49 protein-coding genes and 1 tRNA gene (2 of these 50 cut by a window edge) are annotated in these 57,671 nt (G+C 62.1%); 37 read left to right on the top strand and 13 right to left on the bottom strand.

Features of this window, described 5'->3' with window-relative positions:
• From rem to folD, 17 genes are all read left to right on the top strand, one after another.
• Positions 1 to 220: the end of a transcriptional activator Rem gene (gene rem, locus AMK05_RS03600; RefSeq protein ID WP_049733072.1), read on the top strand. Its footprint begins 452 nt before the window's first position; 220 of the gene's 672 nt are visible here — the last part of the coding sequence; its start codon lies beyond the left edge, outside the window; its stop codon occupies positions 218 to 220.
• Between the two features lie 126 nt (positions 221 to 346).
• Positions 347 to 1,657, top strand: coding sequence for a flagellar hook protein FlgE (locus AMK05_RS03605; RefSeq protein ID WP_064836590.1), 1,311 nt, complete (start codon positions 347 to 349; stop codon positions 1,655 to 1,657).
• Positions 1,658 to 1,676: 19 nt separating this feature from the next.
• Complete coding sequence (gene flgK / locus AMK05_RS03610; protein WP_064836592.1) at positions 1,677 to 3,164, top strand: flagellar hook-associated protein FlgK; 1,488 nt, start codon at positions 1,677 to 1,679, stop codon at positions 3,162 to 3,164.
• A gap of 3 nt (positions 3,165 to 3,167) precedes the next feature.
• Positions 3,168 to 4,214: a flagellar hook-associated family protein gene (locus AMK05_RS03615; RefSeq protein WP_064836594.1), complete on the top strand. Its 1,047-nt coding sequence runs from the start codon at positions 3,168 to 3,170 to the stop codon at positions 4,212 to 4,214.
• A gap of 36 nt (positions 4,215 to 4,250) precedes the next feature.
• On the top strand, positions 4,251 to 4,598 hold the full coding sequence (gene flaF / locus AMK05_RS03620; RefSeq protein ID WP_003570294.1) for a flagellar biosynthesis regulator FlaF: 348 nt from the start codon (positions 4,251 to 4,253) through the stop codon (positions 4,596 to 4,598).
• Entirely contained in the window at positions 4,595 to 5,044 is a 450-nt protein-coding gene (flbT, locus tag AMK05_RS03625; RefSeq protein WP_003570292.1) for a flagellar biosynthesis repressor FlbT, read from the top strand. The genes flaF and flbT overlap by 4 nt, the downstream gene beginning before the upstream one ends.
• On the top strand, positions 5,035 to 5,484 hold the full coding sequence (gene flgD, locus AMK05_RS03630) for a flagellar hook assembly protein FlgD (protein ID WP_064836596.1): 450 nt from the start codon (positions 5,035 to 5,037) through the stop codon (positions 5,482 to 5,484). The genes flbT and flgD overlap by 10 nt, the downstream gene beginning before the upstream one ends.
• A gap of 87 nt (positions 5,485 to 5,571) precedes the next feature.
• Positions 5,572 to 5,838 (top strand): flagellar biosynthesis protein FliQ, encoded by a 267-nt coding sequence (fliQ, locus tag AMK05_RS03635; protein ID WP_064836598.1) that lies wholly within the window; start codon positions 5,572 to 5,574, stop codon positions 5,836 to 5,838.
• Positions 5,839 to 5,926: 88 nt separating this feature from the next.
• Positions 5,927 to 8,014, top strand: coding sequence for a flagellar biosynthesis protein FlhA (gene flhA, locus AMK05_RS03640; protein WP_064836600.1), 2,088 nt, complete (start codon positions 5,927 to 5,929; stop codon positions 8,012 to 8,014).
• Positions 8,011 to 8,763, top strand: a complete 753-nt coding sequence (locus AMK05_RS03645) for a flagellar biosynthetic protein FliR (RefSeq protein ID WP_064836602.1) — start codon at positions 8,011 to 8,013, stop codon at positions 8,761 to 8,763. Before flhA ends, AMK05_RS03645 begins: the two co-directional genes overlap by 4 nt.
• A gap of 4 nt (positions 8,764 to 8,767) precedes the next feature.
• Complete coding sequence (locus AMK05_RS03650) at positions 8,768 to 9,181, top strand: hypothetical protein (RefSeq protein WP_064836604.1); 414 nt, start codon at positions 8,768 to 8,770, stop codon at positions 9,179 to 9,181.
• A gap of 31 nt (positions 9,182 to 9,212) precedes the next feature.
• A complete protein-coding gene (locus AMK05_RS03655; protein ID WP_064836607.1) occupies positions 9,213 to 9,776 on the top strand; it encodes a rod-binding protein in 564 nt (187 codons plus the stop codon).
• Positions 9,777 to 9,899: 123 nt separating this feature from the next.
• Positions 9,900 to 10,265, top strand: a complete 366-nt coding sequence (locus tag AMK05_RS03660) for a hypothetical protein (RefSeq protein ID WP_003570277.1) — start codon at positions 9,900 to 9,902, stop codon at positions 10,263 to 10,265.
• Positions 10,265 to 10,804 carry a hypothetical protein gene (locus AMK05_RS03665; RefSeq protein ID WP_064836609.1) on the top strand — a complete coding sequence of 180 codons (540 nt, stop codon included), beginning with the start codon at positions 10,265 to 10,267 and terminating at the stop codon, positions 10,802 to 10,804. The genes AMK05_RS03660 and AMK05_RS03665 overlap by 1 nt, the downstream gene beginning before the upstream one ends.
• A gap of 291 nt (positions 10,805 to 11,095) precedes the next feature.
• Complete coding sequence (locus AMK05_RS03670) at positions 11,096 to 11,935, top strand: WecB/TagA/CpsF family glycosyltransferase (protein ID WP_064836611.1); 840 nt, start codon at positions 11,096 to 11,098, stop codon at positions 11,933 to 11,935.
• 164 nt (positions 11,936 to 12,099) lie between these two features.
• Complete coding sequence (locus AMK05_RS03675; protein ID WP_064836613.1) at positions 12,100 to 13,926, top strand: hypothetical protein; 1,827 nt, start codon at positions 12,100 to 12,102, stop codon at positions 13,924 to 13,926.
• Between the two features lie 120 nt (positions 13,927 to 14,046).
• A complete protein-coding gene (gene folD / locus AMK05_RS03680) occupies positions 14,047 to 14,946 on the top strand; it encodes a bifunctional methylenetetrahydrofolate dehydrogenase/methenyltetrahydrofolate cyclohydrolase FolD (RefSeq protein ID WP_064836615.1) in 900 nt (299 codons plus the stop codon).
• 107 nt (positions 14,947 to 15,053) lie between these two features.
• On the opposite strand, the gene AMK05_RS03685 is transcribed toward folD, so the two are convergent.
• Positions 15,054 to 16,076 carry a LacI family DNA-binding transcriptional regulator gene (locus AMK05_RS03685; RefSeq protein WP_064836618.1) on the bottom strand — a complete coding sequence of 341 codons (1,023 nt, stop codon included), beginning with the start codon at positions 16,074 to 16,076 and terminating at the stop codon, positions 15,054 to 15,056.
• A 300-nt stretch (positions 16,077 to 16,376) separates the two neighbouring features.
• Between AMK05_RS03685 and AMK05_RS03690 the strand changes: the two genes are divergently transcribed.
• The 6 genes from AMK05_RS03690 (at position 16,377) to AMK05_RS03715 (ending at position 23,429) form a co-directional block, all read left to right on the top strand.
• Positions 16,377 to 17,738 carry an ABC transporter substrate-binding protein gene (locus AMK05_RS03690; protein ID WP_064836620.1) on the top strand — a complete coding sequence of 454 codons (1,362 nt, stop codon included), beginning with the start codon at positions 16,377 to 16,379 and terminating at the stop codon, positions 17,736 to 17,738.
• Between the two features lie 185 nt (positions 17,739 to 17,923).
• The gene (locus tag AMK05_RS03695) at positions 17,924 to 18,937 is read left to right on the top strand and encodes a carbohydrate ABC transporter permease (RefSeq protein ID WP_064836622.1); all 1,014 of its coding nucleotides are present in this window, start codon (positions 17,924 to 17,926) and stop codon (positions 18,935 to 18,937) included.
• A gap of 1 nt (position 18,938) precedes the next feature.
• Entirely contained in the window at positions 18,939 to 20,102 is a 1,164-nt protein-coding gene (locus tag AMK05_RS03700) for a carbohydrate ABC transporter permease (protein ID WP_064836624.1), read from the top strand.
• Positions 20,103 to 20,136: 34 nt separating this feature from the next.
• Positions 20,137 to 21,789: a beta-galactosidase BglA gene (gene bglA, locus AMK05_RS03705; RefSeq protein ID WP_064836626.1), complete on the top strand. Its 1,653-nt coding sequence runs from the start codon at positions 20,137 to 20,139 to the stop codon at positions 21,787 to 21,789.
• Positions 21,790 to 21,810: 21 nt separating this feature from the next.
• A complete protein-coding gene (locus AMK05_RS03710; protein WP_064836628.1) occupies positions 21,811 to 22,899 on the top strand; it encodes an ABC transporter ATP-binding protein in 1,089 nt (362 codons plus the stop codon).
• 176 nt (positions 22,900 to 23,075) lie between these two features.
• Complete coding sequence (locus AMK05_RS03715) at positions 23,076 to 23,429, top strand: hypothetical protein (RefSeq protein ID WP_003588490.1); 354 nt, start codon at positions 23,076 to 23,078, stop codon at positions 23,427 to 23,429.
• Positions 23,430 to 23,507: 78 nt separating this feature from the next.
• On the opposite strand, the gene edd is transcribed toward AMK05_RS03715, so the two are convergent.
• The 5 genes from edd to AMK05_RS03740 all read right to left on the bottom strand — a co-directional run bounded on the left by edd (position 23,508) and on the right by AMK05_RS03740 (position 30,472).
• Positions 23,508 to 25,331 carry a phosphogluconate dehydratase gene (gene edd / locus AMK05_RS03720; RefSeq protein WP_064836630.1) on the bottom strand — a complete coding sequence of 608 codons (1,824 nt, stop codon included), beginning with the start codon at positions 25,329 to 25,331 and terminating at the stop codon, positions 23,508 to 23,510.
• A 77-nt stretch (positions 25,332 to 25,408) separates the two neighbouring features.
• On the bottom strand, positions 25,409 to 26,107 hold the full coding sequence (pgl, locus tag AMK05_RS03725; RefSeq protein WP_064836632.1) for a 6-phosphogluconolactonase: 699 nt from the start codon (positions 26,105 to 26,107) through the stop codon (positions 25,409 to 25,411).
• Positions 26,108 to 26,117: 10 nt separating this feature from the next.
• Positions 26,118 to 27,593, bottom strand: coding sequence for a glucose-6-phosphate dehydrogenase (zwf, locus tag AMK05_RS03730; RefSeq protein ID WP_064836634.1), 1,476 nt, complete (start codon positions 27,591 to 27,593; stop codon positions 26,118 to 26,120).
• Between the two features lie 134 nt (positions 27,594 to 27,727).
• Positions 27,728 to 29,026: an NAD(P)/FAD-dependent oxidoreductase gene (locus tag AMK05_RS03735; protein ID WP_064836636.1), complete on the bottom strand. Its 1,299-nt coding sequence runs from the start codon at positions 29,024 to 29,026 to the stop codon at positions 27,728 to 27,730.
• Positions 29,027 to 29,035: 9 nt separating this feature from the next.
• The gene (locus AMK05_RS03740; protein WP_064836638.1) at positions 29,036 to 30,472 is read right to left on the bottom strand and encodes a glutamine synthetase family protein; all 1,437 of its coding nucleotides are present in this window, start codon (positions 30,470 to 30,472) and stop codon (positions 29,036 to 29,038) included.
• A gap of 87 nt (positions 30,473 to 30,559) precedes the next feature.
• Here AMK05_RS03740 and AMK05_RS03745 point away from each other — a divergent pair, with 87 nt between their 5' ends.
• The 4 genes from AMK05_RS03745 to AMK05_RS03755 all read left to right on the top strand — a co-directional run bounded on the left by AMK05_RS03745 (position 30,560) and on the right by AMK05_RS03755 (position 37,124).
• On the top strand, positions 30,560 to 31,780 hold the full coding sequence (locus AMK05_RS03745) for an NAD(P)/FAD-dependent oxidoreductase (RefSeq protein ID WP_064836640.1): 1,221 nt from the start codon (positions 30,560 to 30,562) through the stop codon (positions 31,778 to 31,780).
• Positions 31,781 to 31,965: 185 nt separating this feature from the next.
• A complete protein-coding gene (locus AMK05_RS35085; RefSeq protein WP_171899745.1) occupies positions 31,966 to 32,109 on the top strand; it encodes a hypothetical protein in 144 nt (47 codons plus the stop codon).
• A 313-nt stretch (positions 32,110 to 32,422) separates the two neighbouring features.
• A complete protein-coding gene (locus tag AMK05_RS03750) occupies positions 32,423 to 34,954 on the top strand; it encodes a methyl-accepting chemotaxis protein (protein ID WP_064836642.1) in 2,532 nt (843 codons plus the stop codon).
• Between the two features lie 322 nt (positions 34,955 to 35,276).
• Positions 35,277 to 37,124, top strand: a complete 1,848-nt coding sequence (locus AMK05_RS03755; protein WP_064841260.1) for a methyl-accepting chemotaxis protein — start codon at positions 35,277 to 35,279, stop codon at positions 37,122 to 37,124.
• On the opposite strand, the gene AMK05_RS03760 is transcribed toward AMK05_RS03755, so the two are convergent.
• The gene (locus tag AMK05_RS03760) at positions 37,097 to 37,351 is read right to left on the bottom strand and encodes a hypothetical protein (protein ID WP_171899746.1); all 255 of its coding nucleotides are present in this window, start codon (positions 37,349 to 37,351) and stop codon (positions 37,097 to 37,099) included. The two genes, AMK05_RS03755 and AMK05_RS03760, sit on opposite strands and share 28 nt — an antisense overlap.
• Before the next feature lie 90 nt (positions 37,352 to 37,441).
• On the opposite strand from AMK05_RS03760, the gene AMK05_RS03765 reads away from it, so the two are divergent.
• The gene (locus tag AMK05_RS03765; RefSeq protein ID WP_064836646.1) at positions 37,442 to 38,311 is read left to right on the top strand and encodes a LysR family transcriptional regulator; all 870 of its coding nucleotides are present in this window, start codon (positions 37,442 to 37,444) and stop codon (positions 38,309 to 38,311) included.
• A gap of 153 nt (positions 38,312 to 38,464) precedes the next feature.
• Here the strand turns inward: AMK05_RS03765 and AMK05_RS03770 are convergent, their stop codons facing one another.
• Positions 38,465 to 38,701: an SMc00767 family acetate metabolism repressor gene (locus tag AMK05_RS03770; RefSeq protein WP_003584324.1), complete on the bottom strand. Its 237-nt coding sequence runs from the start codon at positions 38,699 to 38,701 to the stop codon at positions 38,465 to 38,467.
• 21 nt (positions 38,702 to 38,722) lie between these two features.
• Positions 38,723 to 40,012: an isocitrate lyase gene (aceA, locus tag AMK05_RS03775; protein WP_064836648.1), complete on the bottom strand. Its 1,290-nt coding sequence runs from the start codon at positions 40,010 to 40,012 to the stop codon at positions 38,723 to 38,725.
• 191 nt (positions 40,013 to 40,203) lie between these two features.
• On the opposite strand from aceA, the gene AMK05_RS03780 reads away from it, so the two are divergent.
• The 5 genes from AMK05_RS03780 (at position 40,204) to AMK05_RS03800 (ending at position 45,806) form a co-directional block, all read left to right on the top strand.
• Positions 40,204 to 41,613: a helix-turn-helix domain-containing protein gene (locus tag AMK05_RS03780; RefSeq protein WP_064836650.1), complete on the top strand. Its 1,410-nt coding sequence runs from the start codon at positions 40,204 to 40,206 to the stop codon at positions 41,611 to 41,613.
• Between the two features lie 126 nt (positions 41,614 to 41,739).
• A complete protein-coding gene (locus AMK05_RS03785) occupies positions 41,740 to 42,837 on the top strand; it encodes a polyamine ABC transporter substrate-binding protein (protein ID WP_064836652.1) in 1,098 nt (365 codons plus the stop codon).
• 88 nt (positions 42,838 to 42,925) lie between these two features.
• On the top strand, positions 42,926 to 44,068 hold the full coding sequence (locus tag AMK05_RS03790) for an ABC transporter ATP-binding protein (protein ID WP_064836654.1): 1,143 nt from the start codon (positions 42,926 to 42,928) through the stop codon (positions 44,066 to 44,068).
• A gap of 4 nt (positions 44,069 to 44,072) precedes the next feature.
• Positions 44,073 to 44,984 (top strand): ABC transporter permease subunit, encoded by a 912-nt coding sequence (locus AMK05_RS03795; RefSeq protein WP_064836656.1) that lies wholly within the window; start codon positions 44,073 to 44,075, stop codon positions 44,982 to 44,984.
• A gap of 3 nt (positions 44,985 to 44,987) precedes the next feature.
• Complete coding sequence (locus tag AMK05_RS03800; protein ID WP_064836658.1) at positions 44,988 to 45,806, top strand: ABC transporter permease; 819 nt, start codon at positions 44,988 to 44,990, stop codon at positions 45,804 to 45,806.
• Positions 45,807 to 45,808: 2 nt separating this feature from the next.
• Here AMK05_RS03800 and AMK05_RS03805 read toward each other — a convergent pair whose 3' ends face one another.
• On the bottom strand, positions 45,809 to 47,701 hold the full coding sequence (locus AMK05_RS03805; RefSeq protein ID WP_064841261.1) for an AsmA family protein: 1,893 nt from the start codon (positions 47,699 to 47,701) through the stop codon (positions 45,809 to 45,811).
• Between the two features lie 240 nt (positions 47,702 to 47,941).
• Here AMK05_RS03805 and AMK05_RS03810 point away from each other — a divergent pair, with 240 nt between their 5' ends.
• Positions 47,942 to 49,894, top strand: coding sequence for an acetoacetate--CoA ligase (locus tag AMK05_RS03810; protein ID WP_064836660.1), 1,953 nt, complete (start codon positions 47,942 to 47,944; stop codon positions 49,892 to 49,894).
• Between the two features lie 212 nt (positions 49,895 to 50,106).
• Here the strand turns inward: AMK05_RS03810 and AMK05_RS03815 are convergent, their stop codons facing one another.
• Positions 50,107 to 53,967 carry a sensor histidine kinase gene (locus AMK05_RS03815; RefSeq protein WP_064836662.1) on the bottom strand — a complete coding sequence of 1,287 codons (3,861 nt, stop codon included), beginning with the start codon at positions 53,965 to 53,967 and terminating at the stop codon, positions 50,107 to 50,109.
• Positions 53,968 to 54,181: 214 nt separating this feature from the next.
• Between AMK05_RS03815 and AMK05_RS03820 the strand changes: the two genes are divergently transcribed.
• Positions 54,182 to 54,631, top strand: coding sequence for a phasin (locus AMK05_RS03820; protein ID WP_049733034.1), 450 nt, complete (start codon positions 54,182 to 54,184; stop codon positions 54,629 to 54,631).
• Positions 54,632 to 54,761: 130 nt separating this feature from the next.
• A tRNA-His gene (locus tag AMK05_RS03825) sits at positions 54,762 to 54,838 on the top strand.
• Between the two features lie 505 nt (positions 54,839 to 55,343).
• Here the strand turns inward: AMK05_RS03825 and AMK05_RS35090 are convergent.
• Entirely contained in the window at positions 55,344 to 56,024 is a 681-nt protein-coding gene (locus tag AMK05_RS35090) for a hypothetical protein (RefSeq protein ID WP_190237334.1), read from the bottom strand.
• Positions 56,025 to 56,725: 701 nt separating this feature from the next.
• Between AMK05_RS35090 and AMK05_RS34350 the strand changes: the two genes are divergently transcribed.
• On the top strand, positions 56,726 to 57,046 hold the full coding sequence (locus AMK05_RS34350; protein ID WP_143535798.1) for a hypothetical protein: 321 nt from the start codon (positions 56,726 to 56,728) through the stop codon (positions 57,044 to 57,046).
• 155 nt (positions 57,047 to 57,201) lie between these two features.
• Here AMK05_RS34350 and AMK05_RS03850 read toward each other — a convergent pair whose 3' ends face one another.
• Positions 57,202 to 57,671: the 3' portion of a hypothetical protein gene (locus AMK05_RS03850; protein WP_064836672.1), read on the bottom strand. It continues 130 nt past the right edge of the window; the window shows 470 of its 600 coding nt (coding positions 131–600); its start codon lies off the right edge, out of view; it ends in the stop codon at positions 57,202 to 57,204.

The raw sequence follows: 57,671 nt of genomic DNA on the forward strand, positions 1-57,671 counted from the left end.
GCGCGAGCGCCGCATCCTCGAATATCTGATCGCCAATCGCGGTCGCCGGGTCACCAAGACCCAGATCTTCAACGCCATCTACGGCATCTTCGACGAAGAGGTCGAGGAGAACGTCGTCGAAAGCCATATCTCGAAGCTGCGCAAGAAGCTGCGCAAAAAGCTCGGCGTCGATCCGGTCGATTCCAAGCGCTTCCTCGGCTACTGCATCGATTGGGCCTGATTTTTCCGGCCGGGCCGCGGCGCCCGGCTGAACCTCGATATTGGCCTTGCAGCGCGCCATGACAGACAGCTTCACGCAAGGCCCGACAAATACTCTCGAGTTTAACAGGTAAAACGAGGTTTTCAGATGAGCATTTTCGGCAGCATGAAGACGGCGGTATCGGGGATGAACGCGCAGGCGAACCGCCTCAGCACGGTCTCCGACAACATCGCCAACGTCAACACGACCGGCTACAAGGCTGTGTCGACGAGCTTCTCGTCGCTGGTCCTGCCTTCCTCGGGCGGCAACTACAATTCCGGCGGCGTTCAGACCTCCGTCCGCCAGGCCGTCTCCGATCAGGGCGACATCTCCTACACCACCTCGACCACCGACCTCGCGATCTCGGGCGACGGCTTCTTCATCGTTCAGGGTCCTGACGGCACGCCGGTGCTGACCCGTGCCGGCGACTTCACCAAGGACGACGAAGGCAACCTCGTCAACGCCGCCGGCTTTGGCCTTATGGGCTATTCCTACGACTCCGGCGCTCCCGCCGTCGTCGTTAACGGCTTCGACGGCCTCGTGCCTATCAACGTCAATCAGGAAGGGCTGACCGCCATCGCCTCGACATCGGGTGTCTTCAAGGGCAACCTCGATTCCGGCGCCAATATCGCTCCGGTCGCGCCCGCGACGGCGCCGAGCGCGAACGCCGCCACCACAACGGCCGATACCAAGAAGTTCTCGATGGTCGCCTACGACCATCTCGGCAACAAGGTGATGTATGACTTCTACTTCACGAAGAGCTCGGTCGTAACGCCGGTGCCGGCCGCCGGCGGTGTTACTGCCAGCACCTGGGAGGTTGCGGTGTTCCGCAACGCCGATGCGGCAACGGGCGGCACGACTTCCTTCCCCTACACCGGTGGCGCCGGTGCCGTTGTCTCCTCCGGAAACCTTACATTCGACCGCAACGGCAAGATGCTGACGGGCGGCGCCCTCACGATCGCCGATACAAGGAACGCGCTGTCGATCAGCATGGATCTTTCCGGCTTCACGCAGCTTGGCGCCGCCTTTGCCGGCACCGGTACGCCGAACGGCCAGGCAGCGAGCCCGGTCAAGGATGTCACCATCGATGGCGATGGCATCGTCTACGCTAAATACGAAGACGGCAGCACGAAGCCGCTCTATCGCATTCCGCTCGCCAACGTCGCAAGCCCCGACAAGCTGACGCTGATGAGCGGCAACGTTTATAGCGCCAACGGCCAGTCGGGCGTCACGGTCACCGGCTTCCCGCAGACCAACGGCCTCGGCACGATCAAATCGGGCGCACTCGAAGGTTCGAACGTCGATCTCGCCGGCGAGCTGACCGAGATGATCGAATCACAGCGCAGCTATACCGCCAATTCCAAGGTCTTCCAGACGGGGTCCGACATCATGGACGTCCTCGTCAACCTCAAGAGATAAGCAGGGTAACGGGTAAGCTATGTCGCTCACATCCGCACTTAATACCGCGCAGGGAATATTCAACAATACCGGCACGCAGAGCAGTGTCGTATCGAACAATATCTCCAATGCGGGCAATAAAGATTACGTGCGCCGGCAGGCGATGCTCACCACGTCCTTGAACGGCGCGCAGGTCGTCAAGATCGACCGGGCACAGGAAGATGCCCTGCTGCGCCAGTACCTGAAGACCTCCTCGCAAGACAGCGCCCAACAGGCATTGCTGGGCGGTCTCGAAGATCTCAAGTCGATTATGGGTGGCAACGACTACGAAACGTCGCCATCCACCTATCTCAGTGTTTTTCAGCAGAAGCTTCAGGCCTTCCGCACGACGCCGGGCAGTACCGTCGCCGCCCAGGGCGCCATCACCGCCGCCCAGGACGTCGCCAATTCGCTGAACAATGCCTCGCAGTCCGTTCAGGATGTCCGCGCCACCGCCGATAAGCAGATCGCCACTGATGTCGATACGCTGAACACGCTGCTCAGCCAGTTCGAGAAGGCCAACAACGCGGTAAAGACCGCCACGTCCTCGGGTGCGGATGCCTCAGGCGCTCTCGACGAACGCGAGAAGGCTCTGAAGCAGATTTCGCAGATCGTCGGCGTCAACGCGACGACGCGTGACAACAACGACATGGTGCTGAGCACCTCCGACGGAACGATCCTTTTCGAGACCGTTCCGCGCAAGGTGACGTTCAAGTCTCAGGATGTTTACAACGCGACGGTCACCGGCAATTCCGTCTATATCGACGGTGTGGCGCTGCCACGCGGCAGCGGGTCGACGACGACGGCACAGGGAAGCCTTCAGTCGCTCCTGCAGGTCCGTGACGAGATCGCTCCCAACTTCCAGAAGCAGCTCGACGAAATCGCCCGCGGCCTGGTCTCGCTCTTCAAGGAGCAGAGCACGTCGGGCACCCCGGCCTATGTGCCCGGTCTCTTCACCTGGAGCGGCGGCACGGTCGATACCGGCACCACCGCGGTTGCCGGCATGGCCTCGACCATCACCGTCAGCAGCCGCGTGATCACCGCGCAGGGTGGCGATCCGATGCGCCTGCGCGATGGCGGCGTCAACGCCGGTGGCGTGGTCAACAATCCTACCCACCTCAGCGGCTATACGACCGACCTCGATCGTCTTTACACTGCCTTGGGCTCCGACATCGATTTCGATCCGGCGGCGGGACCGGCCGTCGGTTTCGACGCCACGACAGGCATCGATTCCAACGTCAGCATCATGGAATACGCCACCAATTCCCTCGGCTGGCTCGAGCAGTACCGCAGCAATGCCACGACCGCGGCGGAAAACAGCTCGGCGGCGCTGTCGCGCTCCGACGAAGCCTATTCCAATGAGACCGGCGTCAACCTCGACGAGGAACTGACGCTGCTCCTCGACATAGAGCAGTCCTACAAGGCGGCGACCAAGATCCTGAATGCCGTCGATGAAATGCTGAAGTCACTGCTGGATATTGCGAGTTAAGCCATGAAGAGCTCATTTATTTCAAGTTCGGCCATTCAGAATGCGATGCGACTGACGATCCGTCAGGGGCAGAATCAGATGACCAAGGCAACGATGGAAGCAACGACGGGAGTCTATGCGGATATCGGCGTCTCCCTCGGCGGCAATGCCGCAAGAAGCGTCGACTTCACCCGCGAGACCGACCGGATCGACTCGATCAAGGCAAGCAATTCGCTCGTCACCGCCCGCATGGAATCCTCCCAGCTCGGCCTCTCCAAGATGAAGGACGTCGGCGACGGCCTGGTTTCGAAACTGACGGCGCTCCAGGGCAGCCACGATCCCGGCAGCGTCACCGTCGCCATCCAGTCGGCGACCAGCGCTCTGTCCACCATGATGGACACCGCCAATACCATGGTGAACGGCGAATATCTGTTCTCCGGCATCAACACCGATGTGCAGCCGCTGACCGACAAGACGACGGCGACGAGTGCCGCCATCGTCACGGCACTGAACGCCTACGCCGCTGGTATCCCGAAGGCCGTCAGCGCTCTTACCGGCGCCGAAATGCAGACCTTCATCACGGGGACGGTGGAGCCGATGTTCAGCCAGGCAAACTGGACCAATGCGACGACCGGCTGGTCGCAGGCATCGAGCCAGAACATGACGAGCCGCATCAGCAATTCCGAAGTGATCGAATCCTCGACCAACGCCAATTCCGAAGGCATGCGTTACATGGCGCTGGCCTCGGTGATGACCTCGGCTCTGCTCGGTCAGAACCTCAGCAGCGATGCAATGACCACGGTGTCCAAGCAGGCCATCACCTATACGACCAAGGCGACCAGCGGCCTCGTGACCCAGGCAAGCCAGCTCGGCCTTTCCCAGGAGCGCGTCAAGAAGTCCAACGACGCCCTCGACGCCCAGTCGAACATCATCAAGAACAAGCTCGTCGATCTCCAGGGCGTCGATCCCTACGAGGCTTCGACCCTCGTCAAGACTTTGGAAACGCAGCTTGAAACGGCTTACACGATCGTCTCGAAGATCCAGCAGTTGAGTCTCGTAAACTACCTTTGATGAGCAAAGGCGCGCAAGATTAAGAAGGATGCATGAATGTATCAGTTCTCTTATGCCGAAGTCATGCAGGACTCGGTGGCCGACGCGAAAGAGCGGGAATGGCAGGTTCTTGACCGGTCCATAGATCTGCTGTCGTTGGCGCGCGACAAGGAAAAATACGGCCGGGAAGCCATCGAAGCCCTGTTTTATACGCGCCGGGTGTGGATCAGCTTCATCGAGGATCTGAAACATCCCGACAACCAGCTGGAGATCGAGCTCAGGGCCAACCTCATCTCGATCGCGATCTGGATATTGAAGGAATGCGACAGGATCCGAAAACGTCTGTCGAATAACTATCAGGGCATCATCGACGTTACCACCATCATCAGGGATGGACTTAAATGAAAAGTACACTTCGCATTTCTCTGAAAGCCGGAGAAAGAATCTTCATCAACGGCGCCGTCCTGCGTGTCGACCGCAAGGTCGCGCTGGAATTCCTGAATGATGTGACTTTCCTTCTCGAAAACCACGTCCTCCAGCCGGAAGGCGCCACCACGCCGCTGCGCCAGCTCTATTTCATCGCGCAGATGATCCTCATCAATCCCGAGGGCAAGGACCACTCGACGGCGATGTTCCGCAAGTCGATCACCATGCTGCTCACCTGCTTCAAGAACGAGGAAATCCTCGCCGAACTGAAGCGCATCGATGCACTCGTCTCGACCGGCCGCGCCTTCGACGCGCTGAAGGCGATCCGCGGCCTCTACGCGATCGAAGACAATATCCTCAACAACCACGAAATGCCGCCGACCATGGTCGAGCAGATTCGCAGGGAGATTGCACCATGGCGGTAGATGCAACATCGAGCGTGACCTCGGCGGGCACCACGAGCACGACAAATTCCGCCCAGCAGAAAGCGACGCTGAACTACGACAATTTCCTTCAGCTGCTCATCGCGCAGATGAAGAACCAGGATCCGACCGATCCGGTCGACGCCAGTGAGCAGATGTCGCAGCTGGCGAGCTTCTCGCAGGTGGAGCAGACGATCCAGACGAACACCAAGCTGGATACGCTTCTCTCAAGCTCGAGCCTCACCCAGGCCAGCAGCTACGTCGGCAAATACATGGAAAGCGCCGACGGCACCGTCAAAGGCACCATCGAATCCGTCAAGGTTTATTCCGACGGCATCATTGCGACGACCACGGATGGCGGTAAGATACTCGTGCAGGCGGGAATCACCGTTGCTGACAAGGCGCCGACCACGACCACGACCAGCGGCAGCAGCGATACCTGATAGCACGGCGCCGACGCGCCGGTGACACCAATCATAGCAGCCCGGCCTCGGCGGGGCTGCTTCAAGGCGATATGAGGTTGCCTTCAGATGAATGAAGCTGATGCATTGGATCTGTTCCAGGCCGCGATCTGGACCGTCCTGATTGCCTCCGGTCCGGCGGTCCTCGCCGCAATGGTGGTGGGTCTCATCATCGCCCTGATCCAGGCGCTGACCCAAGTGCAGGAAGCGACGCTGACCTTTGTGCCGAAGATCGTTGCGGTGCTGATCACCGTCGGCGTCACCGCACCTTTCGTTGGCTCGCAGGTCTCGATTTTCACCAATCTGGTCTTCTCGCGCATCCAGTCCGGATTCTGAGCCACCTTCGCGCAAGCTTCGCCATTTAACTCTCGATCCGAATTGGGCGGACCGAGTCCGCCTCCTCTCATGAAGAGACGGAATTGTTATGGCGCAACCACCTGCATTACCCCTTCCGAAGGTCGCCCCGAGCCTGCGCGATGTCGGTTTTGCCCTCGGCATCATCGGCATCATCTGCATTCTCTTCCTGCCGATCCCGCCATTCCTGATCGACATGGGTCTGGCCTTTTCGATCGCCTTCTCGGTGCTGATCCTGATGGTCGCGCTGTGGATCCAGAAACCACTCGATTTCTCGTCCTTCCCGACCATTCTGCTGATCGCGACGATGACCCGGCTGGCGCTGAACATCGCGACGACGCGTGTCATCCTGTCCCACGGCAATGAAGGTCACGACGCGGCCGGCGGCGTCATCGCCGGTTTCGCAAGCCTGGTGATGTCGGGCGACTTCGTCATCGGTCTGATCGTCTTCCTGATTCTCATCACCATCAACTTCATCGTCATCACCAAGGGCGCCACGCGTATCGCCGAAGTTGGCGCGCGTTTCACCCTCGATGCCATCCCCGGCAAGCAGATGTCGATCGACGCCGATCTTTCGGCCGGCATCATCGATGAAAGGGAAGCCCAGCGCCGGCGCAGGGAGCTCGAAGAGGAAAGCTCCTTCTTCGGTGCGATGGACGGTGCCTCGAAGTTCGTGCGCGGCGATGCCGTCGCCGGCCTGATCATCACCGCCATCAACGTCTTCGGCGGCATCATCATCGGCTATTTCCGCCACGGCATGCCGATCGGCGAGGCAGCCGACGTCTTCGTCAAGCTCTCCGTCGGCGACGGCCTCGTCTCGCAGATGCCGGCCCTTATCGTCTCGCTCGCCGCCGGCCTTCTCGTCTCGCGCGGCGGCACCACCGGCTCCACCGACCAGGCTGTCGTCAACCAGTTGAGCGGTTATCCCCGCGCGCTCTCGGTCTCGGCCGTGCTGATGTTTGTCCTGGCGCTGATGCCGGGCCTGCCATTCGTCCCTTTCGTGATCCTCGGCAGTCTTCTCGCCTTCGGCGCCTGGTTCATCCCGCGTCAGGTCGAGGCTGAAAACAAGCTTCGCCGCGAGCAGGAGGAAAAGAAGGTCGTCCAGAACAAGGAGCTGGAAAAGGATTCGGTCAAGTCGGTGCTGCGCACCTCGGAGATCGAGCTCGCACTCGGCAAGATGGTCTCGACCCGCCTGCTCGGCGCCCACCAGGAACTCGCCTTCCGAGTCGGCAAGATGCGCAAGAAGTTCGCGACGCAATACGGTTTCGTCGTGCCGGAGATCAAGGTCACCGACGATATCGCCATCGCCGAGAAGTCCTACCAGATCCGCATCCACGGCACGACGGTCGCCTCCAACTTGCTGCGCGTCGGCGAAGTCCTCGTCGTGACCGGCGCCGGCCGCCGGCCGAGCATCCCCGGCGACGAAATCCGCGAACCCGCCTTTGGCATGCCGGCCGTCTCGATCCTCGAAAACTTCGCCGACGATCTGAAGCGTGAAGGCTTCCAGCCGATCGACAACGTCTCCGTCGTGCTGACCCATATGAGCGAGGTCATCCGCAACAACCTGCCGCAGCTTCTGTCCTATAAGGACGTCAAGGTGCTGATCGATCGCCTCGACCCCGAATACAAGAAGCTCGCCGACGAGATCTGCTCGTCGCATATGTCCTATTCGGGTCTGCAGGCGGTGCTCAAGCTGCTGTTGGCCGAACGCGTCTCGATCCGCAACCTGCACCTCATTCTCGAAGCGGTGGCCGAACTCGCCCCGCATGTCAGAAAGACCGAGCAGATCGTCGAGCATGTCCGCATCCGCATGGCCCAGCAGCTTTGCGGCGACCTCGCCGACAACGGCGTGCTGCGCGTGCTGAGGTTGGGCAGCAAATGGGATCTTGCTTTCCACCAGGCGCTGAAGCGCGACGCCAAGGGCGAGGTGATCGAATTCGACATCGATCCGCGCAGCCTCGAGGAATTCAGCGAGCAGGCCACCAAAGTTATCCGTGAGTTCATGGATCGCGGCCTGCCATTCGCACTTGTCACCTCGCCGGAAACACGCTCCTATGTGCGCATGATCATCGAACGGCTGTTCGCCACGCTGCCGGTCCTGTCGCATGTCGAACTGGCCAAGGGCATCGAGATAAAGATTTTGGGCTCTATTTCATGATAACAGACCCGCAAGGGACCGTTCTCGCGCTGTTTCTGGTCTTCTGCCGGATCGGCGGCTGTGTGCTTTCTCTTCCGGGTTTTTCCTCGGCGCGTGTGCCTGAACAGTTGCGCGTCTTCATCGCCGTCGCGCTCTCGATCGCCGTCGTGCCGTTGCTCTGGGATACCGTCTATCCGGCCGTTCACACCGGTTCCGGAACCTATATCGGCCTGATTTTCAGCGAATCGCTGATCGGCGTGATGTACGGCATGCTGGCGAGGATCTACACGCTCGGCATGCAGTTCGCCGCCTCGATCCTTGCCACGATGGTCGGCTATACCCAGCCGGGCTCCGCCGACATCGTCGAAGATACGCCGGAGACCAGCCTTTCCGCCTTTATCACCTTTGCCGGCATCATGATCCTCTTCATCATGGATTTTCATCACATCGTCTTCCGCGCGCTGATCGATTCTTACACGACCATGCCCTTCGGCGGCCTGATGCAGATGCGCGCGACGCTGATCTCCTTTACCGACACGCTGGAGCAGACGACCTACATCATGCTGCGCCTGTCGAGCCCGTTTTTGATCTACGCCATGATCTTCAACGTCTCGATCGGTTTCATCAACAAGCTGGCGCCGCAGATCCCGGTCTACTTCATCTCCACCCCTTATCTGCTGATGGGCGGGCTTTTCCTGATCTATTTCTCGATTGCGGCTTTGGTCAGCCAGTTCGGCCAGTCCTTCGGCTCGATCTATATCGGGCGGTGAGACGATGGTCGAAAAGAACCGTTCCCAGAAGCTCAAGCGACTGCTCTCGGTGCAGCGGCATATCGAAAGGATGGCCGAGAACGATCTGGCCGAGACCAGCCGCCAGCGCGTCGAAGTCAATGCGGCGATGGACGACGTCATCGTCGCGCTCGGCTCGATGGACCCGGTCCACCACGCCTTCTCGCAGAATTACGCCGACCGGTTCGGCAGGCTCTCCATCAAGGACCAGCAACTGACCGGCATGCAGCAGGTCCACGAAATGCGGCTGGCGCGCGAGCGCGCCAAGGGGGACCGTTTCGAAGAAGGCATGAAGGAGGCGCTCGAGGCCGAGCGCCGCGAGGCCGACGACAATGCCGTCTACGATGTCATCGACCAGCAATTCGCAACGCCAGCCTCCAGCAAGCTTCAAAATCCATAATCGTTGCAATCTTAAATTAGAGGATTGTAACGTGGCTATTTCGCCCCCCAGTGATCTGGTCCTGGACGTTGTCAAAGCTGCCGACCCCATGGAGGTTCAGGCGGCCCAGGAAAAACTGAAGGCAAATCGTGCGGCCTTTGCCGCAACGAGCCTCGCCGAGAACGGCAAGGGTTTCTCCAATACGGTCGATGTTCTCGACCATATCGGCCAGAAGAGCGGCCTCAACAGCATCCAGAACCGCACCAAGGCCGAGGAGGTCCCGGAAAGCTACCGGAAGTTCGAAGCCATGGTTCTGCAGAATTTCGTCAAGTCCATGCTGCCGAGCGAAAGCGAAGATGTCTACGGCAAGGGCGCGACCGGCGATATCTGGAAAGGCATGATGGCCGAACAGCTCGGCAACACCATGGCCAAGGGCGACGGCATCGGCATCGCCAAGCAGATGTACAGCGAGCAGCTGCGCCGGCAGGAAGGCAAGATCGTCAATGCCTCGACCGATAACGATGACCGCAACACTGCGATCAGCATGATTGACGACTTCCAGCGCAAGACATTCGGCACGCCGACCGCCGAAGCCAAGACCGATAGAACAGGATGATTTCAGGCCGGTTGGCCTGAAATATGAATCCTCTTCACAATTAAATGGCTAGAGCATGCTGTCGCCCGAAAACCGGGCACAGTTTCGGCATCATGCTCCAAGCGACGCATAACCGAGGGTACAATGGAAATAGTTTCGAACGAATACAGGATCAAATCCGTTCTCGGACGCCTCGAAATGATCATCGACAATGAGAACACCCGGATCGGCAGCGATCCGCAGTTCGATCTCAAAGTCTCCAATGCGCATAAGAGCCGCTGCCTCTATGAGCTGTCGATGCTTTTCCGTGACACCGATCCGGCCGAGCTTGCCGCTGCCCATCTCGATCAGCTGCATGGACTGAAGAAGAAGCTGGTTCTCAACGCCCGTCGGGTCGAGGCGCATCTCGAAGCGGTTCGCGCCGTCGCCGATCTGCTGAAGAACGCCGTTCAGGATGCCGATGCCGACGGCACCTATTCCCAGGAACAATTCGCCGCGCGTGGAAACTGATGATCAAGCTCGTCCTTACCGGTGTCTGGGTTTGCGCCATCACCTTGGCATCGGTCTACTTCTCGGTGTACCTGGCGACCGCGCCGGCGCCCGCGGCCACTGATTCCAAGCAGAGCGCGCTCGAACTGGTGAAGGGTGAAACGATCACCGTACCGATCATCGGTAACGGTGCGATCACCGGCTATTTCCTCGGCCGCGTTTCCTTCATGATGAACAAGGAGATGCTGAAGGGCGTAACGCTGCCGCTGGCCGAGATGACCACGGACGAGCTTTTCAGCCTGCTCGTCGGCAACAAGATGGTCGACATCGCCCATATCAAATCCTTCGATCCGAAGGTATTCCGCGAAGAGATCAAGAAGGGCATGAACGAGCGTCTCGGTGGCGACTATGTCGCCGAGGTCATGCTGGAGCAGCTCGACTATCTCTCCAAGGAGGACGTCAAGGAAAGCTCCGCCGGGCAGCCGAAGAAGGTGGGAACGCCCGTCAAGATCCTCGAGACCGCACCGGCCGGCGAAGCGCCGGCGCCGGCCGCCCACTAAATATTCAGAATAGCATCGACGAAAAACGGCGCCGCAGGGCGCCGTTTTTCGTTTGGCGCACGTGGTTAACAAACCACTTATGCGAGCATAGAAATTCAAGGGATTTTCCTAAGGGTTGTTTGAAACCGTCCTGTTATACAGGTGTCACAGCCCGGCAGTGCCGCCTTCCGAGATCGGAGCGACGCCGTCCGGGCGTGACGCGGCCGGTTCTTTCAGGAACCTGCGCTGCGCAATGATGGGCTTGTTTTCCGGGATGTCGGGCGCATGCAGCACCCTCGGCAGGAGGTAGGAATGAATCTGATTGCAAACTTCGCGGTGCTCGCATCGCGGCGGACGATCTTCGATCTGCCGGTCTGCGATCTCGGCTGGGATGACGCCCTCGTTTTCATCAACGAGCTGGCCTCCATTCCCGTCGGCCAGACCGTGGTTTGCTTCGTCAACGCCCACAACATGCTGACGGCGCTGCGCGACGACGAATACTACCGGATCATGTCGCACAATCTGGTGCTGCCGGATGGCATCGGTCTCAACATCGCTTCGCAGATCGCCCATGGTTCGCCGTTTCCCGCCAATCTGAACGGCACCGATTTCGTGCCGGCCTTCCTCACCTTCATGGAGGCCCCGCGCCGCATCGGCCTGATCGGCGGCACGCGTGCGGTCGTCGAGGCGGCAGCGGAAAATTTCCGCAAACATACACCCTGGCATGAATTCGTCGTCATTTCCGACGGCTTTTTCGACAAGGTGGATTCCACCGAGGTCACCGAGGAAATCGAGCGCCAGAAGCTCGACATCCTGATCGTCGGCATGGGAACGCCGCTGCAGGAGAAATGGGTCCACGACCATATCCGTGCCGATCATGCACGACTGGTGCTGACGGTCGGCGCCCTGTTCGACTTCGTCTCCGGCGCCGTCCCGCGGGCACCGAAGACGGTGCGGATGATGCGCCTGGAATGGGCCTATCGCCTGCTGCAGGAGCCGGCGCGCCTCTGGCGCCGCTACGTTATCGGCATTCCGGTCTTTCTCTTCCATGTGCTGCGCTATCGCTTCCAACGGCGCGAGAGGATCCTCAGCCATCCGGAAGAGCCGGCCGCCGTGCTGCAGCCGCGGTCAGACCGCAAGAAAGCAAGCTGACGCTGCATCGCGTCCTTCCGAAGACGCTGTCGCACATGGGAATTCATCAATTCTTACACGCTGCGGTTAACCATTTCTTTGCCATGAATATTTAGACTGGCTTAATCATCTGCATCCGTGCGGATGAGCGAATTCGGCCATCATGTGCATGAGATGTGGCGCAAATGTACGATATCAGGGCCAGAAGCAGCTTTCACGATCGCGCGGCCGCCCGGCCGGCGGCGCCCGCACCGGTGCGCGCCCATGACGATCGTTATGGTGTGCCCTTGAGATTGCCCCAGTCGAACCGCGCCGATATCGCCCCGCCCGAGGCCGAATTGCTGCGCGCCATCGGCCGCGCGCTGGAAGAGCAGCGCGAAGAGCAGCGTGCGAAGGCGGCGCGCACGGCGCCGCTGGTTGATCGTATCGAAACCATCCTCGGCAATCGCCTGCGGGCGGCCAACGACATCGGCCATCCGCTTCTTCAGGAACAGCCGCGCCGCGAAGAACCGGTTGCTCCGGCCATCGCGCCGATGATCTCGCCCGAACCGCTGGCCGCGAACCGGGAGGAAGCGGCTGAGCCCCGCCCGCTACCGCTACGGCGGCGCGTCGGCGTCGGTGCCCTTGCGATGACGGTCGCCGCTACGACGATGATCGGCGCGGGCCTGCCGGCGCTGATGCCGGCTCCGCCAACCCTCTACCGCGCCGAAACGACGCTTGCGGTGAAGACCGATGCCGCAAGCCGGGCCGCTTTCACGGAGGCTGCGGCGAAGGGGCTGATGTCGGCGCGGGTGGTTGCTTCGACGGTCGCCGCCCTGAAACTCGATCACGATCCCGAATTTGCCGGCGCAAGCGCCAATGCGCTCGGCGTTGCGCTCGATCTGCTCTCGGCGACCGGTGCTGCTGCCGATCCGGCCTCGCGCGCCGAGGCGACGTTGAAGCATGCTGTGGAGATCCTGCCCGATGCCGCCGCCGGCACGATCCTCGTGCGGGTGACGACCGGCGACAGCGGCAAATCCATGCGTATCGCCACAAGACTTGCCGAAGCGGCATCGCCGGCGGACGGACCCGGCGGCAACCCCGAAACCGACACCGCCTTGCGCAAGGCCTATGACGAGGCGAAGGCGGAACTCACGGCGTTCACGGCAAAGAGCGGCGAGGGCAACGTCAAGGTGGCGGTCGATCTTCGCCGCCAGATCGACCGGCTCGATGCCGATCTGAGAGAGGCCGACCAGACGATCCTCAACGCCAAGGCGCAGGCCGACCGGTTGAAAGCCGCAAAACTTGCCGGCGTGCTCGACGGTTCGCTCCCCTCCGATATGCTCTCGCCGGCGCTGCAGGACTGGCGCGACAAATATGCGGTTGCCAGGACGGCGCTTGCGCAGCTCTCGGCCGAGCTCGGCCCGCGCCATCCGCGCCTGTTGCAGCAGCAGGCCGAAACCGATGGCCTGAAGGAGAATATGGGCAAGGAGCTTACCCGTCTTGCCCAGGCCGCCAACGCCGCCGCCAAGGCGGCCGTCGAGGCGCGCAAGGGCCTGAACGACCGCCGCAACACGCTGATCGCGCAAAGCCGGGATACCGGCGTCGATCTTGCCCGGCTGACTGAACTCGGCGAGAAGGCGACCGCCGCGCGTTCGCGCCTCGAAGATGCGGCTTCGGCTTCGACGGGAACGGTCCCCGGCGGCCATATCACTCTCATCAAGCCGGCACGGGCAACGGCGGTATCGGCGCCCGACGGCCTGGCCGGCCGCTCGCTGGCCGGCGCTGCCGCGGGTCTCGCCGCCGCTCTTGCTGCGGCCTTCCTGCTGCGCCTGCGCAAACCAGGAGCTGCTCCACGCCAGGACATGCCGCTATCCCCGCCGCTGTCCCAACCGCTGTCTTCAGAGCCGCCGCCGGCACCGCAACCGGTCCCGACCGCGGTCGACGAGATGGAGGTGCTGCGCTCCGAAATCTCCGGCCTGCGCGACCGGCTTCTTGTTCATGGCCTCGAAGCGCGGCAGCCGCTGCGCTGAACGATCATTTCCTTGCATTTTTGATATTGCCTTGCTGCTTTCCGACAGGATAGGGCGTTAGCGGGCATTTGACGCTCGCCGACTATCCATAGATTGGCGCGAAACAGGGCGGAGAGACGCGTGACGACAGTAATCGACGGCAAGAACGTAGCTGCATCGGTCATTCAGACGGTCAAGAGTGCGACGGCAGCGCTGGAAAAGAGCAGCGGCGTCACCACCGGCCTCGCGGTCGTCATCGTCGGCGACGATCCGGCAAGCCACGCCTATGTCGGCTCCAAGGGCCGCATGGCCAAGGAATGCGGCTTCAAGTCCGTCCAGCACACGCTGCCGGCCGAGACCAGCCAGGAGGATCTGGCGGCCCTCGTCGCCACCCTTAATGCCGATCCGTCGATCCACGGCATCCTGGTGCAACTGCCGCTGCCGAAGCCGCTCGACAGCGAGCCGATCATCCAGGCGATCCTGCCGGAAAAGGATGTCGACGGCCTGAGCATCGCCAATGCCGGCAAGCTCGCCATCGGCGATCTGAAGACCGGGCTGGTCTCCTGCACGCCGGCCGGCGCCATGGTCTTCGTCCGGCGCACCCACGGCGAGGATCTCTCCGGCCTCAACGCCGTCGTCATCGGCCGCTCCAACCTGTTCGGCAAGCCGATGGCGCAATTGCTGCTCAATGCCAATGCGACGGTGACGATCGCACATTCAAGGACCAGGAACCTGGCCGAGGTCTGCCGCAACGCCGATATCCTGGTCGCCGCCGTCGGCCGGCCGGAGATGGTCAAGGCCGATTGGGTCAAGCCGGGTGCGACGGTCATCGACGTCGGCATCAACCGCGTGGCAGCTCCCGAAAGAGGCGAGGGCAAAACCCGGCTCGTCGGCGACGTCGCCTTCGCCGAGGTCTCCGAAGTCGCCAGCACCATCACCCCGGTTCCAGGCGGCGTCGGCCCGATGACCATCGCCATGCTGATGGCCAATACGGTCATCGCCGCCCATCGCGCCGCAGGGCAGACCCCGCCGCAGTTCTGATTAATGCATGTCGCCCGGAAGTGTGCGGCGCTGTTTGCCGCCAACGACACGCTAAAAAAGGCTAAAGCGCGAGGAGCGAATCTGAAAGATCGCGACGCGCTTTAGAGCTACTGCGGGGCAGGGCCGGTCGAGGCCCTGACGATCAGTTCGGTCTTCCAGAGTTCCTGGTCGGGGAAGGGGCCTGCCTGCTTCACCGTGCCGATCAGCCGCTGGGCGATACGGACGCCGGCGGCCCTCAGCGAAGAGCGCGTCGTCGTAAGCGGCACGGAGAAGTTTTCCGGCTTCAAGAGCGGCAGCACGTCGTCATGGGCGATCAGCGAGATGTCCTCGCCGAGCCGCAATCCCGCTTGGTTGACCGCGCGGATCGCGCCGAGCGCCAGCACCGTGCTGGAGCAGAGGATGGCCGTCGGCCGCTCCGGCAGCTGCAGGAACTGTTCCATCGCCAGCAGGCCCTGCTCGTCCGTCATCAGCGTATGGCTGGTGCAGTCCTCCTCGAGCGCCAGCCCGCGTTCGGCAAGCGCCGATACGACGCCATTCTTCCTGCGGATGGCGAAATCGAGATGCATCTGCCCGTTCATCAGCGCAAAGCGCGTATGGCCGAGCTGCAGCAAAAGCCGCGTCGCATCGTAGAAGGCGCCTTCATTGTCGATGTCGAGATAGGGATAGTCCGGCTCCGAACCGAAAGATCGGCCATGCACGACATAGGGCATGGAGAGCGATTTCAGCATGGCGAGCCGCGGGTCGTGGCCGCGCATATAGGCGACGAACAGCGCGTCGACATTGCCGCTGATCGCAAGCCGCCGGAGTGCCGCCACCTCGTCGTCCGGGTCGGCCGGCATGATGACGAAGTGGAAGTCGTGGCGCACCGCCTCTTCGCCGAGCCCGGCCAGGAATTCGCCGAAATGCACGTCGGACTGGTGGCCGGGCGCCGTCGGCATGACGAGGCCGATCGAGCCCGCCTTGCCGGTCGCAAGCCGTTGCGCCGCCTTGTTCGGGCGATACCCGGTTTCCTTGACGGCCTGCAGCACACGCTCCCGGGTCGCCTCGTTGACCTCGGGATAACCGTTGAGCGCTCGGCTCACCGTCGTCTGCGACAGCCCCAGCAATTCCGATAGCTGTTTGAGATTCACCTGCTATGCTTCCTCCCGGCCCGCCCGTCGGCCGTGTTGAAATGGTCTGCCGCCTCCCAGTGGCGCCCAAAGCGCTTTCAATTATGTAGCATCTGGCGCGCTTGACTCAAGAAAAATCGCTCCATATTTCCCGATAGCCGCTGCTCGCGCCCGTGATAACGGCCGCGTCCACAGCCGGTTTTCGTGAAATGACTTGACTCCGTTCCACCGAAAGTGGAATGAGTTGGGTGTCAAAGCGCTTTGAAATTTCTTTTGAAGGGAATTCGGCGCGGGTTGGGATTGTGATGGGAGGTTGATCACATGAAAAAGACATTTTTGATGAGCGTTGCCGTGGCGGCGCTTTTTGCCGGTGCTGCGTCCGCGGCCGATCTGAAATTTGCCCCGAGACAGGATTCCAAGTTCAACTGGAAGAGCTATGACGAATTCAAGGCCGCGCATGCCGATCTGAAGGGGCAGCCGCTGACGATCTTCGGGCCGTGGCGCGGCGAGGACGAGGCGTTCTTCCAGAGCGTTCTGGCCTATTTCACCGAAGCCACCGGCATCGATGTCAAATACTCCTCTTCCGAAAATTACGAACAGCAGATCGTCATCGACACGCAGGCGGGCTCGCCGCCGAACATCGCTGTTCTGCCGCAGCCGGGCCTGCTGGCCGATCTCGCCAGCAAGGGCTTCCTGACGCCGCTCGGCGACGACAACTCCAAGTGGATCAAGGACAATTACGGCGCCGGCGACAGCTGGGTCGGGTACGGCACCTATAAGGGCAAGGACGGCAAGGAAGCCTTCTATGCCTTCCCCTATAAGGCCGACGTCAAGTCGCTCGTCTGGTATGTTCCGGAGAATTTCGAGGAAGCCGGCTACAAGATTCCGACGACCATGGAAGAGCTGCATGCCCTCACCGACCAGATCGTCAAGGACGGCGGCGTTCCCTGGTGCATCGGTCTCGGGTCCGGCGGCGCCACCGGCTGGCCGGCGACCGACTGGGTCGAGGACATCATGCTGCGCATGCAGCCGCCTGAAGCCTACGACAAGTGGACGACCAACGAGCTGAAGTTCACCGATCCGGCCGTCGTTGCCGCGATCGACGAATTCGGCAAGTTCGCCAAGAACGAGAAATACGTCAATGGCGGTGTCGCGGCCGTGGCCTCGACCGACTTCCGCGACAGCCCGAAGGGGCTCTTCTCCGTTCCGCCGAAGTGCTACATGCACCATCAGGCCTCGTTCATCCCGTCCTTCTTCCCTGAGGGCACGAAGCTCGGCCAGGATGCCGACTTCTTCTACATGCCGACCTATGCGTCGCATCCCGAACTCGGTAAGCCGGTTCTCGGCGCCGGCACGCTCGTCTCGATCGCCAAGGACTCGAAGACGGCCCGCGCCTTCATCGACTTCCTGAAGACCCCGATCGCGCATGAGGTCTGGATGGCGCAGTCGAGCTTCCTGACGCCGTATAAGGGCGTCAGCAGCGAGGCCTATGCCAACCCGCAGATGAAGAAGGAAGGCGAAATCTTGACCTCCGCCACCACCTTCCGCTTCGACGGTTCCGACCTGATGCCGGGCAAGATCGGCGCCGGCGCCTTCTGGACGGGCATGGTCGATTTCGTCGGCGGCAAGTCGGCTCAAGATGCCGCTGGCGAAATCCAGAGCGCCTGGGACGGCATCAAGTAATCCTAAAAATTATGCCGCCGGCTTGCCGGCGGCATGGCCTGCATGACTGGCCGGGTTCGAAAAGAGCCCGGCCATCGCAGGATATGTTGTGATTGGGCAATACAGATAGATTGACGATGACCGGCGCTGACCCGTCAGAACAATACCGGTCGGACTAAGATCAGGGGAAGCAGGGGAGGGACGAAATGCTGTCGCAGATAGTGTCCGCTTTGGGCGTCGTGGTCGTCGCCGTTTTCGCATGCTCGGCCTATTTCTATTTTTCGAACAAGATCCTGGATCTCGCCTTGCCGGTGAAGGATGGCGACATCCGCGCCGCATCGCGCAATCTCAATCGCCGTGCGCTGATCCGGCCGTGGCTGTTCATCGGCCCGGCGCTCTTCCTGCTCGTCGTCTATCTGGTCTATCCGGTCGTTGCGACCTTCATCCTCTCCTTCCACGACCGCGCCGGCCAGCAATTCGTCGGCCTCGCCAATTACAAATGGGCGCTCGGCGACCGCGAATTCCGCCAGTCGATCTTCAACAACATCCTCTGGCTCGCCGTCGTGCCGGCCGCCTGCACCTTCTTCGGCCTCGTCATCGCAGTGATGACCGACCGCATCTGGTGGGGCAATATCGCCAAGAGCATCGTTTTCATGCCGATGGCGATCTCCTTCGTCGGCGCTTCGGTCATCTGGAAGTTCATCTATGAATATCGCGGCGGCAACGACGTCCAGATCGGCCTGCTGAACGCCATCGTCCAGACCTTCGGCGGCACGCCCGAGGTGTGGATCTCCGTTCCCTTCTGGAACAATTTCTTCCTGATGGTCATCCTGATCTGGATCCAGACCGGCTTTGCCATGGTCATCCTGTCGGCGGCTCTGCGCGGCATTCCCGAGGAGACGATCGAGGCCGCCGTCATCGATGGCGCCAATGGCTGGCAGATCTTCTGGCGCATCATGGTGCCGCAGGTCTGGGGCTCCATCGCGGTGGTCTGGACAACGATCACCATCCTCGTCCTCAAGGTCTTCGATATCGTGCTGACCATGACCAACGGCCAGTGGCAGACGATGGTGCTGGCCAACCTGATGTTCGACTGGATGTTCCGCGGCGGCGGCGATTCCGGCCGAAGCGCTGTAATCGCCATCATCATTATGCTCGCCGTCACGCCGATCATGGTCTGGAACGTGCGCCGCGCCAATCGCGAACTGAAGGGCCACTGAGATGACCGCTGCCGCAAGCTACTTCAAGATCGGCCCCGCCCGTCTTTTCGTTCACGCCGCCGTTCTCTTGATCGTCATTATCTGGCTGATCCCGACGCTCGGCATCTTCGTCAGCGCGCTGCGCGACAAGGATCAGATCGTCGTCTCCGGCTGGTGGACATCCTTCGTCGGCTCGACCCAGACCGTCGCCGTCCGCTTGGGCACGCCGGATCAGCAGCAGCAGGAAGGCGCTGCCTACGTCATTTCAGGCAATGTGCTTGAGGGACAGACCGGCCGCTCGGTCAAGGCCTTCGGCAACCGCGTGCAGCAGCCGGCGGCCTTCGAGGCCGGTACCACCGCCGATCTCGGCGACGGCGAAAGCCTGCTGATCAACAGCGACGGCAGCTACCGCTATATGAAGAACGCCGCCTTCTCGCCCGACGAACGACCACGGCGCATCTATGTCTCCGTCTCCGCGCCGCCGGAATTTTCGCTGCAGAACTACAATACGGTTCTGAGAGGCGAAGGCATCGGCCAATCCTTCATCAACTCCCTGACGGTGACGATCCCGGCGACGATCATTCCGATCCTGATCGCTGCTTTCGCCGCCTATGCGCTGAGCTGGATGGAGTTTCCCGGCCGTGCGCTGTTGATTGCACTGGTCGTCGGCCTCATCGTCGTGCCGCTGCAGATGTCGCTGATCCCGCTGCTGCGCCTCTATAACGAGATCGGCACGATGCTCGGCCAGCCATCCAAGACCTATCCCGGCATCTGGCTCGCTCACACAGCCTTCGGCATGCCGCTCGCCATCTATCTGCTGCGGGCCTATATCGCCGGCCTGCCGAAAGAGATCATCGAATCCGCCCGCGTCGACGGCGCCAGCGATTTCGAGATCTTCACCCGCATCGTATTGCCTCTGTCCTTCCCGGCACTCGCCTCCTTCGCCATCTTCCAGTTCCTGTGGGTGTGGAACGACCTGCTCGTCGCCATGGTCTTCCTCGGCACCGACAAGGACCACCTCGTACTCACTGGCAGCCTGAACGCGCTGCTCGGCTCGCGCGGCGGCAATTGGGAGATTTTGACGGCCTCGGCCTTCGTCACCATCATCGTGCCGCTGCTCGTCTTCTTCGGGCTGCAGCGTTATCTGGTGCGCGGCCTGCTGGCGGGTTCGGTCAAGGGAGGCTGACCATTTCCGAACGTGACTTCAGACAGGATATCCCATGAACGTGGCTCCCCAATCGATCTCGACCCCCGACAAGGACTGGTGGCGCGGCGCGGTGATCTATCAGATCTACCCGCGCTCCTACCAGGATTCCAACGGTGACGGCATCGGCGACCTCAAGGGCATCACCGCCCGCCTGCCGCATGTGGCAAGCCTCGGCGTCGATGCGATCTGGATATCGCCCTTCTTCACCTCGCCGATGCGCGATTTCGGTTACGACGTTTCCGACTACGAGAACGTCGATTCGATCTTCGGCACGCTGGTGGATTTCGACACGATGATATCAGAGGCCCATCGCCTCGGCATCCGGGTGATGATCGATCTCGTCATCTCCCACAGCTCGGATCAGCATCCGTGGTTCGTGCAGAGCCGTTCCAGCAAGACCAACGCCAAGGCCGACTGGTATGTCTGGGCCGACGCCAAGCCGGACGGCACGCCGCCGAACAACTGGCTGTCGATCTTCGGTGGCTCGGCATGGGCGTGGGATCCGACGCGCATGCAATATTACCTCCACAACTTCCTGACCTCGCAGCCGGATATGAACCTGCATAATCCGGAGGTGCAGGACCGTCTGCTCGACGTCGTGCGCTTCTGGCTCAATCGCGGCGTCGACGGCTTCCGCCTCGATACCATCAACTTCTATTTCCACGACCCGCTGTTGCGCGACAATCCGGCATTGGCGCCCGAGCGCCGCAACGCTTCGACGGCGCCGGCGGTCAATCCCTATAATTTCCAGGAGCATATCTACGACAAGAACCGGCCGGAGAACCTTGCCTTCTTGAAGCGCTTCCGCGCCGTTCTCGAGGAATTCCCCGCCATTGCCGCTGTCGGCGAAGTCGGCGATAGCCAGCGCGGCCTTGAAATCGTCGGGGAATATACCTCCGGCAATGATAAGATGCATATGTGCTACGCCTTCGAGTTCCTGGCGCCCGATTCGCTGACGGCCGAGCGCGTCGAGGAGGTGATGGAGGATTTCGAGGCCGCCGCACCCGATGGCTGGGCCTGCTGGGCTTTCTCCAATCACGACGTCGTTCGCCATGTCAGCCGCTGGGGCGGGCTGGTCGCCGATCACGACGCCTTCGCCAAGCTCTATGCCTCGCTGCTGCTGACGCTGCGCGGCTCCGTCTGCCTCTATCAGGGCGAGGAGCTGGCGCTGACCGAGGCCGATCTCGCCTATCAGGATCTGCAGGATCCCTACGGCATCCAGTTCTGGCCGGAATTCAAGGGCCGCGACGGCTGCCGCACGCCGATGGTCTGGGACAGCCAGGTCGCCCAGGGCGGCTTTTCCACGGTCAAACCCTGGCTGCCGGTGCCGGTCGAGCATATTCTGCGCGCCGTCAGCGTCCAGCAGGGCGACGAGGGCTCGGTGCTGGAGCACTATCGCCGCTTCATCGCCTTCCGCAAATTGCACCCGGCCTTTGCCAAGGGTGAGATTGAATTCGAGGAGCCGCAGGGCGACGCCCTGGTCTTCACCCGTGAATATGGCAATGAGCAGCTGCTATGCATCTTCAACATGAGCCCGACCGAAACCGGCGTCACTTTGCCTGCGGGAGAATGGCAGGCGTTGACGGGGCATGGCTTTATCAGCAACAACTATGGCGACAAGATCGATATTCCGGCCTGGGGGGCGTATTTCGCCCGTCTCGCTTAAGGATCAGCAGGGGAGAGAGACATGACTGGACTGACGCTGAAGGATATCCGCAAATCCTACGGTTCCGTGGACGTTCTCCACGGGATCGACCTCGATATCAAGCAAGGCGAATTCATCGTCTTCGTCGGTCCGTCCGGCTGCGGCAAGTCCACGCTTCTGCGCATGATCGCCGGTCTGGAGGCGATCACCGGCGGCGAGATGTATATCGACGGCCATCTCGTCAATGACGTGCCGCCTTCCAAGCGCGGCATCGCCATGGTCTTCCAGTCCTATGCGCTCTACCCGCACATGACCGTCTTCGACAATATGGCTTTCGGCATGAAGATCGCCGGCGAAAGCAAGCAGGAGATCGACCGCCGCGTCAAGGCGGCGGCCGAGAGCCTGCAGCTGACCAAATATCTCGACCGCCTGCCGAAGGCGCTTTCCGGCGGCCAGCGCCAGCGCGTGGCGATCGGCCGCGCCATCTGCCGCGATCCGAAGGTCTTCCTGTTCGACGAGCCGCTCTCCAACCTCGACGCCGCGCTGCGTGTCGCCACCCGCATCGAGATCGCCCGCCTGAACGAACAGATGGCCGATACGACGATGATCTACGTCACCCACGACCAGGTCGAGGCGATGACGCTCGCCGACCGCATCGTCGTTCTCTCCGCCGGCAATATCGAGCAGGTCGGCGCGCCGCTGGATCTCTATGAGCGTCCGGCCAACCTCTTCGTCGCCAAATTCATCGGCTCGCCGGCCATGAACATCATCCCGGCGACGGTCGCCGCAACCGGAAGCCAGACGACGGTGACGCTGACCGGCGGTATGTCGGTGACGCTCGATGTCGCGACCGGCGCCTCCGAAGCCGGCAAGCAGGCAAGCTTCGGCGTTCGTCCGGAAGACCTGAGGATCGCCGATGGCGCCGACTATCTTTTCGAGGGCGAGGTGTCGATCGTCGAAGCGCTCGGCGAAGTGACGCTGCTCTATATCGAAGGCCTGGTTCCGGGCGAGCCGATCGTCGTCAAGCTGCCCGGCATCTATGATGTGAAGAAGGGCCAGAAGATGCGATTTGCCGCCGACAGGCAGAAGCTGCATCTGTTTGATGCGACCGGCCATAGCTACCGGAAATGAGAGAGCCATTTTTGGGGTAATAATCCCGAGAATTATACTTGGCGCACCGGATTCTCACTTTCTGTTAAAGATCGGCTGCTACCTTTTCCCAGTCAATTTATGAGGGGGATAAGCACGTGGCCGCTTCCAATCCGTCACAGCCAAAATCTCATTTCCTGAGCAAGGAAGAATCCTTCATGTATGACCGCGAGCAGCGGTTCAAGATGGAGGACACGATGAATGCCGCCCGCATCGAATATACGGAAAAGGGCGTCATGCACGCGGCCTCGCGCCGCTGCGATATCGTCCGGATCTCGATGAGCAGCGCCACACTCGCGATCCTCACCCAGTTCAACCTGCCGAAGCAGTTCTATCTGGATATTCCGGATGCCCGCATCACCAAGGTCGGTTGCATCCTGATGAAGGTCAACGCCAACAATACGATCGAAGTCCGCTTCCTGCGCCTGCTGACGCAGAAGGAGCTGAACAAGATCTTCGTCTACAGCACCCATCCGGCGCATCGCGACTACGTGCTCGATATCCGCGCCTGACGGACTAAAGACTGGATAACAAAAACCCGCGGGTGCTTCGCACGCCCGCGGGTTTTTGTTTGTCTGAAGAGGCCACGCTCAGTGGTGGAAGAGCACGCTCGCACCCTGATCCGAAGCGCCGACAGCGCGGCGGAACGGTGCGAAGAGCTCGCGGCCCATGCCGAATTCATTGTCGGAGAGATCGACGGTCACCGGCTCGCGCTCGGCCATATCGGCCGCATCGACGAGCAGCTCGAGCGTGCCCTTGATCGCGTCCAGGCGAATGATGTCGCCGTCGCGGATGCGGGCGATCGGGCCGCCGTCGACCGCCTCAGGTGTCACGTGGATTGCCGCCGGCACCTTGCCCGAGGCGCCCGACATGCGCCCGTCGGTCAACAGCGCCACGCGGAAACCGCGGTCCTGCAGCACGCCGAGCGGCGGCGTCAGCTTGTGCAGTTCCGGCATGCCGTTGGCCTTCGGTCCCTGGAAGCGCACCACTGCGATGAAATCGCGGTTGAGCTTGCCTTCCTTGAAAGCGTCCTGCAGTTCCTGCTGGCTGTGGAAGATGATCGCCGGCGCCTCGATGATGTGACGCTCCGGCTTGACGGCCGAGATCTTGATCACCGCCTTGCCGAGATTGCCGCGCAGCATCTTCAACCCGCCATTGGCCTGGAACGGCGTTTCGATGCTGGAGAGAACCTTGGGATCATGGCTCTTCTCAGGCGACCGCTCGCGCAGGACGCCGCCGTTTTCGCCGAGCCGGGCATCGACCGTATAGGCTTCGAGGCCATGGCCAAAGACGGTGCGCACGTCGTCATGCACCAGGCCATGCTTCAGGAGTTCCTTGATGAGGAAGCCCATGCCGCCGGCCGCCTGGAAATGGTTCACGTCGGCAAGCCCGTTCGGATAGACGCGGGCAAGCAGCGGCACCACTTCCGAAAGCTCGGCAATGTCCTGCCAGGTGAGCTGGATGCCGGCTGCGCGCGCCATGGCGACGAGGTGCAGCGTGTGATTGGTCGAGCCGCCGGTCGCATGCAGGCCGACGACGCCGTTGACGACCGAGCGCTCGTCGATCATCTCGCCGGCTGGGGTGAATTCATTGCCGAGCGCGGTGATCGCCAGCGCCCGCTTGGCGGCTTCGCGCGTCAGAGCTTCGCGCAGCGGCGTGCCGGGATTGATGAAGGAGGAGCCGGGCAGGTGGAAGCCCATGATCTCCATCAGCATCTGGTTGGAATTGGCGGTGCCGTAAAAGGTGCAGGTGCCGGGGCCGTGATAGGATTTCGATTCCGCTTCCAGCAGCTCGGCGCGGCCGACCTTGCCCTCGGCAAAGAGCTGGCGCACGCGCGACTTCTCGTCGTTCGGCAGGCCCGTCGTCATCGGACCGGCCGGAACGAAAATCGACGGCAGGTGCCCGAAGGACAGCGCTGCAATGACGAGCCCCGGCACGATCTTGTCGCAGACGCCGAGGAAGAGGGCGGCATCGAACATGTTGTGCGACAGGCCGACGCCCGCCGACATGGCGATCAGGTCGCGCGAAAACAGCGAAAGCTCCATGCCCGGCTGGCCCTGGGTGACGCCGTCGCACATCGCTGGCACGCCGCCCGCCACCTGTGCCACGCCGCCGGCCTCTGCGGCCGCCTCACGGATGATCGCCGGATAGGTCTCGAACGGCTGGTGGGCCGAGAGCATGTCGTTATAGGCGGTGATGATGCCGAGATTGGGAATGCGGTCGCCGGCGAGCGCATCCTTATCGGCGGGGGAACAGACCGCAAAGCCATGGGCAAGGTTGGCGCAGCCGAGCACCGAGCGCTGGACGCCCTTGGATGCGGCGGCGCGCAGGCGCTCCAGATAGCGCTCCCGGGTTGGTTTCGAGCGTTCGACAATACGATCGGTGATCGCAGATATGCGTGCGTGAGCGGACATGGAAGATCCCTGCCTTGTTCGTTGTCTTGTCTGTTTCGGCGGCTCTGGCCTGATAGTCGATCCGGATTGACGGCCGATCAGGGAGCCCAGTAGATCTCGACCGGGGAAGTGGCCCGGCGCAGAACGGCGCGGATCGGCATGTCTGCCTCGTCACCGCTGCCTTCCGCCTTGGCGAGAACGTCTTTTTTGCCTTCGCCCTCGATATGGAGAACCAGGAGTGCGGCATCCTGAAGACTGGAGAAGGTGAAGGTCAGGCGCGGCTCGCCGGCCCCTTCCGCTTCCATGGTGATGATGCCGCGCGGCGTCGATGCATCGAGCGCCTTGGCAAGATTGCTGCCGCCGGGAAAGAACGAGGCGGTATGGCCGTCGCCGCCCATGCCGAGGATGACGACGTCGAAGGGAATGCCGATTTCGGCGCTCTTTTCAGTCGCAAGCCGCGCGGCCTCCTCGACGGAGGCGGCGGGCTGGTAAAGCGGCACGAAACGCGCCGCCTTCGCCTTGTTCTGCAAGAGATTGGCATCGACCAGCAGATGGTTCGAGCGCGGATTGTCGGCCGGCACGAAGCGTTCGTCGACCAGCGTGATCGTCACCTTGTCCCAGGCGATGCCGCGCGTCGACAGCGCCTGGAAGAAGGCCTTCGGCGTCGAGCCGCCGGAAACGGCGATGGACGCCGTTCCGCGGGCGGAGATCGCCGCCGAAAGCCTATCGGCGACTTTGTCGGCGAGGCTGCCGGCGAGATCAGCGGGGCTGGCGAAGGAATGCAGGGTCGATGCCATCGGTTCCGTCCTAGATATCGTCATGCCAGGTGCGGCCGTCACGCTCGATCAGCGCGATGGCCTGGCTCGGGCCCCAGGTGCCGGCCGTATAGCCCTGCACCTGCTGACCGGTGGTTTCCCAACCCTTGAGGATCGGGTCGACCCATTTCCATGCGGCTTCGACTTCGTCGCGGCGCATGAACAATGTCTGGTTGGAGCGGATCACGTCCATCAGCAGACGCTCATAGGCGTCGGGATTGCGGACATTAAAGGCCTGAGCGAAGCTCATGTCGAGCGAGACGTTGCGCAGGCGCATGCCGCCGGGGCCCGGATCCTTGATCATCAGCGACTGCTTGACGCCCTCATCCGGCTGCAGCCGGATGATCAGCTGGTTGGCGACGATCCGCCCGGCCGCCTGGTCGAAGATCGCATGCGGGATCGGCTTGAAAGTGATGACGATCTCGGACATGCGTCCGGTCAGGCGCTTGCCGGTTCTGATATAGAAGGGAACGCCGGCCCAGCGCCAGTTGTTGATCTCGGCCTTGATGGCGACGAAGGTCTCGGTGTTGGAGACGCCGCCTTCGAGCTCTTCGAGATAGCCCTTGACCGGGCCGCTGCCCGAGGCGCCGGCGCGGTACTGGCCGCGGACCGTCGCCTGCTCGACATTGGAGGCGTTGAGCGGCTTCAGCGCCCGCAGCACCTTCAGCTTCTCGTCGCGAACGGCTTCCGAATCCATCGACGAGGGCACTTCCATCGCCGTCAGGCAGAGCAACTGCAGGATGTGGTTCTGCACCATGTCGCGCAGCGCGCCGGCCGTATCGTAGTAGCCGGCCCGGCCCTCGAGGCCGACCGCTTCAGCCACGGTGATCTGCACGTGATCGATGTAGTTGGCGTTCCACAGCGGCTCGTAGAGCGCATTGGCGAAGCGCAGCGCCATCAGGTTCTGCACCGTCTCCTTGCCGAGATAGTGATCGATGCGGAAGATCTGTTCTTCCTTGAAGGCGCGGCCGATCGTGTCGTTGAGCTGCAATGCCGAAGCGAGATCGCGGCCGATCGGCTTCTCGACGACGATGCGGGTCGACTTGGTGATCAGCTTGTGGTCGTGGATCTTCTGCGAAATGTCGCCGAAGATGCCGGGCGCGACGGCGAGGTAGAAGGCGCGCACGCGCTCCTTGCCCTCGTCGAGCAGCTTCTTCAGCTGATCCCAGCCGGTGTCCGTGCGGGCGTCGACCGAGACATAGTAGAGACGGGCGCAGAACTTCTCCACTTCGGCTTCGTCATATTCGCCCTTCTTCAGATGCTCCTTCAACGCGTCCTTGGCGAATTTGCGATATTCCTCATGGGAAAGCGGGCTGCGCGAAGCGCCGATCACCCGGGTCGGTTCGGAGAACTGGCCTTCGATCTGGCGGTGGTAAAGCGCCGGCAGAAGCTTGCGTTCGGCAAGGTCGCCGCTGCCGCCGAAGACGACGTAATCAAAAGGCTCAACGGGAATGATCTGGCTGCTCATGAGCTTGTCTCTCAATCATGCTGGTTGGCGGCCCTTTTAATCTAATCGATTTAAAAAAGCCAGTGTGCAGTGCAATGAATCTGTCAGGCACCGGTTTTAGTGCGAATTTCCGGAAGAGGAAATCCGCAATCGGACTAAAACTTGTCGCGAAGCGCAAACCACGACAACGCGAGAAAAAGCAGCGGCGCCCGCATGCTGGCGCCGCCGGGAAAGGCGGGAATATCCAGCGATTTGAACAGGTCGAGATCGCCGGATTTCCCAAGCACCGTTTCCGCATAGAGCTTGCCACAGTAGTTTGACAGCATGACGCCATGGCCGGAATAACCGCCGATCGAGATGACACCCGGCATGACCTCGCGCACGAAAGGCTGGCGCGGCATGGTGATGCCGACGCTGCCGCCCCAGGCATGGGTGATCTCGATATCCTTGAGGGCCGGATAGATCTCGGCGATCTGCCGGCGGATGTGCTCAGAAATGTCCTTCGGATTGTCCGACGTATAGGCCTCGCGCCCGCCGAACAACAGCCGGCCGTCGCCGAATTTGCGGAAGTAGCGCACGACGAAGCGCGAATCGGCCACAGCCTCGCCGCCTGGCAGCACCTCGGGATGCCGGTCGAGCGGAGCGGTGGCGCCGATGAAGGAGCGGATCGGCATGACATGGCTTGCCGTCACCGGTTCGAGGCCGTTGATATGGCCGTCGCAGGCAATCAGCGCGCGGTTGGCGGTGATCGTTCCCCTGTCCGTTTCGATCGCCACCTTGCCGCCGGCCTGACGGATCGCCGTTGCCTTGGTCATCTCGAAGATCGCAGCACCGGCATTGGCTGCGACCCGCGCCAGGCCGATCAGCAGCTTCAGCGGATGGATATGGCCGGTGCCGACATCGCGCACGCCGCAATAAAAACGCTTCGAGCCGAGCCGCTCCTGCGTTTCCTTCTCGTCCATGAAGCTGATGTGCGGATAGCCGTAGCGCCGCGCGGCGATTTCGGCGTTCTCACGAAAGTCGCGTTCATAGCTCGCCTTGTGCGCGACATTGAGCTGGCCGGGCGCATAGTCGATCTCGATCTGGTGCTCGCGGGCGAAATCGATGAGATGGCGCTTGGCCGCTTCGGCAAGATCGAATAGCGCCTTCGAACGCTGATAGCCGATCTTCTCCTCGAGCTCTTCCGGCCACCATCGCTGGCCGGTGCCGAGCTGGCCGCCATTGCGGCCGGACGCCCCGTCGCCGAAACGGCAGGCCTCGATCAGCACCACCGAGACGCCGGATTTGGCCAGATTATAGGCGGCCTGCAGGCCGGTATAGCCGCCGCCGATGATGGCGACGTCTGCTGTCCTCGAACCGTCGAGGGCGGCATAGCTCGGCCGCTCCCCGACGGTTGCCTGATACCAGGATAGGCCCGGCGAGATCGGGCTCTGCCACGTCTCCTGCGATGCCATGACGCTCCCTCACACGTTGAGCAGAAGGAATTCCCGCTCCCAGGGGCTGATCACCTGCATGAAGGTCTCGAACTCGCCGCGCTTGACGCCGGCATAGAGGCCGATGAACTGCGAGCCGAAAATCTCCTCGAAGGCCGGCTCGTCCTCGAGCAGCGCCACGGCTTCCAGCAAGCCGCGCGGCAGGTCGATCGAGCCTTCATTGGCCGAATCTTCAGTCGGCGCCGTCGGCTCGATCTCTTTCATGATGCCGAGCAGGCCGGCGGCGAGCGAGGCTGCAAGCGCGAGATAAGGATTGGCATCCGAGCTCGGCAGCCGGTTTTCGACGCGGCGTGCCTGCGGATCGGAAACCGGAACGCGGAAGGCGGTCGTGCGGTTGTCGTAGCCCCAGGCATTGTTGACCGGGCAGGACATGTCTGGCTGCAAGCGCCGGTAGGAATTCACATAGGGCGCCAGCATCGCCATGGCGCTCGGCACGAATTTCTGCATGCCGCCGATGAAATGGAAGAATTCCTTCGAGGCCGATCCGTCCGCATTGGAGAAGACGTTCTTGCCCGTCTCGATATTGACCACCGATTGATGGATATGCATCGCCGACCCCGGCTGGGCCTGCATCGGCTTGGCCATGAAAGTCGCATAAATATCGTGTTTCAGCGCCGCCTCGCGGATCGTGCGCTTGAACAGGAACACCTGGTCGGCAAGCTCGATCGGATTGCCGTGGCGCAGGTTGATCTCCAGCTGCGCCGGGCCCTCTTCATGGATCAGCGTATCGATCTCGAGACCCTGCTTCTCGGAGAAATGGTAGATGTCGTCGATCAACTCGTCGAATTCGTTGATCCCGGCGATCGAATAGCCCTGGCCGCCGAGGATCGAGCGGCCGGACCGGCCCTTGGGCGGATGCAGCGGATAGTCGGGGTCGTCATTCTTGGCGACCAGGTAGAATTCGATTTCCGGCGCCACGATCGGCTTCCAGCCGCGGTCGTGATAGAGGCTCATGATGCGTTTCAGCACGTTGCGCGGCGTATAGGGCACTTCGCCGCCGTCGGAATCGACGATGTCGCAGATCACCTGCGCCGTCGGATCGGTCTCCCAGGGTACGACCGACAGCGTCGAAAGATCCGGCATCAGCTTCAGATCGCTGTCGCGCGGCTCGTAGCGGAAGCTCTCCGTCTCCTCCGGGTACTCACCCGAAATCGTGTGCCGGTAGATCGCCGACGGCAGCGCCAGCGAGGTGTTCGAGGTGAATTTCGAGCTCGGCATCATCTTGCCGCGCGGAACGCCGGCAAGGTCCGGCGTGATGCATTCGATGTCTTCGATGCCCCTGTCCCTCAGCCACCGCGCCGCTTCCTTCCAGTTCGCAACGCCGCGCAGAGACCCGGGATCCGGGGGAGTCTGCTTCGAGGCGGGTACGTTTCTGGCAGGCTTCAGCGTCGTCTTTTTTGGGGACATGACACACCGGTTTGGTTGATCGTGGCGCCATCATAACCAGACTTTGCCAATTGGCGAGGGGTCGAGAACGTTGACTTTCGCCCTTTGATGGAAAAAGAAGACGCTGTTTTGATCGGGGAAACGGGTTTGCAGCGCAAAAGCGACGTCATCGTCATCGGCGCCGGGGCGGCGGGCATGATGGCGGCCATCCGGGCAGGAAAACGCGGCCGCTCGGTCGTGGTCCTCGACCATGCAAGGGCGCCCGGCGAGAAGATCCGCATCTCCGGTGGCGGCCGCTGCAATTTTACCAATATCCATGCCGGGCCGAAGAATTTCCTCTCGGCAAACCCGCATTTCTGCAAGTCGGCGCTGGCCCGATTCACGCCGGCCGATTTCATCGCCATGGTCGACCGTCACGGCATTGCCTGGCATGAAAAGACGCTCGGCCAGCTTTTCTGCGACGATAGCGCCAAAGACGTCATCCGCATGCTGCTGACTGAGATGCGCAGCGCCGACGCGCAACTGCATCTCGGCACCGAGATATCAGGCGTCGAAAGGGTGGAGGCGGGTTTTCGCGTCTCGACCGCTGAAGCCGCCTATGAAGCTTCGTCGCTGATCGTCGCCACCGGCGGCAAGTCGATCCCGAAGATGGGCGCCACCGGCTTTGCCTATCGCCTCGCCGAGCAGTTCGGTCTGCCCGTGCTCGAAACCCGCCCCGGCCTGGTGCCGCTGACCCTCGATCCCGGCCTGCTCGAGGCCATCGCCCCGCTCGCCGGCATTTCCGCCCCGGCCGAAATCCGCCATGGCAGGACCGCCTTCCGCGAAGCGCTGCTGTTTACCCATCGGGGCCTCAGCGGACCCGCCGTCCTGCAAATCTCCTCCTACTGGCGCGAGGGCGACGAGATCGTCGTTGCGATCGAACCCGATATCGACATTGGAGGACATCTGAAGACGGCAAAGCAGGTGAATGGCCGCCAGTCGGCGCAGACCGCACTCGGCGACATCCTGCCGAAGCGGCTGGCCCAGTTTCTCGTCGAGCGCGAAAAAATCTCCGGCAACATGGCCGACCTGCCTGATAAGGCGCTGCTGCGCCTTGCGGCCGGCGCCCAGAACTTTGCGGTCAAACCGTCCGGCTCGGAAGGCTACCGCACGGCAGAAGTGACGCTCGGCGGTATCGATACGGCAGCGCTCGATTCCCGCAGCATGGAGGCCAAGGCCGTGCCCGGGCTTTATTTCATCGGCGAATGTATCGACGTTACCGGCTGGCTCGGCGGCTATAATTTCCAATGGGCCTGGGCCTCCGGATTTGCTGCCGGCGAATGCGCCTGAGGTTTGTGTTTTCTGCATGTCTCCCGGGGGCGCTGCACTCTATATTAGTAATACCGATTCAAGACTTCTTAAGAGAGGTGCGCCATCCTGTCTCAATTGGCGGTCTGCAAGGCAATTCCTAAATAAGCTTTACCGGCAAGCCGTTTTGTTGGATTGTTGTGTCAGACAGAAGTGAGGTTTCGAGCATGACCAGAAACGCACGACGCGCCCGCGCCATCGCAATCGCCCAGGCCAAGCCTGATGCCCGCATGGTCGCCCTGCGCTATCTGATGCTTGCGGCCGGCGCCACCGCCGCCAGCCTGGCGCTGCTCACCTCGCACTTCATCTGATCCTGTCTTCAGGCCTGCAACGAATGTTTGCGCGCGTGTCTGCCGCCCTGCGGCGTAACAGTCCACAAAATTGCAACTATTTCACCGCCTTGGCTTAATCCGCCGCAACCGCTTATCCGAAAATTAATATCTAATCTGACACAATTGCCCGCGATTATTTGGGCGTCTCCAAGTTGTTTGGACATGAACTGGCAATGACTGCCGCCTGGCTTCCGGGTTCCCCAATGTAAATTAAAGAACAGCTCGATGTGTACCCGGCTGGCGCCAGATGGCCGCCTGCGGGAGGAGTGGTGTATGAAAGGCCCGGAACGCGATGTTGATTGACAAGATTCTTTCCCGCTTCAGGATCAAGACGAAGGTCCTGATCTTCGTTCTGCCTTTCGTTGTCACCATTTCGGCGGTGGGCCTGACGGGCCTTTACGCTTCGGGACTGCTGCAGGGCCGCATGGAAATATCCAACAGCGTGCTGCAGTCGCTGAGCGGGTTCAAGGATCTCTACGGTTCGATGGACGATTTCCTGCGCGTCACCAGCCCGGAGGCCCGCGACAAGCTGACCGCGGAACTGAAGACCCAGCAGGGTGTGCTCGATCAGACGCTGAACCAGGTCGGTGAACAGGCCGCCGGCCGCGACAGCCTTGCCGAGGCGTCACGCCGCACCAAGGACATTTCGGGCGTCGTCGACAAGCTCTGGGGCCTGCATGAGCAGGAACAGGCGCTGCACGAGCAGATCGACGCGGCGCAAAAGAGCCTGATCAGCACCCGTTTCACCGTCTCCTACCAGGCCGAGGAATTGCAGACCGCCCTCCAGCGCGACGAGGGTGCCGCCACCATCACCCTTCGCACCGCCGACCGCCTGCTGAAGGGCGGCGACTTCCTCGGCACAGTCGCCAGCGGCTACAGCAAACCGCAGACGCCGCAGGACAAGATCGCCTACATCAACGAACAGATGCCTGCGATCGTCAAATCCCAGCGGCTGATCGCCATTTCGGTTCCGACCAACCAGAAGAACGTCATCGACGCGCTGGCTGCGACCATCGACAGCATCAAGGCGATCGCCGCGATGCCCGCGCCGACCGATGAGAATATCGCCGAACTCGGCCGTCTCGTCTCGCGCTTCCGCCAGACCTCGACCTATACGCAGCTGACCGCGACGCAGAAGATGCGCGAGGCGACACAGCGCTTCGCCGACCTCGAGGGCCGCATCGGCCAGACCAACTCCGTCCTTCAGGATACCCGCCGTCTCGAAAATTCAGTCTATGCGCTGCAGATCGTGCTTTCCGATTTCCTCGCCAATTCAAGCAAGGATAATCTCGTGCGCCTGCAGCAGCAGGCCGGCACGCTCGGCAAGGACATGCAGGTGCTGACCACCAGCGCCAAGGGCATGGGCTTTGCCGAAGGCATTTCGGGCGCAATCCAGCCCGCACTCGACGCCATCTCCGGCGGCGGCTCGAAGATCGTCGATACGATCGGCGAGCGCGTCACGGCCTATGCCGCGGCCCGCCAGGAGCTCGACCAGATCTGGACGAAGCTCACCGATTTCGCCGAACTGCAGAAGCAGACGGCCGGCACCGAGCGCACCCAGGCAAACAGCATCTCGGTCATGACCACCGGTCTCGGTATCCTGCTCTCGATCCTCGGCGGCATCGCCCTGGTGCTGACGTTGCAGCGGCCGATCAGCCAGATCACCGCCGCCATGCGCCGCATTGCCGAAGGCGCGCTGGAGACCAATATCTCCGGCGAGCAGCGTCATGACGAAATCGGCGACATGGCCCGCGCGCTCGGCATCTTCAAGGAAAACGCCATCTCGAAGATCCGTATCGAGGAGCAGAGCGACGAGGAACGCGCTGCCGCCGAACACGAGCGCCAGCGCAACGACGCCGACAAGCGCGAGATGGATCGCCAGATCGAATTCGCCGTCAATGCGCTCGCCGCCGGCCTCGAACGCATGTCGCAGGGCGATATCTCGACGACGATCGAAACGCCCTTCATCGGCCGCCTCGAACAGCTGCGCCAGGATTTCAACGGCTCGATGATGCGCCTGCAGGCGACGATGAGCCAGATCCGCGACAATGTCGAACTGATCCAGGGCAACGGCAACCAGATGGCCCAGTCGGCCGAGGATCTCTCCAAACGCACCGAGCAGCAGGCAGCCTCGCTCGAAGAGACAGCGGCCGCCGTCGACGAGATCACCGTCACCGTCCGCTCCTCGGCCGAACGCGCCAAGGATGCCGATCAGATCGTCCGCCAGGCCAAGCGCAGCGCCGACGATTCCGCCGTTGTCGTCAACAATGCGATCGACGCGATGGGCCGCATCGAGGATGCCTCGCGCCAGATCGAGCAGATCATCGGCGTCATCGACGAGATCGCCTTCCAGACCAACTTGCTGGCGCTCAACGCCGGCATCGAGGCGGCGCGCGCCGGTGAAGCCGGCAAGGGCTTTGCCGTCGTCGCCATGGAAGTGCGCGAACTCGCCCAGCGGTCCGCCGCCGCGGCGCAGGAGATCAAGGGCCTGATCAACAAATCGACCAACGAGGTCAGCTCCGGCTCGCAATTCGTGCAGGAGACCGGCACGGTGCTCGCCAAGATCAGTGCCCAGATCGTCACGATCAGCCAGCATGTCGAGATGATCGCCCGCGCCAGCCACGACCAGTCCAACGCGTTGCAGAGCGTCAACGCGACCGTCAACCAGATGGACCAGATGACGCAGCAGAACGCCGCCATGGTCGAGGAGACGACAGCCGCCAGCCGCGAACTGGCCGACGAGGCCGATTCCCTGCGCAGGCTGATCCAGCAGTTCAAGATCGACGGCGAAGCGGCCGCCGCGCCGGTCTACCGCGCCGCCTGATCGTCGCCCGATCTGCCTTCATGCGAACGGCCCCGGCTTTTTTCCGGGGCTGTTTCTTTTGCTGCCAGGTCATCCCGGCCCAGGAGATTTCCGCTTTGCCCCTCATCCGCCTGCCGGCACCTTCTCCCCGTAAACGGGGCGAAGGAGGATATGCCGCAACCTCTCTGTCCCTCACTAACGCTTCGCAGGGCACGTCCCCTCTCCCCGTAAACGGGGAGAGGGTTAGGGTGAGGGGCAGATACGGGTACGACCCGGATTTACGGAAAATTTTCCTTAACGCTTTTCCTCTAATTTAGCCTTGCTTTGTCTGCCGGGGGTTTTGATGCTGCGCCTTTTCTCTACGTCGATCGTCCGCCAGATCGTTGCAATCACGCTGTGTCTGCTGACGCTCAGCACCGCCGCCATTGTCGGCGTGACCTATTTCAACCTGAGCCGCCAGGTCATGGACGGCGCCGTTGCCGACGCCAGGGACGCCACCCGCGCCATGGCGGTACTCTACGGCGCGGCCGATCAGGCGGCAAAGGTCGAGCTGAAGGACAGCGAGCTCGCAACCGTCACGGAAGACGCAATCCCCGCCCTTGCGGATCATTCGCTGGTCGACCGCACTGCGCAGTCGATCGCCGGTGTCGCCACCATCTTCCAGAAGCAGGGCGGCGACTACGTCCGCATATCCACCAACGTCAAGAAGGAAAACGGCGACCGCGCCGTCGGCACCAAGCTTGTTGCGGAACACCCCGCCCAGCCGGTTCTCGCCAAGGGCCAAGCCTATTACGGCCAAGCCGAGCTTTTCGGCCGCAAGTTCATGACCGGTTACTTCCCGATCAAGAACGCATCGAACGCCAATGTCGGTATTCTCTTCATCGGCATTCCGATGGAGGTCTATTTCCAGCGCATGTATGAGCTGCAGATGCTGGTGCTCGGCGTCGGCGCCGTTGTCATGCTCATCGTCGGTGTTCTCGCCTTCTATGCGATCCGCCTGTCGGTGAAGCCTTTGCAGGCGCTGACCGCGAGTGTTCACGCGATTTCCTCGGGTAATCTCGATGGCGCGATCCCCTGCGTCGTCAAGAAGAACGAGTTCGGCGATATCGGCCGGGCCTTGGCGCTTTTCCGCGACAGCGCCCGCGCCAGGCGGGACCTCGAAACCCAGGCCGCGGAGCAGCGCGCCATGAGCGACGCCGAACGCGCCAGGAACGATGCCGACAAACGCTCGCTCGACAGCCAGATCGACTTTGCCGTCAACCAGCTTGCCGCCGGCCTCGGACGCCTGTCGCAGGGCGATGTCTCGGAAACGATCGGCACGCCCTTTGTCGGCCGGCTGGAGCAGTTGCGCGTCGATTTCAACGCTTCGCTGCTGCGGCTCCAGGATACGCTGTCCGGCATCCGCGACAGCGCCTCGACCATCCAGCGCAACAGCGGCGCGGTCTCCGCCTCCGCCGGCGAGCTTTCGAAGCGCACCGAGGCGCAGGCGGCGAGCCTCGAGGAGACGGCCGCGGCGGTGGAAGAGATCACCGTCACGGTTCGCTCTTCCGCCGAGCGTGCGCGCGAAGCCAACAATGTCGTGGCCGCGACCAAGAAGACGGCCGACAATTCCGGCGCCGTGGTCGGCGACGCCGTCGCCGCCATGGAGCGCATCGAAGAGGCCTCGCAGCGCATCGAGCAGATCATCGAGGTGATCGACGATATCGCCTTCCAGACCAACCTCCTGGCGCTGAACGCCGGCATCGAGGCGGCCCGCGCCGGCGAGGCGGGCAAGGGTTTTGCCGTCGTCGCCCAGGAGGTCCGCGAACTCGCCCAGCGTTCGGCCGATGCGGCGCGCGAGATCAAGTCGCTGATCGAGACCTCCAGCCGCGAGGTGACGGTGGGCTCCGAACTGGTGCAGAAGACCGGCAGCGTTCTTGCCGCGATCAGCCACGAGATCATCGCGATCAGCGGCCATGTCGAGACCATCGCCACCGCAAGCCGCGATCAGTCGGCAGCACTTCAGGAGGTCAACGGTTCGGTCAACGCCATGGACCAGATGACCCAGAAGAACGCCTCGATGGTGGCCGAGACGACGCAGGCCAGCCGACTGCTTGCCGGCGAGGCCGATACGCTGATGAAGCTGATCGAGCGGTTCCGCATCGTCGCAAACAATGCCCCCGCTCACCTCACCGCAAGGAAGGTCGCCTGAGGAGCGCAACCGCAGCTGTCGCCGGTTTGCGCCGCATGTTTGCGGCGCCTTCCTTTCGATGCGAGGCGCTTGACAGCGAGATCGAGCGAGGTCAGCCAGCCGGCGAAGCGAATGATGCTGCTGTCTGCGAACTCGGCATAGAATTGTTCTTCATCTCTCCTGCATCCTGACGGCCCGTGATAGTGCCGAGATCCGTGGATGCCTCCGATGGTGATCATGTCGATCATGGCGATGTCCTTTCCTGTAGAAGACATCTCCTGATTTAGGCTTCGATTTTCCCTTCATAAACAGGCGAAATCCCGCTATGTTTTTCACAAATGAAAAACGCCAATTGGGATTCCTATCAGCTTTTCCTGCAGGTCGCCCGTCTCGGCGGCCTGACGGGGGCCAGCACGGCAAGCGGGCTCAGCCCCGCGACCGTCGGCCGGCGCATGCTCGATCTCGAACAGGAGGTCGGCCGCGCCCTGTTTTCGCGCAGCCAGACCGGTTACCGCCTGACACAGGACGGCCAGGCGCTGCTCGATCACCTGCAGGAGATGGAGGCCGCCGCCCGCAAGGTGGAGGCGTGGCGGCAATCGGGCGAGGGCGGCACGACCGTCCGCATTACCGCCGGCACCTGGGTCGCCTGGCTGCTGACGGAGAATTTCGCCGCCATCCGCATGCCGGGCGATGGTTTTGCCATTTCGCTCTCCATCGGCGAGGCGCGGGCAAGCCTTGCCTATCGCGAGAGCGATATCGGCATTCGCGCCTTCGAGCCTGAAGAGGCCAATCTTGCCGCCCGCCGGCTCGGCGAGGTCGCCTATGCCGTCTATATCAGACGCAACGCCGCCGAGACCGATGAGCGCTGGATTGCCGTTGCCGAGGAGGAGGCGATCTCGGCCTATCTGCGCTGGCCGCACGCCCATGCCGCCGCCGCGATCGTCGCCAGTGTCAACCGGCCGCGGTCGCTGCCCGATCTGGTGCGTGCCGGCGCCGGCAAGACCGTGCTTCCCTGTTTCGTCGGCGACCTCGATCCGCAATTGCAGCGGCTTGGCGGCGAACTCCCGGAATTGCGGCACGCGCAATGGATCGTGATGAACGCGGAGGATCGTCATCGCCCGGAAATCCGCACGGTCGCCGACCGCATGACCAAGTTGATTAGAAGTTATGCCGATCTCTTCGCCGGAAAACGGCCGAGCCGCGGCTGAGATTTCCCATGAAGCGCCCGCGCATTTCTTACAGCGCCGCGCGTCTATTCAGACGCGCAAAGGACGCTGTAACACTTTGAATTGCTGCATAATTTAATCCTTAAATCGATTCTGATTTAAGGAATTATGCAGTGGGATGCGCGGGCGTTCTCCTCAATGCCGGTTGGTGACGACGACGGGGATCAGCAGGTCGCCCCAGTTGCCGTCGCCGCCGTGATGGCGGGCCGAGCGCACCAGCTCGACCGAGACGCCGGCCTCGACCGCCTTCATGACCGATTGGTTCAGCCGATGCAGGTCGTTGGCGAGCATGCGGATCGTCGTCTGCTGATCCTCGCTCATGCTGGTGGACTGCTCTTCGGCCCGTTCCCGGACGCGTGAAATGGATGCCATGATCTTCTCCTCCTCTTTGGGTTATTCCGCAGCCGGTTTGAACTGTGCGTGTTCGGTTGAATCGTGCATCGCCGTGGTCGACGAGCGGCCGCCGGTGATGGCGAGCGACACGGCGTCGAAATAGCCGGTGCCGACCTCGCGCTGATGTTTGGTGGCGGTATAGCCGTTGACCTCGGCGTCGAATTCCGCCTGCTGCAGTTCGGAATAGGCCGACATCTGCCGCTGCTTGTAGCCGCGCGCCAGCTCGTACATGCCGTAGTTCAGCTGGTGGAAGCCGGCGAGCGTGATGAACTGGAACTTGTAGCCCATCGCGCCGAGCTCCCGCTGGAACTTGGCGATCGTCGCCTCGTCGAGGTTCTTCTTCCAGTTGAAGGACGGCGAGCAATTATAGGCGAGCAGCTTGCCGGGGTAGACCCTGTGCACGCCTTCGGCAAAGCGCCGCGCCTGATCGAGATCGGGCTTGGAGGTCTCGCACCAGATCAGGTCGCAATGCGGCGCATAGGCCACGGCCCGGGCGATGCAGGGCTCGATACCGTTCCTGACCTGATAGAAGCCCTCGACCGTGCGCCCGGCATCGTAATCGACAAAGGGCTGGTCGCGCTCGTCGATATCGGAGGTCAGCAGTTTCGCCGCTTCCGCATCGGTGCGGGCGATGACGAGCGTCGCGACCCCCATGACGTCGGCGGCAAGCCGGGCGGCATCGAGATTGCGGATATGGGCGGCCGTCGGGATCAATACCTTGCCGCCGAGATGGCCGCATTTCTTCTCCGAGGCGAGCTGGTCCTCGAAATGCACGCCGGCCGCACCCGCCTCGATATAGGCCTTCATGATCTCGAAGGCGTTGAGCGGCCCGCCGAAGCCGGCTTCCGCATCGGCGACGATCGGCGCGAACCAGGTGTCGACGGAAAGCCCCTGGCCCTCCGAGGTCTCGATCTGGTCGGCGCGCTGCAGCGTGCGGTTGATGCGTTTGGCAAGCTCCGGCCCGGCATTGGCGGGGTAGAGCGACTGATCGGGATACATCGCCGACGCCGTATTGGCGTCGGCCGCCACCTGCCAGCCGGAGAGATAGATCGCTTTCAGCCCGGCGCGCACCATTTGCATGGCCTGGTTGCCGGAAAGCGCGCCGAGCGCATTGACGAAATCTTCCTGGCGCAGCAGCCGCCACAACCGGTCCGCCCCCATTTCGGCCAGCGTATGGGTGAGCGCCACCGAGCCCCTGAGCCGCCGCACGTCATCGGCCGAGTAGGGCCTGTCGATGCCGTCGAACCGATCAGTCGGTGCATTGGGAACGAGCTTGTAAAAATCCGTCATGCTGATCTCCTCACGAAAAAGCGGTAGTCGGGGTGTTGATGACAAGATTGACAATATCCCGCGGCATGGCCAGAAAAACCTTTGATTTACGGGCCTGAATGAGGTTAAGATGACGAGGATTGACAGGGTGGCGCTGTGAATTTGTAAAATTTTGTAAATATCGGCGCTCTTCCCTTGTCAAAGGGTGTGACATGGCGGAACGGAAGATATTCGCGGGCCCGAAACTGCGGCGCATCCGCAATGCGCTGGCGCTGACCCAGACCGCCATGGCCGAGGCGCTGGAGATCTCGCCGTCCTACCTGAATCTCATCGAACGCAACCAGCGGCCGCTGACGGTGCAGCTCCTCTTGAAGCTTGCCGCCGTCTACCGGGTCGATCTGGAGGAGTTACGCGGGCAGACCGGCGGCAGTCTCGGCCAGCTCAAGGAAGTCTTTGCCGATCCGCTGCTATCCGGCGAACTGCCCGGCGACCAGGAACTGGTCGAGGTGGCAGAAGCCGCGCCCAATGCCGCAAGCGGCATGATCAAGCTCTACCGCGCCTATCGTGAGCAAGCGGCACGGCTGTCCGATCTGACGGCGCTGATGGCCGCCGAGGGCCATGCGCCCGTCGCCGCGGGCCGCTTGCCGCTCGACGAAGTGCGCGAGGCGCTGGAACGCCGGTCTGCCTATTTCGCACGGATAGAGACGGCGGCGGAGACCTTTGCCGCGACACTTCCCGGCGGCCTCGATCTTGCCGCCGGGCTGAAGGACTGGCTGCGGGCCGAGCGCGGCATTGCGGTGCGGGTCCTGCCGGTGCACGTCATGCCGGATCTGCGCCGCCGCTTCGATCGCCACTCGATGCGGCTTTTCATCTCGGAGCGCCTGTCGCCAGCCGACCGCGCGCATGAGATATCAATCGAGGCGGCGACGCTCGCTCTGCTGCCGGCAATCGATGCCGAACTCGACGATCTCGCGCTCTCCTCCGCCGAGGCGCGCCGCATCGCCCGCTTCGAGCTTGCCCGCATCGCGGCTCTAGCGCTCGCCATGCCCTATGAGGCCTTCCTGTCGGCGGCGAAGGCGACGCGCTACGATATCGATATTCTCAGGGCGCGCTTCGGCGTCTCCTTCGGCCATGCCGCCGCGCGCCTGACGATGCTGCAGCGCCCGGGTGCCGCCGCCATTCCCTTTTTCCTGATCGAGATCGATGCCGCGGGCCACCGGCTGCGCCGGGCAGGCGCCCAGGGTTTTCCGCAGGCCCGCTTCGGCGGCGGCTGTCCGAAGCTAAATCTCCACGCCGCCTTCCTGCAGCCGGGCCAGATCCTCGCCGAAACGGTCGTCATGCCGGATGGAGCTTCCTTCCTGACGGTCGCCCGCACTCTGGAGGGGCCAAGCGTCGAATTCGGCGAAAGGCTGAGGCGCACCGCGATCCTGATCGGCTGCGACGCAGCCCTTGGCGAGACGCTGGTCTACGGCCAGGCGACGGCGCTCGAGCCGGTCGCGATCGGTCCTGCCTGTCGCCTCTGCGAGCGGCGCGGCTGCCTTTCCCGCGCCGAGCCGCCGGTAACGCGGCCGCTCGGGCTCGACGAGATGGTGGCGGGGCTCAGCGCCTTCGATTTCCAGTGATTGTGAAATCATTGAAGGCGCAGGATTTTGCGCTTGTGGGCTGTGAAATTCCTTCTTAGTCTGCATGTAAAACCAGAGGGAAAAGACGTCCGGGGGTGCGGGCTCTTTGAACAAACAGGAGAAGTCATGAGGTCAATCATTCCAAGCGTGACGGCCGCCGCCGTTGCCGCACTCCTTGCCGCCGCGCCGGCCTTTGCCCAGGAGCGCGTCGTCAACGTCTACAACTGGTCGGATTATATCGACGACAGCATCCTTGCCGACTTCACCAAGGAAACCGGCATCAAGGTCGTCTACGACACCTTCGATTCCAACGAGACCGTGGAAACCAAGCTGCTTGCCGGCGGCACGGGTTATGACGTCGTCGTTCCGACAGCCGACTTCCTGCAGCGCCAGATCCAGGCCGGCGTCTTTCAGAAACTCGACAAGTCGAAACTGCCGAACCTGTCCAACATGTGGGATGTGATCCAGCAGCGCACCGCCGAATACGACCCGGGCAACGAACACGCGGTCGATTACATGTGGGGCACCGACGGCATCGGCTACAATGTCAAGAAGGTCGCCGAAATCCTCGGTCCCGATGCCAAGCCCGGCCTCGAAGTGATCTTCGACCCGAAGGTCGCCGCAAAATTCAAGGATTGCGGCATCTACGTGCTCGACACGCCGAAGGACGTCATCACCACGGCGTTTCGTTATCTCGGCCTCGACCCGAACTCCACAAAGGCTGAGGATTTCAAGAAGGCCGAAGAGCTGCTGACGGCCGCCCGCCCCTACGTCCGCAAGTTCCATTCGTCCGAATATATCAATGCGCTTGCCAACGGCGACATCTGCATCGCCTTCGGCTATTCCGGCGACATGCTGCAGGCGCGCGACCGCGCGGCCGAAGCCAAGAACGGCGTCGAGGTCAATTATTCGGTTCCCCCGCAGGGCGCCCAGATGTGGTTCGACATGATGGCCATCCCCGCCGATGCGCCCCACGTCGCCGAAGCCCACGAATTCCTCAACTACATGATGAAGCCTGAGGTCATCGCCAAGGCGAGCGACCACACCTTCTATGCCAACGGCAACAAGGCTTCGCAGCAGTTCGTCAGCAAGGACATTCTGGGAGACCCCGCAGTCTATCCGACCGAAGCGGTGATGAAGAACCTCTTCACGGTCAAGCCGTGGGATCCAAAAACGCAGCGTCTGGGGACGCGCCTCTGGACGAAGGTCGTCACCGGCCAGTAATGCAGTCTTGGGCCCGGACGGAAACGTCCGGGCCTTTCAATTACCGGCCCGGGTGGAGGCCGGAAAAACCTTGTATTCGGGGAATAATATGAAGTCTCTCGGCAATATCCGCCGCGCTTTCGCGCCCTGGACCGATCCCTCTGCAAAACCCTTCATTGCCTTCAAGAATGTCACCAAGCGCTTCGGCGATTTTACCGCCGTCGACGATCTGTCGCTGAATATCTATCACCGCGAGTTCTTCGCGCTGCTCGGCGCTTCGGGTTGCGGCAAGTCCACGCTCCTGCGCATGCTTGCCGGCTTCGAGCAGCCGACCGCCGGCGAGATCGTGCTCGACGGCACCGACATGGCCGGCACGCCGCCCTACAAGCGGCCGGTCAATATGATGTTCCAGTCCTATGCGCTTTTCCCGCATATGACGGTGGAAAAGAATATCGCCTTCGGCCTGAAGCAGGACGGCATGGCCAAGGACGAGATGACCGAGCGCGTCGCCCAGATGCTGAAGCTCGTCAAGCTCGAGCAGTTCGCCTCGCGCAAGCCGAACCAGCTTTCCGGCGGCCAGCGCCAGCGCGTGGCGCTGGCCCGCTCGCTCGCCAAGCGCCCGAAGGTGCTGCTGCTCGACGAACCGCTCGGCGCGCTCGACAAGAAGCTGCGCGAGGAAACCCAGTTCGAATTGATGGATCTGCAGCAGAGCCTCGGCCTCACCTTCGTCGTCGTCACCCACGACCAGGAAGAGGCGATGACCATGGCCGACCGTATCGCCGTCATGAGCCACGGCAAGGTCGTGCAGGTGGCCACACCGGCGGAGATCTACGAGGCGCCGAATTCCCGCTTCGTTGCGGATTTCATCGGCGACGTCAACATCTTCGACGGCAAGGTCGCCTCATCGGGCAACGCTACCGTCGAGATATCAGTCGACAGCGGCTTCAGCGTGCGCGTCGCCTCTTCCGAGACGCCGCCGGCCGGCAGTCCCGTCGGCTTCGCCATCCGGCCGGAAAAGATGCGGGTCACCCGCCAGGCGCCGGCCAACGCCTCGGTCAACGCCGCCAGCGGCGAACTCTGGGACATCGCTTATCTCGGCGACATGACCGTCTTCCATGTGAAATTGCAGAGTGGCAAGATCGTCAAGGCCTCGTCCCTCAATGCGCAGCGCTCCGTCGACGATCCCTTCACCTACGACCAGGACGTCTGGATCTCGTTCGACGAGAATGCCGGCGTTCTGCTGAAGGATTGAGACCATGGGCAAGCTCACCTCCGGCCTCTACAATCGGCTCGTCATCACCATCCCTTATGCTTGGCTGCTGCTCTTCTTCCTGGCGCCGTTCTTCATCGTCTTCCGCATTTCGCTGTCGACGACGGCGATCGCCATGCCGCCTTACGTGCCGGTCTTCTCGCTTGCCGACGGCTGGGCCGGGCTCTGGAGCAAGATCGGAGAGCTCTCCTTCGACAATTACAGCTACCTCACCGAGGACGCGCTCTATTTCAATGCCTATGTCTCGAGCGTGGTGATTGCCGGGATTTCCACCTTCCTGACGCTGCTGATCGCCTATCCGATCGCCTATGGCATGGCGCAGGCGCCGCGCACCATCCGCCCGACGCTCGTGATGCTGGTCATCCTGCCGTTCTGGACGAGCTTCCTGATCCGCGTCTATTCCTGGATCGCCATCCTGAAGCCGGAAGGGCTGCTCAACCAGCTTCTCCAGTCGCTGCACATCATCGACAGCCCGCTGATCATCCTCAACACCACGACCGCCGTCTATATCGGCATCGTCTATTCCTATCTGCCCTTCATGGTGCTGCCGCTCTATTCGGCGCTGGAAAAGATGGACGGGACGCTGATCGAGGCGGCGCAGGATCTCGGCTGCACGCCGATCCGGGCCTTCTGGCGCGTCACCTTTCCGCTGTCGATCCCCGGCGTGGTGGCCGGCTGCATGCTGGTCTTCATTCCCGCTGTCGGCGAATTCGTCATTCCCGATCTGCTCGGCGGTTCGCAGACGCTGATGATCGGCAAGACGCTCTGGAACGAATTCAACGCCAACCGCGACTGGCCGGTTTCCTCGGCGGTGGCGACGATCCTGCTGATGATCTTGGTGATCCCGATCGTCTTCTTCCAGAACGCCCAGGCCAAGGCCGAAGAGCGGGGGAAATAAGCCATGCTGAAATGGACCCGTTTCAACATCGTCTCCGTCACGCTCGGCTTTGCCTTCCTCTACCTGCCGATCGTGCTTCTGGTGATCTTCTCCTTCAACGAATCGAAGCTCGTCACCGTCTGGGGCGGCTTCTCCACCAAGTGGTATGTCTCGCTGCTGTCGAACCAGGGCCTGCTCGACGCCGCCTGGGTGACGATCCGTGTCGGACTGCTGTCGGCGACGCTCGCCACCATCCTCGGCACGATGGCGGCGCTGACGCTGGTGCGCTACACCCGCTTTCGCGGCCGCATGCTGTTTTCCGGCATGATCTACGCGCCGCTCGTCATGCCCGACGTCATCACCGGCCTGTCGCTGCTGCTGCTCTTCGTCGCGATCGGCTTCGACCGCGGCTTCTGGACGATCGCGCTGGCGCATACGACGCTGACCATGTGTTTCGTCGCCGTCGTCGTGCAGTCACGCCTGTTGAGTTTCGATCATTCGATCGAGGAAGCAGCGCAGGATCTCGGCGCGCCGCCGGTGCGCACCTTTTTCGAGATCACCCTGCCGATCATCGCGCCGGCCGTGCTCTCCGGCTGGATCCTGGCCTTCACCCTGTCGCTCGACGATCTGGTGATTGCGAGTTTCACCTCGGGTCCGGGCGCCACCACGCTGCCGATGCGGATCTACAGCCAGGTACGCCTCGGCGTGACGCCCGAGATCAACGCGGTCTGCACCATCCTGATCGGCATCGTCGCGGTCGGCGTCATCTGCGCTTCGCTCGTCACCAAGCGCCGGGAAATCCAGCGTCAGCGGGATGAGCGTGCGGCCGCCGCCAGCGCTTGAACTTACTGCGCGTGCGGGGTGGTGCCGAAGAGCGGCACCGGCGAGATCACCGGGTTCGGCCATGAGCCGCCGATGAAGAACGGCAGGAGCGGCAGATCCGCCGCCTTGGCCGGGTCGGTCGACTCAAGCGATCCAGACAGCGCCAGCCCGTTCGACTGATAGGTGATGACCCCAGACAGCGTCAGCGTCTCGGCCGTGCCGGCGATCCGGGCGTCGTGCATCTCGGCGGAGCCGTTGGCGAAATCGGCCTGCAGGTTCAACTGGTTGAACGCGAAGCCGCCGCCTGCCGCAGTACTCAGTGGAAAGAACGGCTTTTCGGCTGCCAGCGTCCTCAGCGCCGCAGCGTCGATGCCGGGGATCGTGCCTTCCCTCGTCCAGAAGTGCAGCCTGCCGGTGACGTCGGCAAGACCGGTCGTCCAGATCGCCTTCGGGGACTGCAGGTCGAGATCGAGCGATCCGGTCGCCAGCGGCAGCGGTCCCTTCAACTGCAGGCGTTCGGCAAGGGCTGCGAAGTCGGCATCGCGGATCGACAGCTGCAGCTTGCCGCCGCCGTCGAAGTCGCGCTGGGTCGCTTCCAGATGCGCGGTCATTTCGCCGCCTTCGAACCGGCTGTCGCCGATATCGAATTTCGCTTCGCCGCCGGCAACGATCATGCTGGCGCCGACATCGGAAAGCTCGAAGAGGCCCATCTGCGCGCGCCGGGCCGAAAGCCTGACGTCGACATCGAGCAGCCGCAGCGGCCCGCTGATGCCGGGGGAGCTTTCCTCCGCCTCGCCGGCGGCGAGCCTGAGCGCGAAGGCGTCGAGGAACGGCTTGAGGTTCATCTGGTCGAAGGCAAGTGTGCCGCCGATCTTCGGCCGTTTGCCGGGTTGGGTGAAAAGGTCCATGACGCCGGTGGCGCTCGCTTCGTTGAGCGACAGGCTGAGATTGTTGAAGCGCAGCCCGTTGCCCGACGACATGATGTCGGATTCCAGCGAGGCGCTCTTCAGCGTTGCGATGCCGGGGATCGATTTGCCCGACCATTTCAGAAGTGCCGGCATATCGGGGATGTTGGCGGTGATATTGCCGGAAAGGGCCGAAAGGCTGGCGATGCTGGCAATTCCCTGAAAGTGGGCCGTCAGCAGGTTCGATGTGAGCGACGTCCGCGTTTCGGCATTCCGGCCGGCAAAGGCAAGCAGCGGCTGGCGCGAGGCGAAATCGACCTTCAGATCCTCGCCGTTGATGCGGGCGATGACAACAGCCGAGATCGCGCCGGATAGTCTCGGCCAGGCGATATCGGCGGTGACGTTGTCGAAACGATAGGTCTTGGCGCTCTTGATGTCGGTCACCGCAAACGTGCCGTCTTCGACCGTCACCGCGCCGATCTCGGCATCGAGATCGGGATCGAGCACCTCGGCGCCGTTTTCATAGCGCACGCCGCTGATCGCGCGGGCGAGCAGGCCGGCATAACTCCAGTCGATCAGCCCTTTCTCGTCGCGTGTCAGCGCCAGGTTGGGGCGCACCAGGTGGAATTCGTGGAAGCTGGTGCGGCCCCTCAGCGCGTCGATGAGGCTGAAATCGGCCGACAGGCTGTCGATGCTGCCGAGCAGCCTGTCGCCATTTTCGCGCGGTTGGCGGATGGTGATCTGGTTCAGCGTGATGCGCGGCGTCGGCCAGAATTCGAGGACCGGGCTGCCCTTGATCTCGGCATGGTAGCCCGTCCATTTCGACAGGGCGTCCTCGATGCCCGAACGCACGAAACCGGTCGTGATCAGATAGGGCGCGGCGACCCGGAGCGCCACGAAAAGCGCCAGCGCGATCAGCAGGAACACCGTCGACAGGCGGGCGAAGGCCGGCAGCCAGCGCGAAACGGGTCCGATCTTCCTGCGCCACCTGCGATGTCTTGACGTGCTCATGATCTCCGCCGGCAATTCCGCCGGTTATCCCGTTAAGCGCTGATTTCGCCGGATATAGGAAATATCCGGCATATGCAAATCCCCCACCGTGACACCCGTCTTTTCAGACGCGCTGAAGACGCCTCGGCACTTTGAAGCGATGCATCGTGCTTTCGAATGCGCATGCTTGGATCGCGTCGGTTCCGCACTTTATAATGCAATGCAGCATGATATAAAGGCGGCATTGGGGAGGAGGATTGAATGCAGGATAACAGACCACTTTGGGTGCCCTCGGCGGACGCCGTTGCAACAAGCCCGATCCATGCCTTCATGGCGCGCTGCAACGCCGATTTCGGGCTTTCGCTTTCCGGTTTTGCGGATCTGCACGCCTGGTCGGTGGCCGAGCGGGAGAAGTTCTGGTCGGCCGTCTGGGATTTCTGCGGTGTGAAGGGAGAGCGCGGCGCTGAGGTGCTGATCGACGGCGACCGCATGCTGGAAGCCCGCTTCTTTCCCGAGGCGACGCTGAACTTCGCCGAGAACCTGCTCTCGGGGCGCGGCGAGGGCGACGCCATCATCTTCCGCGGCGAGGATAAGGCTGCGGACCGCTGGTCGTGGGACCGGCTGCGGGCGCTGGTCTCGAAGCTGCAGCAGGCCTTCAAGGCGCAGGGCATCGGTAAGGGCGACCGTATTGCCGCGATGATGCCGAACATGCCGGAGACCGTTGCCGCCATGCTGGCGGCCGCCTCGATCGGCGCCATCTGGTCGTCCTGCTCTCCCGATTTCGGCGAGCAGGGCGTGCTCGACCGCTTCGGCCAGATCGGCCCCAGGCAGTTCATCGCCTGCGATGCCTATTGGTATTCCGGCAAGCTGCAGGATGTCGGCGCCAAGGTCGCCACGGTCGCAAAGAGCCTGGGCGTGCCGACGATCGTCATCCACTATGCCGGCGATGCCGAGGCGGTCGCGCGCGCAACGCCCGGCGCTTCGACGCTGGAAGCCTTCGTCGCGCCCTATCAGGCAAGAGACGTCGAGTTCACGCCGCTCGCCTTTTCCCATCCGCTCTACATCCTGTTTTCTTCAGGCACGACGGGCGTGCCCAAATGCATCGTGCATTCGGCCGGCGGCACGTTGTTGCAGCATCTCAAGGAGCAGCGGCTGCATTGCGGTCTGCAGGCGGGCGAGAAGCTGTTCTACTTCACCACCTGCGGCTGGATGATGTGGAACTGGCTCGTCAGCGGCCTTGCCAGCGGCGCCACGCTCTGCCTGTTCGACGGATCGCCCTTTGCCCCGGACGGCAACGTGCTGTTCGATTATGCCGCGGCCGAGAATTTCGCGATCTTCGGCACCTCGGCCAAATATATCGATGCGGTGCGCAAGAGCGGGCTGACGCCGCGTGCAAGCCACGATCTTTCCAGCCTGCGGTTGATGACCTCCACCGGCTCGCCGCTGTCGCCCGAGGGCTTCAGCTTCGTCTATGAGGGCATCAAGGAAGACGTGCAGCTTGCCTCGATCTCCGGCGGCACCGATATCGTCTCCTGCTTCGTGCTCGGCAATCCGCTGCAGCCGGTCTGGCGCGGCGAGATCCAGGGAGCCGGTCTTGGCCTTGCGGTCGACGTCTGGAACGATGACGGCAAGCCGGTGCGCGGCGAGAAGGGGGAACTGGTCTGCACCAAGGCCTTTCCGTCGATGCCGGTGATGTTCTGGAACGATCCCGACGGCGCCAAATATCGCGCCGCCTATTTCGACCGCTTCGACAATGTCTGGTGCCACGGCGATTTTGCCGAATGGACCGAGCATGGCGGCCTGATCATCCACGGCCGTTCGGATGCGACGCTCAATCCCGGCGGCGTGCGCATCGGCACCGCCGAGATTTACAATCAGGTGGAGCAGATGGCGGAGGTGGCCGAGGCGCTGTGTATCGGCCAGGAGTGGGACGATGACGTGCGCGTCATCCTCTTCGTCCGGCTTGCCGCCGGCGTGACGCTGAGCGAGGATCTGATCAAGGCGATCAAGACGCGGATACGCACCGGCGCCTCGCCGCGGCATGTGCCGGCGAAGATCATCGCTGTTGCCGATATCCCCCGCACCAAATCCGGCAAGATCGTCGAGCTTGCGGTGCGCGAGGTCGTTCACAACAGGCCGGTGAAAAACCAGGAAGCCCTCGCCAATCCGGAGGCGTTGCAGCTCTTTGCCGGGTTGGAGGAACTTAAGGATTGATCGCGGATCGGAAGTGACAAGCTTTTGGCACTGATCGATGCACTGTCATGGAAACCTTTCGTTAAGAAAGGTTTGTCAAATGTAAAAGCCAACTTGGGGGCCGTATATGAACGAGGCGGCCTGGAGCCTTCCGGCTTTCGATGATGGTGATCGACTGAGCTCTTGTTGAACAGCACCAAATTCAAGGCAGCCTCGGCTGCCTTTTTTTATGCTCAACCGGCCAGTACGCGCTGCGAGGGGAAGGTGATCTCGACGAGCGTGCCCTCGTTCGGCGCCGAATTGATCGAGAAGACGGCCCGGTTGGCATCGACCATCGCCTTGGTCAGCGGCAGGCCGAGCCCGGTGCCGTCGCCGCGATGGCGCGACTGGGTCGAGGAGACCTGCCGGAACGGCTTCATCGCCTGGTCGAGTTCGTTGCGCGTCATGCCGATGCCAGTATCGCGGACCCTGAGCACAACGCTGCCATTCGCCTCATAGGAGGTGGAAACGACGATCTGTCCGCCGGATGGCGTGAAGCGGATGGCGTTCGACAGGATGTTCAAAGCAATCTGCTTGATCGAGCGCAGATCCGCCACGACCTCCGGCACCGCATGCGACAGCGCCGTGCGGATGATGACGCGCTGGCCGTTTGCCTGCGGCTGCACCAGGGCTACCGCCTCGGAGACCGCCTCGTTGAGGCCGACGGCGGCAAAATCGAGATCCATCTCGCCCGCCTCGATCTTCGAAATATCGAGCAGGTCGTTGACGATATCGAGAACATGCCGGCCGGAACGGCCGATGTCGTTGGCATATTCGATATAACGGGGATGGCCGATCGGCCCGAAGCGCTCGCCGGCCATCATGTCGGAAAAGCCGATGATGGCGTTGAGCGGCGTGCGGATCTCGTGGCTGACGCGGGCGAGGAAATCGGTCTTGTGGGCGTTGGCGGTCTCCGCCGCACCCTTGGCGTTGCGCAGCTCATCCTCCGTGCGCTTCCACTGGGTGATATCGCGGATGACGGCGCAATAGCCGTTGGAGGAGGTGAGCTGGCCCATTGTCATGAACAGCGGCACGAAGCCGCCGGCGGCCTCGCGGCCGATCACTTCGCGCCCGTCGTTCAAGACACTGGCGACGCCATGGCCGGAAAGGCCGTGGAGATAGTCGAGCACCGCCTTCTGGCTTTCATGGGCAAACAGCATGACGAAGGGTTTGCCGCGCGTCTCCTGCTCATCGTAATTGAACAGTGCGCTCGCCGACCGGTTCATCGAGCGGATGTCGCCCTCGGTGCCGATGACGACGACGCCGTCGGTCGCCGTTTCCAGGATCGAGCGCAGTTCTTCCACTTCGACCTGAAGCTTGGCGACCTTCTCGACCATGCGCTCGGGGCGGGCTTCGGATCGGCTGCTTTCCTTGCCTTCCACCGGCATCAGCGCCAGCATCAATGCGTTGGCGTCTTCCCAGCGCACCGATTGCAGCCGCGCCGTCACCGGAACCAGGCTGTCGTCGGCCTTGACCAGCATCATGGTGCCGGAACCGGCGGCCTTTTCCTCGAGTTCCCGGCGTTGCAGCAGGGCTTCGATGCCGCCGACCTCACGCAATGCGTCGAGCGAGGTGTAGCCGGTCAGCCGCATGAATTCCGGATTGGCATGGATCAGCGCATCGCCGACATGGATGAGCACGGCAACCGGCAGCTGGTCGACCGTTCCCAGCGAAAGCCCGTCGGTCATCTTGACGCGCGGCGGGATGAAGCTCGTCAGCACCTCGATCTGGCTGACCGTCTCCTCCAGCCCTTCCGTCGCCTCGTCTTCGTCCACGACATCAGCATCCTCGGCGTCGTCGTCGCGTTGCGCGTCGGCAGCACTCTCGAAAATCGCTTCCTGCGGCGTGATCTCCTCAAGCGAAGGCACGTCCGCCTCGTCGGCAACGGGCGTTTCGGCCTCGAACTCTTCGGCCCCGGAAGCCTCTTCGAAACTGGCCGGTTCGGTAACCGTGGGTTCTATGCGTGCCGGCGCGGCAGCTTCTTCCTTGCTGGCGCCGAAGGCTTCGAGACGCTTGGCGATTTCGCGGAAATTGGCCTGCTCGGCGGCCGTCAGTCCGGCGCCGCTGTTGTGGAGCTGAACGATCTTGTCGGAGAAGCGGCGATTGGGCGCTTCGGCAATGCGAAGCGCCGGTGGCTCGTTTGACGTTTCCGCTGCCGGTTCGGCGGCGGAGATATCGTCTGCTTTTTCCACAGCGCTTTCCTGGAACGGCGGCTCGCCGGGCTCCTGCTCGTCCGACTCCGGCTCAAGGGGCGCCTGCTCGGCGGCAATATTCTCAGACGCGAGCTCTGTCTCTGGCGGCGGTTCGCTTGCGGCAAGCGCCTGGTCCTCGACCTCATCCGGCAGGGCGGGCTCGCTCACGACTTCTTCCTGCGCTGCCGGCACGTCGTGGACCGCGTCGTCAACGGTTTCCGGCACCGGGCCGAGGCTTGCCGCATCATGGCCGACCCCATCCGGGCCGAGCGTCAGACCGAGCGCCAGCGGATCTTCCTGCGCATCGGAAAGCCGGACGACACCGAAGCCGCGGAAACCGTCGAAGTCGCGGTTGCGGGTATAGGTCGGCAGCGCCGCCAGATCGACTGGCACGACGAGGCTGGTGCCTTCGACCGGCCAGAGGATGGTTTTGCCCGACCATGTGTCGCGCCGCGCGAGCGCCTCGGCAAGCTTGCCGTCGGGATCGAGATTGAAGAGGGCGGCGACATCGCCGAAGGCGGAACCGATAATCTCGGATGCATGCGGACCGACGGCCTCGGCAAATTCGTGGCTGACCTCGGTGAACCGGCCCTCGGCATCGATCTTCCAGACAAAGCGGGTGGCGCGGCTGTTGGGCTTGAAGACGAAGCCGGGCGCAGCTGCAAGCTCAGGCGCAGGAGAGGCGCGGTGGGCCACGGGCGGTACGACGACGGGCTCTTCATATATTGCTGCCGGCGCCTCTTCGACAGGCGCGTCGGCGGCCTCGACACGCGGTTCGGTCGTCGTCGCCGATTCCACCGTCTGCGTGAGGGAGGTCAGGTCGTCTTCGATGATTGCGGCAGGCGCATGGGCCTCATCCGCGCGGCTGTCGATCACGCCGCCGTCGCTCTCCGGCTCGGCCTGTCCAGCGAAACCGGTTTCGTCGGCCACCTGGTCTGCGGATGCCGCTGCCGTCTCCGCCGCAAGTTCGGTTTCGCCGGTGATGTCCTCGAGCGTTTCCTCGACGTCCTCGATCCCGGAGACCGCGTCGATGATTTCGGTAAAGCCTATGTCGGCAACCGGCTCGTCGCGGAAGTCCTCGGCCGGGGGCACGGCGTCTTCATTCGAGGGCGCGTCAATCAAGTCGAGCCCAGGCGCATCGAGGGGGGGCGTATCGATCGGATCGGACGCGGCTGCGTCGACCGGGTCGAGATGGCCGATCGCCGTCTCCACGGCAAAGAGCAGGTTGAGTGCCGGCTCGTCGCTGAGCTTGCCGACGGCTGCCGGAAGATTGCCTCTGCCGGTCGCAACGGGTCGCTTCACCAGCCGGTCGGGATGCGCACCGGCAAGATTGATCAAGGTCTTTGCCGTCTGCTGGGAGATGCCGAGCGAGGCAAAGCCCGGCGAGGCGGCGATGACGTCGCCATCGGCGCCGATCACGGCCATATGCGTGTCGGGATCATCGAGCCCCTGCAGCATCTGGGCGGCCGAGGCGCCTGACGTCAGCGGCTTTGCCGAGACCGGCACCGAAAACAGCATGGCCTTTTCGCCCGAGGAAAGCCGGATCAGTTCGGCCGCCGCCTGCACCTGCACGCGCTGGAAGCCCTTGGCAACGCGGATCATCAGGCTTCTGTGGTCGCCGATATCGGCAAGCTGGCGTGCGGCCGTTTCCAACTGGCGGAAGGTGATGTCGGTGCGGTCGACGCCCTGATCAAGCAGATCATAGACGGCCGCATGGCCGAAAAGTTCGGCGCCCGCACCGTTTGCCCAGAGCAGGCGGGCGAAATCGGCCGAAAACAGCACCATCGCCTCACCGCGCGCAAAGCGTTCCCGCACCCGCGCATGCACGGCGATATCGATGAACGGATATTGGACTGCGGGCATGATCGAACCTTGTCGCTGTCGGCCTTCTTAAATTAACGGCTTATTAATAACTGCGGGGCGCATGCGGGTCCATAAGAGCAGCGGGTTTTCGGCCGGCAAGGTTAACGTCTTGTGCATCGCACAATAATTGTTGCAATGCACAATGAAATGTCTTATATAAGCGTCATCCCAACTATTGCAGGCAGCGACTGCCTCAGCCCAAAGGATGCGACCCATGGCTACCATAAAGACCGACGACGTTTTTTCAATCGCTTCTTTCGACCCGTCCAAGTTCGCGGAATCCTTCCGTGATTTCGCCGAAAAGGGCGCCCAGCAGTCGAAGGACGCCTATGCCAAGCTGAAGACCGCTGGCGAAGAAGCCGGCAAGACCCTCGAAGCCACCGTCCAGACGGCACAGGCCGGCAGCGTCGAGCTCGGCCTCAAGGCGATCGACATCCTGCGCGTCAATTCCGAGAACTCGCTGTCGCACTTCGAAGCGCTGCTCGGCGTCAAGTCTGCCGCCGAATTCTTCGAGCTGCAGACCGCCTTCATCCGCAAGCAGGCCGAACTCACCGTCGAGCAGGCGAAGTCGATCCAGGAAACCACCAAGCAGGTTGCCGAAAAGCTCGCAAAGCCCTCCAAGGACGCCGCCGAAAAGGCCATGGCTTCCTTCAAGGTTGCCTGATCGGTCTAGATCGATCGAAGACAAAAGGCTGGACCTCGCGTCCAGCCTTTTTGTATATTGACGAGGAATGGGGCTTGAATTCATCGCCAAGTCCTCGTATGTGACCCCCATCGCGCCCGGCGCGGTTTATGCGGTTGTAGCTCAGTTGGTTAGAGCGCAGGTTTGTGGCACCTGAGGTCGGAGGTTCGAGACCCCCCAACCGTACCATTTTCCTTTAGGAAAATCAGCAACTTAGGTGTATTAGAGGAAGCTAGCATCCTCTAAATTCAAGTCTCAACGGTCCGCCATACCGTCACCATACCAAACTCCGTAGCCCTGATAGCGCCTGCCTTTGTCCACAGAATTGGGTCCGCATGGATGGCCGGGCAGGGGCGACGGTATGATACCGCGCCGATTCGAGCATGGGCGTCTGCAAGATTCGAGGACTATACAGCCCGATCAGCGACCCTTTGCCAGTCTTGGTTCGAGATAAGCGTGCTGGCGTACATCCGGACACGAGATGCACCATCGATCGTCTTCAATGTTCCCCGCACAGAGTTTACGAGCGCCGCAGGCATCCAGGGACTGAGGATTACTGCTTGGATGGTCCCAGGCAGCAACGGAAAGTTCGTGAATTCAGTTTTGCGCTTAGTGTCCTCATACAGGATCCTGTATTCGCTCTCCGGCTCGTAGGGATAGCGCTTGATGAACGGCAGGTCGTCCACTACTGGGTTCAGGTCGGGCAGTCTGCTAATCTCCTCGTAGTGGGCCGTACGCCGGGCATTCCTTTGAAAGCCTTCAAGAGCTTCTCGGGGTTGAGAACGACGCAGACCTCGTCGAGGTTCGGCGAGAAGCCCCCCCAGTGATGATACGTTTCCGGCGCTCGGGAGAGGCAAATGGCCTTGAGCGTCTTGAGGCTTTTGCGTTTCTTGTAAATCTCCATGAAGTGGCGATCATTCCGATCGTCCCACGAGTCAGGTGGAAGCAGCGTGATCTGCCTCGTTTGAAGTAGGTGGATAGCAGCAGCGAGATTCGTAAATCTTCGAAATTTTCCATCAGAACTTGGCGTGTGTGTCATCTCATCCCCCAAACTTCGTGAACGATCCTGCATGACACCAAAACGACGCGCAAAACTCCCCTTGACTATCGAGGTAATGACAACAAAATAAAAACAAATTCCGTCGACGATGGAAGCTATTCCTAAGGAAATCTCATGTCCCAGCAGCTCGCTCTCGATATCCCGGACGCAGAAACTGACACCCAGTCGCCGGCCGAGGTCGATCTGGCTGTGTCTGTGCTCAATGCCGCAGGTGGCGATCCGCTCGTAGCGATCCGCTGTTTGCTCGCCGACGCCGATTTCCTCAGGGACCAGCTCTTCGGCGCATCCAACCTCATGAGCAAAGGCATCTCGCACGGCTGGAAGCCTAAATACGAGCGGGTGTCGTGAAGCATCGAAAAGGCATCGATCTCGTCCGCGACGGCGCCGACGCGGGCTACACTGTCGGAGAAGGCAGCCGACGCGGCGGTTTGGAGCCGCCTGATGCCCCGTGTCGCGTGGAAGTCTGGAGTGACCCGCCCAAAGCCGGCGGCATGCTCCTGGAGACGATATCGCGATTTACCGTGTTCGCGGTGTCCTGCGCAGCCCTCCGAGCAGCCGTCCGAGAGCGTCCTGGAAAGACGTTCATCCACCTGAACCAAAGACATCGCATGGCATGTGAGCGCGCGCCGGATCCGCCCGTCCCGGAGTTCCTGCGGCCGCTCGGGCGGAAGCGGCCGCAGGCCTCAAAACATACAATGCTGACAGGATGACGCTGAGCCAGCTTGAGGAATGGTATGTCCTCGGCGGCAAATGTGCGGCATGCGCGCACAAGGGCTTCGTCGACAGATGGGAGCTAGCACGGCGCGTCGGCAAACACGCTGTCATCGCCGCCCTGATGCCGCGGCTTCGATGCACCGCTTGCGGGAATCGCGGTAACAACACATGGGTCACAGGTCGCATGAAACGGTAGCGATCGCACTTCCTTTACCGTGCCGCAAGAAATCGACGAAATGGGGCTCTCAAGGAGTCCAGGTCCCTATAACGTCGCCTCCGAAATCGAAACGGAGGTATCTCTTATGGGCATGACGATTTTCGACTCCGGGGATCCTGCAGGCCGCGCCGGCCTCGAACTTGGCCTGATGACTGCCGGCATCGTCGGTAGCCTCGCTGACGCGCACGCTGCAGGTCGCCAAGCTGCCGAAGAGCGCGCTGAACCTCGTGCTGCGTATCAGTATGCATGTGAGCTGTCGGAAGCTCGTGGCCGCGCTGACGATCTTGGACGTGTCGCTATCCGCGCCGTCCGCCATGTCGCCAGCCTGGAAGCTGAGGTTCGGCGTCTACGTGTTGCGCTCGAGCAGCGGCAGGCGCACATCGACCGCATGCGAGGTGCAGCATGAGCATCATACCGGATATTTCAGATGCTGGTATCGCGGCACAGTTTGGCGACATCGTCCATGAGCTTCCTGAACTGTACGAAGCCTTGCGCCGCTTCGAAATCGAAAACCGCCCGGCTGTGACCTCGGGCGGCTTCAAAACGAAGGCTGACTGTTTGTCAGTGCAGCGTGGCAGGAACATGTTTCGGATTAAGGTTGGGAACGCCCGGAGCAAGGAATAGCTCCCGCTGAACTTGCCGAAACAAGGCTGCTATCTGCTGCCGTTTCACTTCTTCGATGTCCTCTTGGGTCGGGATCATATAGATCTCGGCCGTTTCCGTTTCTGCTGCTGCCTTCGGATAGCCCGGCCTGACTTCTCGCGCTTCCAGGCTCCGCGCGCACGCACCTGTCGTAGACATGCCGAGCTTGTCGAGATCCTCGTCGCTTAGCCGCATCAGCCAGTCCTGCTGCGCGTCATCGAGCGCGGAGAGATCCATGCTCGCGCGGCCGGTAGCATCTGCCTTCGCGTAGGCACGGACAACTTCGCCTGGCAACATTTGCTTTATCAACTCGTCGACCGCCGCTTCGTTCTCGACGGCTAGCTTCTGCGCATCTTCGACTTTAGCGCGTTGGATATTTTCGAACCCCT

Source organism: Rhizobium sp. N324, assembly GCF_001664485.1.
Lineage (GTDB): Bacteria > Pseudomonadota > Alphaproteobacteria > Rhizobiales > Rhizobiaceae > Rhizobium.

Bases quoted from the DNA above. Each gene is read 5' to 3' on its own strand.
- AMK05_RS03605 (WP_064836590.1), top strand. From the start codon at position 347: ATGAGCATTTTCGGCAGCATGAAGACGGCGGTATCGGGGATGAACGCG.
- flgK (WP_064836592.1), top strand. From the start codon at position 1,677: ATGTCGCTCACATCCGCACTTAATACCGCGCAGGGAATATTCAACAAT.
- AMK05_RS03615 (WP_064836594.1), top strand. From the start codon at position 3,168: ATGAAGAGCTCATTTATTTCAAGTTCGGCCATTCAGAATGCGATGCGA.
- flaF (WP_003570294.1), top strand. From the start codon at position 4,251: ATGTATCAGTTCTCTTATGCCGAAGTCATGCAGGACTCGGTGGCCGAC.
- flbT (WP_003570292.1), top strand. From the start codon at position 4,595: ATGAAAAGTACACTTCGCATTTCTCTGAAAGCCGGAGAAAGAATCTTC.
- flgD (WP_064836596.1), top strand. From the start codon at position 5,035: ATGGCGGTAGATGCAACATCGAGCGTGACCTCGGCGGGCACCACGAGC.
- fliQ (WP_064836598.1), top strand. From the start codon at position 5,572: ATGAATGAAGCTGATGCATTGGATCTGTTCCAGGCCGCGATCTGGACC.
- flhA (WP_064836600.1), top strand. From the start codon at position 5,927: ATGGCGCAACCACCTGCATTACCCCTTCCGAAGGTCGCCCCGAGCCTG.
- AMK05_RS03645 (WP_064836602.1), top strand. From the start codon at position 8,011: ATGATAACAGACCCGCAAGGGACCGTTCTCGCGCTGTTTCTGGTCTTC.
- AMK05_RS03650 (WP_064836604.1), top strand. From the start codon at position 8,768: ATGGTCGAAAAGAACCGTTCCCAGAAGCTCAAGCGACTGCTCTCGGTG.
- AMK05_RS03660 (WP_003570277.1), top strand. From the start codon at position 9,900: ATGGAAATAGTTTCGAACGAATACAGGATCAAATCCGTTCTCGGACGC.
- AMK05_RS03665 (WP_064836609.1), top strand. From the start codon at position 10,265: ATGATCAAGCTCGTCCTTACCGGTGTCTGGGTTTGCGCCATCACCTTG.
- AMK05_RS03670 (WP_064836611.1), top strand. From the start codon at position 11,096: ATGAATCTGATTGCAAACTTCGCGGTGCTCGCATCGCGGCGGACGATC.
- AMK05_RS03675 (WP_064836613.1), top strand. From the start codon at position 12,100: ATGTACGATATCAGGGCCAGAAGCAGCTTTCACGATCGCGCGGCCGCC.
- AMK05_RS03690 (WP_064836620.1), top strand. From the start codon at position 16,377: ATGAAAAAGACATTTTTGATGAGCGTTGCCGTGGCGGCGCTTTTTGCC.
- AMK05_RS03695 (WP_064836622.1), top strand. From the start codon at position 17,924: ATGCTGTCGCAGATAGTGTCCGCTTTGGGCGTCGTGGTCGTCGCCGTT.
- AMK05_RS03700 (WP_064836624.1), top strand. From the start codon at position 18,939: ATGACCGCTGCCGCAAGCTACTTCAAGATCGGCCCCGCCCGTCTTTTC.
- bglA (WP_064836626.1), top strand. From the start codon at position 20,137: ATGAACGTGGCTCCCCAATCGATCTCGACCCCCGACAAGGACTGGTGG.
- AMK05_RS03710 (WP_064836628.1), top strand. From the start codon at position 21,811: ATGACTGGACTGACGCTGAAGGATATCCGCAAATCCTACGGTTCCGTG.
- AMK05_RS03715 (WP_003588490.1), top strand. From the start codon at position 23,076: ATGTATGACCGCGAGCAGCGGTTCAAGATGGAGGACACGATGAATGCC.
- edd (WP_064836630.1), bottom strand. From the start codon at position 25,331: ATGTCCGCTCACGCACGCATATCTGCGATCACCGATCGTATTGTCGAA.
- pgl (WP_064836632.1), bottom strand. From the start codon at position 26,107: ATGGCATCGACCCTGCATTCCTTCGCCAGCCCCGCTGATCTCGCCGGC.
- zwf (WP_064836634.1), bottom strand. From the start codon at position 27,593: ATGAGCAGCCAGATCATTCCCGTTGAGCCTTTTGATTACGTCGTCTTC.
- AMK05_RS03735 (WP_064836636.1), bottom strand. From the start codon at position 29,026: ATGGCATCGCAGGAGACGTGGCAGAGCCCGATCTCGCCGGGCCTATCC.
- AMK05_RS03740 (WP_064836638.1), bottom strand. From the start codon at position 30,472: ATGTCCCCAAAAAAGACGACGCTGAAGCCTGCCAGAAACGTACCCGCC.
- AMK05_RS03745 (WP_064836640.1), top strand. From the start codon at position 30,560: ATGGAAAAAGAAGACGCTGTTTTGATCGGGGAAACGGGTTTGCAGCGC.
- AMK05_RS35085 (WP_171899745.1), top strand. From the start codon at position 31,966: ATGACCAGAAACGCACGACGCGCCCGCGCCATCGCAATCGCCCAGGCC.
- AMK05_RS03750 (WP_064836642.1), top strand. From the start codon at position 32,423: ATGTTGATTGACAAGATTCTTTCCCGCTTCAGGATCAAGACGAAGGTC.
- AMK05_RS03755 (WP_064841260.1), top strand. From the start codon at position 35,277: ATGCTGCGCCTTTTCTCTACGTCGATCGTCCGCCAGATCGTTGCAATC.
- AMK05_RS03760 (WP_171899746.1), bottom strand. From the start codon at position 37,351: ATGATCGACATGATCACCATCGGAGGCATCCACGGATCTCGGCACTAT.
- AMK05_RS03765 (WP_064836646.1), top strand. From the start codon at position 37,442: ATGAAAAACGCCAATTGGGATTCCTATCAGCTTTTCCTGCAGGTCGCC.
- AMK05_RS03770 (WP_003584324.1), bottom strand. From the start codon at position 38,701: ATGGCATCCATTTCACGCGTCCGGGAACGGGCCGAAGAGCAGTCCACC.
- aceA (WP_064836648.1), bottom strand. From the start codon at position 40,012: ATGACGGATTTTTACAAGCTCGTTCCCAATGCACCGACTGATCGGTTC.
- AMK05_RS03780 (WP_064836650.1), top strand. From the start codon at position 40,204: ATGGCGGAACGGAAGATATTCGCGGGCCCGAAACTGCGGCGCATCCGC.
- AMK05_RS03785 (WP_064836652.1), top strand. From the start codon at position 41,740: ATGAGGTCAATCATTCCAAGCGTGACGGCCGCCGCCGTTGCCGCACTC.
- AMK05_RS03790 (WP_064836654.1), top strand. From the start codon at position 42,926: ATGAAGTCTCTCGGCAATATCCGCCGCGCTTTCGCGCCCTGGACCGAT.
- AMK05_RS03795 (WP_064836656.1), top strand. From the start codon at position 44,073: ATGGGCAAGCTCACCTCCGGCCTCTACAATCGGCTCGTCATCACCATC.
- AMK05_RS03800 (WP_064836658.1), top strand. From the start codon at position 44,988: ATGCTGAAATGGACCCGTTTCAACATCGTCTCCGTCACGCTCGGCTTT.
- AMK05_RS03805 (WP_064841261.1), bottom strand. From the start codon at position 47,701: ATGAGCACGTCAAGACATCGCAGGTGGCGCAGGAAGATCGGACCCGTT.
- AMK05_RS03810 (WP_064836660.1), top strand. From the start codon at position 47,942: ATGCAGGATAACAGACCACTTTGGGTGCCCTCGGCGGACGCCGTTGCA.
- AMK05_RS03815 (WP_064836662.1), bottom strand. From the start codon at position 53,967: ATGCCCGCAGTCCAATATCCGTTCATCGATATCGCCGTGCATGCGCGG.
- AMK05_RS03820 (WP_049733034.1), top strand. From the start codon at position 54,182: ATGGCTACCATAAAGACCGACGACGTTTTTTCAATCGCTTCTTTCGAC.
- AMK05_RS34350 (WP_143535798.1), top strand. From the start codon at position 56,726: ATGGGCATGACGATTTTCGACTCCGGGGATCCTGCAGGCCGCGCCGGC.